This is a genomic window from Caenimonas sp. SL110 (assembly GCF_001044395.1).
Taxonomy (GTDB): domain Bacteria; phylum Pseudomonadota; class Gammaproteobacteria; order Burkholderiales; family Burkholderiaceae_C; genus Ramlibacter.
The window spans coordinates 1-57,280 of record NZ_JANU01000022.1 but is presented as its reverse complement, the minus strand read 5'-3'; the positions used below and the strand labels follow the sequence as shown (position 1 = coordinate 57,280).

General features: G+C 63.7%; 53 protein-coding genes (1 of these 53 cut by a window edge). 38 read left to right on the top strand and 15 right to left on the bottom strand.

Annotated elements, in window-relative coordinates; translation table 11 throughout:
* The 6 genes from AQ12_RS12385 to hslU form a co-directional block, all read left to right on the top strand.
* Nucleotides 1-1,082, top strand: partial view of a class I SAM-dependent rRNA methyltransferase gene (locus tag AQ12_RS12385; RefSeq protein WP_048440244.1) — the 3' portion only. The gene continues 106 nt to the left of window position 1, outside the view; only the last 1,082 of its 1,188 coding nucleotides appear in the window; the start codon falls outside the window, past its left edge; its stop codon occupies nt 1,080-1,082.
* Between the two features lie 34 nt (nt 1,083-1,116).
* Nucleotides 1,117-2,181: a GTP-binding protein gene (locus tag AQ12_RS12380; protein ID WP_048440227.1), complete on the top strand. Its 1,065-nt coding sequence runs from the start codon at nt 1,117-1,119 to the stop codon at nt 2,179-2,181.
* Nucleotides 2,182-2,698: 517 nt separating this feature from the next.
* Nucleotides 2,699-3,526 (top strand): RNA polymerase-binding protein DksA, encoded by an 828-nt coding sequence (dksA, locus tag AQ12_RS12375; RefSeq protein ID WP_082151565.1) that lies wholly within the window; start codon nt 2,699-2,701, stop codon nt 3,524-3,526.
* An 85-nt stretch (nt 3,527-3,611) separates the two neighbouring features.
* The gene (locus AQ12_RS12370; RefSeq protein ID WP_048440226.1) at nt 3,612-5,558 is read left to right on the top strand and encodes an STAS domain-containing protein; all 1,947 of its coding nucleotides are present in this window, start codon (nt 3,612-3,614) and stop codon (nt 5,556-5,558) included.
* Nucleotides 5,559-5,613: 55 nt separating this feature from the next.
* Nucleotides 5,614-6,162: an ATP-dependent protease subunit HslV gene (gene hslV / locus AQ12_RS12365; protein WP_048440242.1), complete on the top strand. Its 549-nt coding sequence runs from the start codon at nt 5,614-5,616 to the stop codon at nt 6,160-6,162.
* Between the two features lie 43 nt (nt 6,163-6,205).
* Nucleotides 6,206-7,531 (top strand): ATP-dependent protease ATPase subunit HslU, encoded by a 1,326-nt coding sequence (gene hslU / locus AQ12_RS12360; protein ID WP_048440241.1) that lies wholly within the window; start codon nt 6,206-6,208, stop codon nt 7,529-7,531.
* A 4-nt stretch (nt 7,532-7,535) separates the two neighbouring features.
* Here the strand turns inward: hslU and yjjJ are convergent, their stop codons facing one another.
* On the bottom strand, nt 7,536-8,852 hold the full coding sequence (gene yjjJ / locus AQ12_RS12355; RefSeq protein WP_048440225.1) for a type II toxin-antitoxin system HipA family toxin YjjJ: 1,317 nt from the start codon (nt 8,850-8,852) through the stop codon (nt 7,536-7,538).
* Between the two features lie 395 nt (nt 8,853-9,247).
* Between yjjJ and mraZ the strand changes: the two genes are divergently transcribed.
* The 18 genes from mraZ to AQ12_RS23160 all read left to right on the top strand — a co-directional run bounded on the left by mraZ (nt 9,248) and on the right by AQ12_RS23160 (nt 27,544).
* Nucleotides 9,248-9,676: a division/cell wall cluster transcriptional repressor MraZ gene (gene mraZ / locus AQ12_RS12350; protein WP_048440224.1), complete on the top strand. Its 429-nt coding sequence runs from the start codon at nt 9,248-9,250 to the stop codon at nt 9,674-9,676.
* Nucleotides 9,677-9,685: 9 nt separating this feature from the next.
* Entirely contained in the window at nt 9,686-10,609 is a 924-nt protein-coding gene (gene rsmH, locus AQ12_RS12345) for a 16S rRNA (cytosine(1402)-N(4))-methyltransferase RsmH (RefSeq protein WP_048440223.1), read from the top strand.
* Nucleotides 10,606-10,890 carry a cell division protein FtsL gene (gene ftsL / locus AQ12_RS12340; RefSeq protein WP_048440222.1) on the top strand — a complete coding sequence of 95 codons (285 nt, stop codon included), beginning with the start codon at nt 10,606-10,608 and terminating at the stop codon, nt 10,888-10,890. The genes rsmH and ftsL overlap by 4 nt, the downstream gene beginning before the upstream one ends.
* On the top strand, nt 10,887-12,629 hold the full coding sequence (locus tag AQ12_RS12335; protein ID WP_048440221.1) for a penicillin-binding protein 2: 1,743 nt from the start codon (nt 10,887-10,889) through the stop codon (nt 12,627-12,629). Before ftsL ends, AQ12_RS12335 begins: the two co-directional genes overlap by 4 nt.
* Nucleotides 12,629-14,107, top strand: a complete 1,479-nt coding sequence (locus AQ12_RS12330) for a UDP-N-acetylmuramoyl-L-alanyl-D-glutamate--2,6-diaminopimelate ligase (protein ID WP_048440220.1) — start codon at nt 12,629-12,631, stop codon at nt 14,105-14,107. Before AQ12_RS12335 ends, AQ12_RS12330 begins: the two co-directional genes overlap by 1 nt.
* Nucleotides 14,108-14,115: 8 nt before the next feature.
* Nucleotides 14,116-15,510, top strand: coding sequence for a UDP-N-acetylmuramoyl-tripeptide--D-alanyl-D-alanine ligase (gene murF, locus AQ12_RS12325; protein ID WP_053076703.1), 1,395 nt, complete (start codon nt 14,116-14,118; stop codon nt 15,508-15,510).
* Complete coding sequence (gene mraY / locus AQ12_RS12320; protein ID WP_048440218.1) at nt 15,500-16,678, top strand: phospho-N-acetylmuramoyl-pentapeptide-transferase; 1,179 nt, start codon at nt 15,500-15,502, stop codon at nt 16,676-16,678. Before murF ends, mraY begins: the two co-directional genes overlap by 11 nt.
* A gap of 8 nt (nt 16,679-16,686) precedes the next feature.
* Nucleotides 16,687-18,195 (top strand): UDP-N-acetylmuramoyl-L-alanine--D-glutamate ligase, encoded by a 1,509-nt coding sequence (murD, locus tag AQ12_RS12315; RefSeq protein WP_048440217.1) that lies wholly within the window; start codon nt 16,687-16,689, stop codon nt 18,193-18,195.
* Nucleotides 18,192-19,418, top strand: a complete 1,227-nt coding sequence (gene ftsW / locus AQ12_RS12310) for a putative lipid II flippase FtsW (protein ID WP_082151563.1) — start codon at nt 18,192-18,194, stop codon at nt 19,416-19,418. The genes murD and ftsW overlap by 4 nt, the downstream gene beginning before the upstream one ends.
* The gene (murG, locus tag AQ12_RS12305; protein WP_048440216.1) at nt 19,415-20,482 is read left to right on the top strand and encodes an undecaprenyldiphospho-muramoylpentapeptide beta-N-acetylglucosaminyltransferase; all 1,068 of its coding nucleotides are present in this window, start codon (nt 19,415-19,417) and stop codon (nt 20,480-20,482) included. Before ftsW ends, murG begins: the two co-directional genes overlap by 4 nt.
* On the top strand, nt 20,479-21,891 hold the full coding sequence (gene murC, locus AQ12_RS12300; RefSeq protein WP_048440215.1) for a UDP-N-acetylmuramate--L-alanine ligase: 1,413 nt from the start codon (nt 20,479-20,481) through the stop codon (nt 21,889-21,891). The genes murG and murC overlap by 4 nt, the downstream gene beginning before the upstream one ends.
* Nucleotides 21,888-22,874, top strand: a complete 987-nt coding sequence (locus AQ12_RS12295; RefSeq protein WP_048440214.1) for a D-alanine--D-alanine ligase — start codon at nt 21,888-21,890, stop codon at nt 22,872-22,874. The genes murC and AQ12_RS12295 overlap by 4 nt, the downstream gene beginning before the upstream one ends.
* Nucleotides 22,871-23,653 (top strand): cell division protein FtsQ/DivIB, encoded by a 783-nt coding sequence (locus tag AQ12_RS12290; protein ID WP_152682777.1) that lies wholly within the window; start codon nt 22,871-22,873, stop codon nt 23,651-23,653. The genes AQ12_RS12295 and AQ12_RS12290 overlap by 4 nt, the downstream gene beginning before the upstream one ends.
* Nucleotides 23,654-23,664: 11 nt before the next feature.
* Nucleotides 23,665-24,894: a cell division protein FtsA gene (gene ftsA / locus AQ12_RS12285; protein ID WP_048440213.1), complete on the top strand. Its 1,230-nt coding sequence runs from the start codon at nt 23,665-23,667 to the stop codon at nt 24,892-24,894.
* Nucleotides 24,881-25,063: a hypothetical protein gene (locus tag AQ12_RS22795; RefSeq protein WP_152682776.1), complete on the top strand. Its 183-nt coding sequence runs from the start codon at nt 24,881-24,883 to the stop codon at nt 25,061-25,063. Before ftsA ends, AQ12_RS22795 begins: the two co-directional genes overlap by 14 nt.
* The gene (gene ftsZ, locus AQ12_RS12280) at nt 25,060-26,301 is read left to right on the top strand and encodes a cell division protein FtsZ (RefSeq protein ID WP_048440212.1); all 1,242 of its coding nucleotides are present in this window, start codon (nt 25,060-25,062) and stop codon (nt 26,299-26,301) included. The genes AQ12_RS22795 and ftsZ overlap by 4 nt, the downstream gene beginning before the upstream one ends.
* 141 nt (nt 26,302-26,442) lie before the next feature.
* The gene (gene lpxC / locus AQ12_RS12275) at nt 26,443-27,363 is read left to right on the top strand and encodes a UDP-3-O-acyl-N-acetylglucosamine deacetylase (RefSeq protein WP_048440211.1); all 921 of its coding nucleotides are present in this window, start codon (nt 26,443-26,445) and stop codon (nt 27,361-27,363) included.
* Nucleotides 27,364-27,367: 4 nt separating this feature from the next.
* Nucleotides 27,368-27,544 (top strand): hypothetical protein, encoded by a 177-nt coding sequence (locus tag AQ12_RS23160; protein ID WP_193387976.1) that lies wholly within the window; start codon nt 27,368-27,370, stop codon nt 27,542-27,544.
* Between the two features lie 21 nt (nt 27,545-27,565).
* Here AQ12_RS23160 and AQ12_RS12270 read toward each other — a convergent pair whose 3' ends face one another.
* From AQ12_RS12270 to AQ12_RS12230, 9 genes are all read right to left on the bottom strand, one after another.
* Nucleotides 27,566-29,401, bottom strand: a complete 1,836-nt coding sequence (locus AQ12_RS12270; protein ID WP_152682775.1) for a glycosyl hydrolase family 8 — start codon at nt 29,399-29,401, stop codon at nt 27,566-27,568.
* Between the two features lie 339 nt (nt 29,402-29,740).
* The gene (ruvC, locus tag AQ12_RS12265) at nt 29,741-30,289 is read right to left on the bottom strand and encodes a crossover junction endodeoxyribonuclease RuvC (protein ID WP_048440238.1); all 549 of its coding nucleotides are present in this window, start codon (nt 30,287-30,289) and stop codon (nt 29,741-29,743) included.
* A 25-nt stretch (nt 30,290-30,314) separates the two neighbouring features.
* Nucleotides 30,315-31,301 (bottom strand): phosphatidate cytidylyltransferase, encoded by a 987-nt coding sequence (locus AQ12_RS12260; protein ID WP_048440209.1) that lies wholly within the window; start codon nt 31,299-31,301, stop codon nt 30,315-30,317.
* Nucleotides 31,301-31,912: a 1-acyl-sn-glycerol-3-phosphate acyltransferase gene (locus tag AQ12_RS12255; protein ID WP_048440208.1), complete on the bottom strand. Its 612-nt coding sequence runs from the start codon at nt 31,910-31,912 to the stop codon at nt 31,301-31,303. The genes AQ12_RS12260 and AQ12_RS12255 overlap by 1 nt, the downstream gene beginning before the upstream one ends.
* Nucleotides 31,913-31,956: 44 nt before the next feature.
* Nucleotides 31,957-32,718, bottom strand: a complete 762-nt coding sequence (locus AQ12_RS12250) for a transglycosylase domain-containing protein (protein WP_048440207.1) — start codon at nt 32,716-32,718, stop codon at nt 31,957-31,959.
* 7 nt (nt 32,719-32,725) lie between these two features.
* Complete coding sequence (gene aroE, locus AQ12_RS12245; RefSeq protein ID WP_048440206.1) at nt 32,726-33,556, bottom strand: shikimate dehydrogenase; 831 nt, start codon at nt 33,554-33,556, stop codon at nt 32,726-32,728.
* A gap of 18 nt (nt 33,557-33,574) precedes the next feature.
* Entirely contained in the window at nt 33,575-34,423 is an 849-nt protein-coding gene (locus tag AQ12_RS12240; RefSeq protein ID WP_048440237.1) for an energy transducer TonB, read from the bottom strand.
* A 56-nt stretch (nt 34,424-34,479) separates the two neighbouring features.
* The gene (locus tag AQ12_RS12235) at nt 34,480-36,534 is read right to left on the bottom strand and encodes a ribonuclease catalytic domain-containing protein (RefSeq protein ID WP_048440205.1); all 2,055 of its coding nucleotides are present in this window, start codon (nt 36,532-36,534) and stop codon (nt 34,480-34,482) included.
* 111 nt (nt 36,535-36,645) lie between these two features.
* Complete coding sequence (locus AQ12_RS12230; protein WP_048440204.1) at nt 36,646-37,230, bottom strand: YqiA/YcfP family alpha/beta fold hydrolase; 585 nt, start codon at nt 37,228-37,230, stop codon at nt 36,646-36,648.
* Nucleotides 37,231-37,249: 19 nt separating this feature from the next.
* On the opposite strand from AQ12_RS12230, the gene rodA reads away from it, so the two are divergent.
* The 7 genes from rodA to AQ12_RS12195 all read left to right on the top strand — a co-directional run bounded on the left by rodA (nt 37,250) and on the right by AQ12_RS12195 (nt 45,926).
* On the top strand, nt 37,250-38,404 hold the full coding sequence (rodA, locus tag AQ12_RS12225; RefSeq protein WP_048440203.1) for a rod shape-determining protein RodA: 1,155 nt from the start codon (nt 37,250-37,252) through the stop codon (nt 38,402-38,404).
* Nucleotides 38,405-38,420: 16 nt separating this feature from the next.
* A complete protein-coding gene (locus AQ12_RS12220) occupies nt 38,421-39,293 on the top strand; it encodes an NAD(P)-dependent oxidoreductase (RefSeq protein ID WP_048440202.1) in 873 nt (290 codons plus the stop codon).
* Between the two features lie 8 nt (nt 39,294-39,301).
* A complete protein-coding gene (locus AQ12_RS22135) occupies nt 39,302-41,350 on the top strand; it encodes a protein kinase (protein WP_053076701.1) in 2,049 nt (682 codons plus the stop codon).
* 55 nt (nt 41,351-41,405) lie between these two features.
* On the top strand, nt 41,406-42,866 hold the full coding sequence (gene tldD, locus AQ12_RS12210; protein ID WP_048440201.1) for a metalloprotease TldD: 1,461 nt from the start codon (nt 41,406-41,408) through the stop codon (nt 42,864-42,866).
* A gap of 32 nt (nt 42,867-42,898) precedes the next feature.
* Nucleotides 42,899-43,456, top strand: coding sequence for a hypothetical protein (locus tag AQ12_RS12205; protein ID WP_048440200.1), 558 nt, complete (start codon nt 42,899-42,901; stop codon nt 43,454-43,456).
* 240 nt (nt 43,457-43,696) lie between these two features.
* A complete protein-coding gene (locus AQ12_RS12200) occupies nt 43,697-44,818 on the top strand; it encodes a 3-deoxy-7-phosphoheptulonate synthase (protein WP_048440199.1) in 1,122 nt (373 codons plus the stop codon).
* A gap of 91 nt (nt 44,819-44,909) precedes the next feature.
* Complete coding sequence (locus AQ12_RS12195; RefSeq protein ID WP_048440198.1) at nt 44,910-45,926, top strand: hypothetical protein; 1,017 nt, start codon at nt 44,910-44,912, stop codon at nt 45,924-45,926.
* A gap of 22 nt (nt 45,927-45,948) precedes the next feature.
* Here AQ12_RS12195 and mpl read toward each other — a convergent pair whose 3' ends face one another.
* Complete coding sequence (mpl, locus tag AQ12_RS12190) at nt 45,949-47,313, bottom strand: UDP-N-acetylmuramate:L-alanyl-gamma-D-glutamyl-meso-diaminopimelate ligase (RefSeq protein WP_048440197.1); 1,365 nt, start codon at nt 47,311-47,313, stop codon at nt 45,949-45,951.
* Between the two features lie 68 nt (nt 47,314-47,381).
* On the opposite strand from mpl, the gene AQ12_RS12185 reads away from it, so the two are divergent.
* From AQ12_RS12185 to AQ12_RS12155, 7 genes are all read left to right on the top strand, one after another.
* Nucleotides 47,382-47,969, top strand: a complete 588-nt coding sequence (locus AQ12_RS12185) for a hypothetical protein (RefSeq protein ID WP_048440196.1) — start codon at nt 47,382-47,384, stop codon at nt 47,967-47,969.
* A gap of 3 nt (nt 47,970-47,972) precedes the next feature.
* Nucleotides 47,973-48,533, top strand: coding sequence for a TlpA disulfide reductase family protein (locus tag AQ12_RS12180; protein ID WP_048440195.1), 561 nt, complete (start codon nt 47,973-47,975; stop codon nt 48,531-48,533).
* 127 nt (nt 48,534-48,660) lie between these two features.
* Nucleotides 48,661-49,116, top strand: a complete 456-nt coding sequence (gene accB, locus AQ12_RS12175) for an acetyl-CoA carboxylase biotin carboxyl carrier protein (RefSeq protein WP_048440194.1) — start codon at nt 48,661-48,663, stop codon at nt 49,114-49,116.
* Nucleotides 49,117-49,129: 13 nt separating this feature from the next.
* Nucleotides 49,130-50,479 carry an acetyl-CoA carboxylase biotin carboxylase subunit gene (accC, locus tag AQ12_RS12170; protein ID WP_048440193.1) on the top strand — a complete coding sequence of 450 codons (1,350 nt, stop codon included), beginning with the start codon at nt 49,130-49,132 and terminating at the stop codon, nt 50,477-50,479.
* 19 nt (nt 50,480-50,498) lie between these two features.
* Nucleotides 50,499-51,380: a 50S ribosomal protein L11 methyltransferase gene (prmA, locus tag AQ12_RS12165; protein WP_048440192.1), complete on the top strand. Its 882-nt coding sequence runs from the start codon at nt 50,499-50,501 to the stop codon at nt 51,378-51,380.
* A 46-nt stretch (nt 51,381-51,426) separates the two neighbouring features.
* Nucleotides 51,427-52,470: a DUF3426 domain-containing protein gene (locus AQ12_RS22130; protein ID WP_053076700.1), complete on the top strand. Its 1,044-nt coding sequence runs from the start codon at nt 51,427-51,429 to the stop codon at nt 52,468-52,470.
* 30 nt (nt 52,471-52,500) lie between these two features.
* The gene (locus AQ12_RS12155) at nt 52,501-53,385 is read left to right on the top strand and encodes a carbohydrate kinase family protein (RefSeq protein WP_048440191.1); all 885 of its coding nucleotides are present in this window, start codon (nt 52,501-52,503) and stop codon (nt 53,383-53,385) included.
* Here the strand turns inward: AQ12_RS12155 and AQ12_RS12150 are convergent.
* From AQ12_RS12150 to AQ12_RS12135, 4 genes are all read right to left on the bottom strand, one after another.
* Complete coding sequence (locus AQ12_RS12150; RefSeq protein ID WP_193387975.1) at nt 53,370-54,077, bottom strand: 4'-phosphopantetheinyl transferase superfamily protein; 708 nt, start codon at nt 54,075-54,077, stop codon at nt 53,370-53,372. The genes AQ12_RS12155 and AQ12_RS12150 overlap by 16 nt on opposite strands.
* Entirely contained in the window at nt 54,049-55,380 is a 1,332-nt protein-coding gene (locus AQ12_RS12145; protein ID WP_161799027.1) for an MFS transporter, read from the bottom strand. Before AQ12_RS12145 ends, AQ12_RS12150 begins: the two co-directional genes overlap by 29 nt.
* The gene (locus AQ12_RS12140; RefSeq protein WP_053076699.1) at nt 55,373-56,263 is read right to left on the bottom strand and encodes an alpha/beta fold hydrolase; all 891 of its coding nucleotides are present in this window, start codon (nt 56,261-56,263) and stop codon (nt 55,373-55,375) included. The genes AQ12_RS12145 and AQ12_RS12140 overlap by 8 nt, the downstream gene beginning before the upstream one ends.
* A partial coding sequence (locus tag AQ12_RS12135) for a thioesterase domain-containing protein (protein WP_238587710.1) occupies nt 56,260-57,280 on the bottom strand: 1,021 nt, incomplete at its 5' end. The genes AQ12_RS12135 and AQ12_RS12140, both read right to left, overlap by 4 nt.

The following is a 57,280-nucleotide window of genomic DNA, read 5'->3' as shown; positions in this document are numbered from 1 at the left end:
CCGTGCGCATCGATTCGGCCAAGGGTGAATTCCTGGCCTGGGCGTCTTTCAGCCCCGAGTCGAAAATCCGTGCGCGGGTCTGGAGCTTTGACGAAGCGCAGCGCATCGATGCAGCCTTCCTGGCGCAGCGGGTGCAAACGGCCGTGCGTGCGAGGACGCGACTGGACATCCAGAGCGACTCGATGCGGCTGGTGCACGGTGAATCGGACGGGCTGCCGGGGCTGATCGTCGATCGTTATGCGGACACGTTGGTGGCGCAGTTTTTGTCGGCAGGCGCCGAGCGCTTCAAGCCGGTGCTGGCCGACGCGCTGCTCGCGGCCACCGGTCTGACGCGGCTTTATGAGCGGTCGGACACCAGCTCGCGCGCGCTCGAAGGGCTCCAGCCGGCGGCGGGATGGCTGCGCGGCGAGGGTCCGACGCAACTCACCATCACTGAGCACGACTGGAAGCTCACGCTCGACATCGCAACCGGTCACAAGACAGGTTTCTACCTGGACCAGCGTGACAGCCGCGCGAAATTCGCGGCCCACACCCGGCGCCTTCAGTTCCAGCGCGTCCTCAATTGCTACTGCTACACGGGCGGATTCACCGTTGCGGCCCTGTCGGGCGGAGCGGCCCACGTCACCTCGATCGACTCATCGGCGCCGGCACTGGAGCGGGCCGCCGCCAACGTCGCCCTGAACGGCTTCGACGCCGCGCGCACGGACTTTATGGACGCCGATGTGAATGGCTCCATGCGGCGCTTCATCGAGGAGGGGCGCACGTTCGACGCGATCATCCTGGACCCACCCAAGCTGGCTCCCACGGCAGCGCACGCCGAGCGCGCGGCCCGCGCGTACAAGGACATCAACCGCCTGGCCTTCAAGCTGCTGGAGCCCGGTGGCGTGCTCTTTACCTATTCGTGCTCCGGGGGCATCAGTGCCGACCTGTTCCACAAGATCGTGGCGTCTGCTGGCGCGGATGCGGGCGTGGACGGCTTCATCACCGAGCGGCTGGGCGGCGCGCCGGATCACCCGATGACGCTGGAATTCCCGGAAGGGGAGTACCTCAAAGGCCTGGTGGTCCTGAAGAAAGTCCAGTGACCTCATAAACTACCCGGTTCCCCAAGGAGTACCCATGAGCCTTATCCCCGCCACCATCCTCACCGGCTTTCTCGGCTCGGGCAAGACGACGCTGCTCAAGCGGGTGCTGACCGAGGCGCACGGCCAGAAGATTGCCGTGATCGAAAACGAATTCGGCGAAGAAAACATCGACAGCGACATCCTGGTGACCGAATCGAAAGAGCAGATCATCCAGATGAGCAATGGCTGCATCTGCTGCACGATCCGCGAAGACCTGCGCGAAACCCTGCGCGACCTGGCCGAGAAAAAGCGCAAGGGCCTGCTGGATTTCGATCGCGTGGTCATCGAGACAACCGGTCTGGCCGACCCGGGCCCGGTCGCCCAGACGTTTTTCATGGACGACGAGATTGCCGAGACCTACCTTCTTGACTCCATCCTGACCCTGGTCGACGCCAAGCACGCAGCCGAGCAGCTCAACGAGAGGCAGGAAGCGCGCCGCCAGGTGGGCTTCGCCGACCAGATCTTCATCAGCAAGACCGACCTGGTTGCCAAGGATGAAGTCGACGCGCTCATCCACCGCCTGAAACACATGAACCCGCGCGCGCCGCAACGGGCCGTCCATTTCGGTGACGTGAAGCTGAGCGAGGTGTTCGACCTGCGCGGCTTCAACCTCAATGCCAAGCTCGACATCGACCCTGACTTCCTGAAAGAAGCGGACGACCACGGCCACGACCATGCCCATGGTCACGACCATGAACATGGCGAGAACTGCGATCACCCCTCGCATGCGCACGAGGGACATGGCCACCATCACCACCATGACGACGACGTCAAGAGCTTTGTCTTCAAGTCCGATCGGGCCTTCGACCCGGCGCGGCTGGAGGACTTTCTGGGGGCCATCGTCAATATCTACGGCCCCAAGATGCTGCGCTACAAGGGGGTGCTGTTCATGAACGGCACCGAGCGCAAGGTCATCTTCCAGGGTGTGCACCAGCTCATGGGCAGCGATCTGGGCCCCAAGTGGGCCGACGGCGAGAAGCCCAACAGCAAGATGGTTTTCATCGGAATCGACCTGCCCAAAGATATCTTCCTCCAGGGCCTGGAACAGTGCCTTCTTTGAGTTAGGCTAGCGCCTTCCAAAAACAAGCGAGGGCGTGGCCCCGATGATTGTCTCGATTCTGCAACTGATGGGATTTCCATTTGGCACCGCGCGAACCGGGACCGGGGGTGAAAACCCCAACCGGGAGGGCCATGTGCCCAACAATCAGGGTATAACTCGCTCTCATGAAAGCGACAGGGCATCACACAGAGGAACAACCGCGGACCAGGGGCAGGGCCATGCCGCGGCTGTGGATGCGAGGAGACAGGAAGTGAAAGCTTCGACCAAGGCTTCAAAGCCGGCAGTAAAAACCAGGTCAGTGACCAAGGCAGCGACCAAGGCAGTGACAAAACCGGCTGCAAAGCCAGCCGTGAAAGCGGCGGCGAAACCACCGGCGAAGAAGGCGGCCAAGCCCGCAGCCAAACCAGCCGTCAAGGCTGTCAAGGCGCCACCGAAGCCAGCGGCAAAATCCGCACCCAAACCCGTCCCCCCGGCGGCCAAGAAAGTTTCTCCCCCTGCAAAAAAGGCAGCCGCCCCGGTGACAAAGCCTGCCAACAAGAAACCCGATCCGTCGCCCAAGGCAGCCCCAGCGGCAGCCACGGCGCCGGCCACCAGCAAGCCCAAGGCCGCTGCCGCAAGTCCTGTCGTTTCCGCAAAGGCCGTCGACAAGACGGCAAAGGCGGTGACACCAGCGGCGACACCTGTGGCGGTTCATTCGCGCGTCATGCCACCGCGTCCCGACGCGGCCACGACGGCGCAGGAACCGGCCCGGGCAACCAAACCATCAGCGCGGCTCGCGCAGATCACGGTGCCATCCATGGCGCAATCCGTGGCCTCCACAGCCGCCAAAGCAAGTTACATACAAACAATGGCCGACACTGTTCTGACTCCCCCGCCGATCCTGGCGGTCAAAAAAGATCCCAAGCTCGCGAACAACTGGAAGACCAAGTCCGCCGCTGAACTCACCGATGCCGAAGTCATGGCCATGCCTGACACGGAGTACATGAATGAAAAGCAGATGGCGTTCTTTCGCCTGAAGCTGACGGTGCTCAAGAACGAGATCCTGGCCAGCGCCGGCGAGACCACCGAGCACCTGCGCGAAGACACCGTCATCGTTCCTGACCCGGCCGACCGCGCCACCATCGAGGAAGAGCACGCACTTGAGCTGCGTACGCGCGACCGCGAGCGCAAGCTGCTCAAGAAGATCGAGCAGTCCATTGGGCGCATCGATGCGGGTGACTATGGCTATTGCGACGAGACGGGCGAGCCGATCGGCGTTGGCCGCCTGCTGGCACGTCCGACCGCCACTCTCTCCCTTGAAGCGCAACAGCGCCGAGAGCTCAAGCAGAAGATGTTCGGGGACTAGACCGAGGCCTTTGCCGGACGTGCACAATGTCCTGCGAAGATATGCGTGTGAACCCGTCCCGTAAAGTTACGCCCTACCTATAGCCATGTCGAAGGACGAAAACGCCGGCCTGTTGTCGAAGGTGGTGAAGTTCGTCAAGAACCCGACGACGAACTGGGCCGACCTCGACCAGCAAGAGGCCGACCGCGAGAGCTCGTACTCCAAGCAGATGCTCAAGGAGATGATCGAGCGCAAGCGGCGTAACGACTTCGTGCGCAAGCGTGAGTTCGACATGCTGCGCAAGATGCGGCGCAGCGAAGTCATGGCCGGACAGGACCCCGCCGCACGTCCATCTTTCTTCCAGAGTTCCATGCCGTCCAAGCCGGACGACAGGGCCACGACACTGAAGAAGATCGACGAGATCGAAGCACAGATGTCCATGCAATGGTGGAAGACCAAGCATGGCGACGCGTCCACCCGCGCTGGCAGCAGCACGAACTTCCCCGTTTCCTCCATGGGTGAAGCAGGACGGCAGGCGCCCGGTGCGCCGCTTCGCTCGACGGCGTACAACAAGACATCGCCCCAGGAGCTGGAAGCTGCGGCGCGCAATGCGCTGAACTCCGGGCAGCCCGATGACTCGCTGCAGTCGGCTTCGGCTGCGGCCTATGAGGCGCCCACCCAGGAAGCAGACCTGCCGCTGATGGACAACCAGCTGTCGATTCCGCAGGAATCGGTGGCCCCCTCGTTTTTGCAAACGCCGTCGCAGGCGGCCGCATCTCAGCCCCCTTCATCTTTCCAGGGGTCCAACCGGGTGCCGGTGCCTGCACCGCCGCGTTCGCCGCCGTCGATGTTTTCACCGCACTCTGTACCGGCCAGTGCACCGTCTGCCGACAGCATGGCAAACGGCTTCACGTCGTCCAAGCTGTTTGCGATCGACGTGGACGAGTTCGCGCATGACCCCGAACTCGAGGAGGCGGCGATCCGCTTTGCCAATGGTGACGATGCGGGTGCGGAGGCAGGGCTGATGGATGTGCTGGGTCCCAACGGCCCACGGATCGATCACGATGAGACCTGGCTGACCCTGTTCGACCTTTACCGCGCGACCGGCCAGCAGGACCGGTTTGAAAGCGCTGCAATTGATTTCGCAGGGCGCTTCGGTCGCTCGGCGCCGCAGTGGTTTTCGATTCCCGAGGCCGTCGCGCGCATGAACGCACCGGCCAGTGCGCCAGCCAGCGCCGCGCAGCAGGCACCCCACTGGACATGCCCTGCCACCCTTGGCACGCAGACCATCGTGGCCATGAGCGCCGCGCTCAACAAGGCGGCCGCACCCTGGCGCCTGTCATGGGTCAAGCTCAACGTGATTGATGAGGCGGCCGTCGAGGGCCTCACCAAGCTGTTCACGAGCTGGGCGGCCAAACCCGTGCAGCTGCGTTTCATTGGCGCCGAGAACTTCGAACGTGTGCTGCGCAACGCGACGCCCTCGGGCGACAAGGGCGTGAATCCAGCGTGGTGGAAGCTGCGCATGGAAGTGCTGCGGGTCATGCACCGTCCCGATGAGTTCGAGCTCGTTGCGCTCGACTATTGCGTCACGTATGAAGTCTCGCCGCCGTCATGGGACAGCGCACGCTGCGAGTTCAAGCCCTTGCAGGCCGACGGCAGCTACATGGCGGGCCACACGATCATCGGAGAGGCGTTCCATGATTCGCTGTCTTCCGGGCTGAGCATGGGCTACGGTGACACCCAATCGGCGGCGCACTCGATGATGTCGACCAACATCACCACGGTCGAGCTGGCCGGCCAGGTGCTCGGCGACGCGACCGAGGCCTTCGACCTGCTGGAAGCCAAGCTGCACGGCGGCGATGTGATGATCATCTCCTGCACCCGCCTGATCCGCATCGACTTCTCGGCCGCTGGCACGCTGCTCAACTGGGTGACGGCCCGCCAGTCCGAGGGCCGGCAGGTTCAGTTCGTCGAGGTGCATCGCCTGGTCGCTGCGTTCTTCAACGTGATCGGCATCAGCGAACACGCACGGGTGCTGGCCCGCGCGGACTGAAAGCAGTGCGGCCGGACGCCTTGCAATCTGCAGGGCTCGTCCCCAAATGGCTGCGATGGAACAATTTCATGGAACAACAATCGTCAGCGTGCGCCGCAAGGATGCGAACGGGCGCTGGCAGGTGGCTATTGGCGGTGATGGACAGGTGACCCTGGGCCACATCGTCGTCAAGGGCTCGGCACGCAAGGTGCGCAAGCTCTATCACGACAAGGTGCTGGCCGGGTTTGCGGGGGCCACCGCCGATGCATTCACGCTGTTCGAGCGCTTTGAAGCCAAGCTCGAAAAGCACCAGGGGCAGCTCGTTCGCGCGGCCATCGAACTCACCAAGGACTGGCGCACCGATCGCGTCCTGCGCAAGCTCGAAGCCATGCTGGCGGTGGCCGATGCCGACGCGTCGCTCATCATCACGGGCAACGGCGACGTGCTCGAACCCGAGCACGGCATCATCTCCATCGGCTCGGGCGGCGCGTATGCGCAAGCGGCTGCCAAGGCCCTGCTCGACAACACGCAACTGAGCGCGCGCGACATCGTGAAGAAATCGCTGGAGATCGCTGGCGAGCTTTGCATCTATACGAACATGCAGCACACCGTGGAGGAGCTTTGATGAGCGACGCCAGGCCGCCCCAAGGCGCGAAGTGGGGGCTGATATGTCTTCCATGACGCCGCAAGAAATCGTCTCCGAACTCGACAACCACATCGTCGGTCAGTCGGCTGCCAAGCGCGCAGTCGCCATTGCCCTTCGCAACCGGTGGCGCCGCCAGCAGGTCGAGGACAAGCTGCGCGTGGAAATCACGCCCAAGAACATTCTCATGATCGGACCGACCGGTGTCGGCAAGACCGAGATCGCGCGTCGTCTCGCGCGGCTGGCCGATGCGCCGTTCATCAAGGTCGAAGCCACGAAATTCACCGAAGTCGGCTATGTCGGCAAGGACGTGGATTCGATCATCCGCGACCTCGCCGAAATCGCGGTGAAGCAGACCCGCGAGACCGAGATGCGCAAGGTGCGCAGCCGCGCCGAAGACGCGGCCGAGGAGCGAATTCTCAACGTGCTGGTTCCGCTGCAACGCAGTGACGATGCGGCAGGCGAGGGCGTCGCGCGCCAGAATTTCCGCAAGAAGTTGCGTGAAGGGTCGATTGACGACAAGGACATCGAAATCGACCTGGCCGAGGCGCGCCAGCAGCTGGAGATCATGGGCCCTGCCGGCATGGAAGACATGACCGAACAGTTGCGCGGCATGTTCAGCCAGTTCGGCGGCGGCAAGCAGAAAACGCGCAAGCTCAAGATCGGCGAGGCGATGAAACTCCTCGTCGACGAAGAGGCGGCCAAGCTGGTGAATGAAGACGACATCCGCACCGCTGCGTTGCACAACGCAGAGCAGAACGGCATCGTCTTCATCGACGAAATCGACAAGGTCGCATCGCGCAGCATCGGCGGCGAAGGCGGTGGCGCTGAGGTGTCGCGCCAGGGCGTGCAGCGCGACCTGCTGCCGCTGGTCGAAGGCACCACGGTGTCCACCAAGTACGGCCCCATGCGCACCGACCACATCCTGTTCATCGCCAGTGGCGCATTCCATCTCTCGCGGCCCAGTGATCTCATCCCCGAGTTGCAGGGGCGCCTGCCGATTCGCGTCGAGCTGCAGTCGCTTTCGGTGCAGGACTTCGAGGCCATCCTCACGCAGACGCACGCTTCGCTGGTCAAGCAATACCAGGCACTGCTGGCAACCGAAGGCGTCACGCTCGAGTTCGCGCCCGATGCGATCACGCGCCTGGCGTACATCGCTTTCCAGGTGAACGAGCGCACCGAGAACATCGGCGCGCGACGGCTCGCAACCGTGATGGAAAGGCTGCTCGATGAAGTGAGTTTCGATGCGGCAAAGCTCAGCGGACAGACGGTGCGCATCGATGCCAACTATGTCGACACGCGGCTGCACGAGCTCAGCCACAACGAAGACCTGTCGCGCTACATCCTTTGACGGTTCAGTTCGCTGCTGCGAGCTGCCCGGCGTGCAGCGCACAGCGCGACCGAAACCCGGGTGACAGGCGCTTGTCTTTGGCCAGCGCCTTCCAGTAGCGCAGGGCCAGGTCCACCGCCTGCGTCCACTGGCGCAATGTGTCGACGGTGGGTCGCAGCGCCGCAGGATCGAAATCCCGCTCGATGAGTTCGCCGTTGATCGGCGCGTAGATCATCGGCAGCATGTCGTAGGCTGGGGCCAGCGACCACGAACCGCTGCGAATGAGCAGCGAGATATTTCCATAGTGCCGGTCGGTGTTGCCGATCAGGCGACCAAACGCTTCCAGCAGTTTCAGCCTGTCCGCATCGGCGTCCTGCAGCAGGTTGCGCGATGCCATGCGCGTCGCGGTCGCTGCCCAGTTGTCCATCTGGCCGATATGTTCCGCGTCATAGGCCAGCAGCGAGACCATGCCGATACGGCCGTTGGCCGTGCGATCAAATCTCTCAATCTCCAGGAAGGCGCGTCCCCTGGCTGACGACAGCGTCGATCGTGCGGCCTCTACCTCGCCCTGGCCCAGCGTTTCCAGCGCGATGTGTTCGCAAATGAGCAGGTCGCGCCATCGCACTTCGACAGCCGACTCGCCCGCTGGTGAAAACTTCACGATCACCGGTTTTCCAGCGCTGCCGACGACGCAGAACTTCGGCTGCTCCCCCCCTGCCGACGAGCCGGGTAGTGCACCGCGCATGGCTGCATCTGCGAGATCGGGAAACTGCTTGCTCTCAACGCGTTCGGGCGGCTGCGCCTGCAGGAATCGGTCGAACGATGCGGCGCCCACGAGCAGGTTGCCGGGAAGGTCGCTTCCAGCGGCGCACAGGGCCTTGAGTACGTCGTCGTCGGTCCAGTGATCGGGGTTTGCCGCGAGCTGCAATTGCGGATGGGCTTGCGCGAAGGCGCGGCCCAGAAACCCCTGGGGACGCATGTCCGTGATGAACCACGGCAGGCCCGCGTGAAGACTGCCTGCACCGCCTTCCTCTTCCATCCAGTAGCGGCTGCCAGTCACGGGAATCAGCGTGCCGAAGGGGGTCACCTCGCCGAGTTCGTCCACGCGCATGACCGGCACCAGCGCCGAGCCGCCAATTCCATCCACCAGCCGGGGCATGACATAGGCCTGCGACCGCGCGCGGCCAATGCGCAAGACCTCGCCGGCAGCGAGCAAAGGCGCGAGGGCACGGGAGATCGATGGCTGGCTCGCCTGGCAGATGTCCTGCAACTCGGCAGAGCGGGCAGCGCCGGCCGCCTTCATCGCTTGCCGGACGCGGTCGGTCAGGGCAGTGTCCGTCATGCGCAATTTGTGAATGGATATTTCTGGGTAATGCTACAGTGAAGAATAAAAAAATGAATAGATAAATGAGGATGCGCATGGCATTGTGGCAAATTAAAAACTCAGCCGTTGGCCCAGTTCCATACTCCAGCCCTGCCTCACAACCGCTCACACAGTAGTTGGGGCTCACGTATCACTTGCACAGCTATCGCTAAGTGCTTAATTTAGAACGATTTTTTGCTGCAAATCGATTCAAGGATGCCGCCTAAGTCCTTGATTTCATTGTAAAAATCACCATGCAAGCCATCTTGCGTGGTTGAGTTTTCCTGCTACAGTGCAAAAAAGTGCAATTAAGTGGTGAATCGTGCCTTCGCACCCCGCTGATTGCGCTTTTCTCGTAGTTAGGGCTCGCAAAAGTGTTCCAAGGCGCCTCGTCTCTCAGTCTCGATGGCAAAGGCCGGCTCTCCATGCCGACCCGGCATCGTGACGTCCTGGGAGCGACCGCGAACAACCAGCTCACCATCACCAAGCACCCCCACGGTTGCCTCATGATTTTCCCCCGGCCCGAGTGGGAAAAATTTCGTGAACGGCTCGCTGCGTTACCCATGGATGCGCAGTGGTGGAAGAGAATCTTCCTGGGCAATGCGATGGACATGGAGCTCGACGGCACAGGGCGCGTGCTGATCTCCCCCGAACTGCGGTCAGCGGCCCAGATAGAGAAGGAAACCATGCTGCTGGGCATGGGCAACCACTTCGAACTCTGGGACAAGGCGAAGTACGAGGCCAAGGAAGCGGAGGCGATGCAGGGTGCGATGCCCGACGTCTTCAGGGATTTTTCATTCTGAAAGAAGACGGTGGACCCCACATGGACACACACCACCGTCTTGTTGAACGAAGCAGTCGAAGCCCTCTTCGGCGCTGCAGTCACCAAGCCGGATGCAACCTTCATCGACGCCACGTTCGGGCGCGGTGGGCACTCGCGCCTCATCCTGTCGAAGCTCGGGCCCCACGGGCGCCTGATCGCGTTCGACAAGGACCTCGATGCCATTGCAGAGGCGCAAAAGATTTCAGACCCGCGTTTTTCGATCCGGCACGAGGGCTTTGCCCACATGGGCGAACTGCCGCCCCAGAGCGCGGCCGGCATCCTGATGGACCTGGGCGTGAGCTCGCCGCAGATCGACAACCCGGCACGCGGATTTTCATTTCGCGGCGACGGCCCGCTGGACATGCGGATGGACACCACGCGCGGCGAGAGCGTGGCCGACTGGCTTGCCACGGCCGAGGCCGGGCAGATCGCGGAGGTGATTCGTGACTATGGCGAAGAACGGTTTGCTGTTCAGATTGCAAAGGCGATTGTTGCTCGCCGACAGGAGCGGGGCCCTCTTGCAACCACAAGTGAACTGGCCCAGCTCGTGGCTGGTACGGTCAAAACCCGCGAGCCGGGCCAGGACCCTGCAACGCGCACATTTCAGGCTCTTCGGATTTTCATCAACGCCGAGCTTGAAGAGCTGCAACAGGCGCTAGAGGCTAGCTTGGACCTCCTGCAACCTCATGGCCGGCTTGTCGTGATCAGCTTTCATTCGCTTGAAGATCGCATCGTCAAGCAGTTCATCGCCGCCAATTCGCGCGAGGTGTTCGACCGTCGCGCGCCTTTTGCAGAGCCAAAAGCCATGAAGCTGCGCGCGCTCGATCGGGTCAAGACCCCGCAAGCCGAAGTCAGCGCCAACCCGCGCTCGCGCAGCGCGATCATGCGCGTGGCCGAGAGGACGCAGGCGTGACGCGGATCAACATCATCTTGCTGGTCGCCATCATCGCGAGCGCGCTCTACCTCGTGCGCACGCAGTACGAGTCGCGCCGCCTGTTCACCGAGCTCGATCGCACCAACACCGAAGCGCGCAAGCTCGAACTCGAGCATGAGCGCCTGCAGGTCGAAAAGCGCGGCCAGGCCACGCCCCTTCGCGTGGAAAAGATCGCCAAGGAACAACTGCAGATGCGCACGGCCTCACCGGCCATCACGCAGTACGTGCGGGCTTCTTCGCCCAAGGCAGGTGCCCAGTGAGCAGCCGCGGCCGCAGCCTCGCCTACACGTCCAGCCCGTTGCTGGCGAGCAAGACGCCGGTCTGGCGCAGCAAGTTCATCGTCGCGGCCATTGCCGTGGGCTTTCTCGCGCTGGCGGGCCGCGCTGCCTGGATCCAGGTGTTTGCCAACGAGTTCTTCCAGAAGCAGGGCGAAGTGCGCTTTGCCCGCACGCTCGAGTTGCCCGCCAATCGCGGCCGCATCTTCGACCGCAACGGCCTGTTGCTGGCCACCAGCGTTCCGGCTCCCAGCATCTGGGCGATTCCCGAAGATGTCGAGCGCGACCCGGCCAAACTCAAGCGCCTGGCTGCCCTGCTTGAAATGCCCTTGCCCGAGCTCGAAAAGAAGCTCGAAGACGAAGACAAGAATTTTGTGTGGCTCAAGCGGCAGATCGACGAAGACGCGGCAAAGCAGATCACCGCGCTCGACATCAAGGGCATCTACCAGCGCAAGGAATACAAGCGCCAGTACCCCGAAAGCGAAGCGGCCGCGCACGTCGTGGGCTTCACCAACGTCGAGGACATCGGCCAGGAAGGCATGGAGCTTGCCTTCAACAAGGAACTCGCCGGCCGCGCGGGTTCGCGCCGCGTCATCAAGGACCGGCTGGGACGCGTGGTGGAAGACGTGGGCGAGCAGGTCAAGCCGGTGGACGGCCGCGACCTGCAGCTGTCCATCGACAGCAAGGTGCAGTTCTTCGCCTACCAGAAGCTGCGCGATGCGGTGATCGAACACAAGGCCAAGGCCGGAAGCGTGGTTGTGCTGGACGCCATGACCGGCGAAGTGCTGGCGTTGGCCAACTACCCGAGCTACGTGCCGAACAAGCGCCAGAACCTGTCGGGCGCGCAACTGCGCAACCGCGCGCTGACCGATACGTTCGAGCCGGGCTCGACGATGAAGCCTTTCATCGCAGCGCTCGCGCTCGAAAAAGGAATGGTCACCCCCGAGACGACCATACAGACCGCGCCGGGTCGCCTGACCATCGGCGGCTCGACCATCAGCGACGCCCATCCGCATGGCGCGCTCACCGTCAACCAGGTCATCCAGAAGTCGAGCAACGTCGGCACGGTGAAGCTGGCCATGCAGATGCAGCCGCGCGAAATGTGGGAGATGTATTCGCACGTCGGCTTCGGGCAGAAACCGCAAGTGCCCTTCCCTGGCGCCGTGAGCGGCAGGCTGCGTGCCCACAAGACATGGCGCCCGATCGAGCAGGCGACGATGAGCTACGGCTACGGCCTGTCCACGAGTCTCTTCCAGCTCGCGCGTGCCTACACCGTGTTCGCGCGCGACGGCGAGCTGGTGCCCGCAACCATGATGAAGGCTGCGGACAACGTTGCCGGCGTGCGCCTGATGGAGCCCAAGACCGCGCAGGACGTGCGCCACATGCTGCACCTGGCCACCATCAATGGCGGCACCGCGCCCAAGGCGCAGACCATGGGCTACTCGGTCGGCGGCAAGACCGGCACTGCGCACAAGCAAGAGGGCAAGGGCTACGCTGACAAGAAATATCGCGGCTTCTTCGTGGGCATTGCGCCGGTGGACAAGCCGCGCATCGTGGTCGCGGTGATGATCGATGAGCCGAGCGGCGGCAAGTACTTTGGCGGCGATGTGGCGGCGCCTGTTTTCAGCAGCACCGTGCAGCAGACCTTGCGCATGCTCGGGGTCCAGCCCGACATGAATGTGAAGCCGCAGATCGTGGTCAACGCGGTGGAGGAGTCGTTCTGATGATCGATCTTCACAGCCCCGTTGAAGCCGCACGCTGGTTGCGCGCACGCGTGACCGGCACGCTGCAATGCGACAGCCGCAAGGTGCGCGCCGGTGATGGCTTCATCGCATGGCCGGGCGCCGCGACCGACGGCCGCAGCCATGTGCATGCGGCGCTCGCGCAGGGGGCTGTGGCATGCCTCGTCGAGAAAGAAGGTGTCGAGCCCTTCGTCTTCGAAAGCGATTCCATCGCCGCCTACCCGCAGCTCAAGGCGGCTTGCGGTGACATTGCAGCCGAGTACTACAACCACCCGACGCGCGAACTCGATGTGCTGGCAGTGACCGGCACCAATGGCAAGACCTCCACTGCCTGGTGGCTTGCCCAGGCGCTGACAAACCTGCGCACCACTGCGATCCCTTGCGCGGTGATCGGTACCTTGGGCATCGGCCGTCCACCCCACATCGAATTCAACGGCCTCACCACACCAGACCCCGTGCTGATGCAGGGCCAGTTCCGCCGCTTCGTTGACGAGGGCGTGAAGGCCTGCGCCATCGAGGCATCGTCGGTGGGCATCGTCGAGCGTCGCATGGACGGCACGCGTATCCGCGTGGCGATCTTCACCAACTTCACGCAGGACCACCTCGACTACCACGGCACCATGCAGGCCTATTGGGATGCCAAGGCGGCGCTCTTTGCATGGCCCGGCTTGCGTGCCGCAGTCGTCAACATCGACGACGACAAGGGCAAGGAACTCGCCCCCTCCCTGGACGAATCGATCGACCTGTGGACGGTTTCCGTCATCGAGCCTGCACGCCTGGTGGCACGCGACATCGGCTATGAGCAGGGCGGCTTGCGCTTCACGGTGGCCGAAGGCGTGCAGACGCACGAGCTGCGCACGCAATTGATCGGCCAGTACAACGTGTCCAACCTGCTGGGCGTGATCGCCGCGATGCGCGCGGTCGGCGTCACGCTGGCCGATGCGATTGCGGCTTGCGGCAACCTCTCGCCCGTGCCCGGCCGCATGGAGCGGTTGAGCGAAGCCGGCAAGCCTGTCGTTGCCGTGGACTATGCCCACACCCCCGATGCGCTCGACAAGGCGCTGCAGGCGCTCAAGCCCATGGCGCAGCAACGCGGCGGACAGCTCTGGTGCATCTTCGGCTGCGGCGGCGACCGCGATCCGGGCAAGCGCCCGTTGATGGCTGCGGTCGTGGCGCAAAACGCCGACCGCATCGTCGTGACCAGCGACAACCCGCGCAGCGAAGTGCCCGAAGCCATCATTGGCCAGATCGTCGTGGGCTTCACACCCGAGCGCTTCGTGGAAGTGCAGGTCGATCGTGCGCTGGCGATTGCACAGACCATTGCGCAAGCGGCCCCCAACGACGTGATCCTGCTGGCGGGCAAGGGCCACGAGGACTATCAGGAAGTCGCAGGCGTCAAGCAGCCGTTCTCCGACATTGCGCACGCACAGGCGGCGCTGAACGCCAGGAGCCCGGCATGAGCAAGGCCATGTCCACACTCGCGCAAGTCCTGCCCTGGATTCCCGGCGGCAAGCTGGTCGGTGACGGCAGCATTGCCTTTCATCGGGTGCACACCGACACGCGCACGCTGCAGCATGGCGATCTGTTCGTCGCGCTCAAGGGCGAGAGCTTCGATGCCAACAATTTCCTGGGCCAGGCCGGCGCGAACGGCGCAGTCGCAGCGATCGCACATCGCGGCAAGATTCCCTCCGGCATGGCGGGCATCGAAGTCGACGACACCCGGCTCGCGCTGGGCGCACTGGCGGCAGGCTGGCGCGCGCAGTTCAACCTGCCGCTGATCGCGGTGACGGGCAGCAACGGCAAGACCACCGTGACGCAGATGATTGCGTCCATCCTTCGCGCCTGGAAGCCCGATGAAATGCTGGCCACCGCCGGCAACTTCAACAACGACATCGGCCTGCCGCTCACGCTGCTGCGCCTGCGCGCCGAGCACCGCGTCGGCGTGCTCGAACTGGGCATGAACCATCCCGGCGAGATTGCCTATCTCGCGAAGATCGCCAGGCCCACTGTCGCGATGGTGAACAACGCGCAGCGCGAGCACCAGGAATTCATGGCGACCGTCGAGGCGGTGGCAAGGGAAAACGGCTCGGTGATCGAATCGCTGGGCCCGGAGGGTATCGCCGTGTTTCCTGCCGGCGAAGAGTTCACACCCGTGTGGATGCAACTCACGCAATCGCGCACCCGCATGACTTTCGGCAGCGCTGGTGAACACACCCAGGGCCAGCAAGCCGATATCGTTCTGGCCGGGACTGAATGGCAAGGCGGCCATTGGCAGGTGAGTGTGCAAACACCCGCTGGTCCATTGAACTTCCGTCTCCATATCGCCGGCCGCCACAACGTGCGCAACTGCCTCGCGGCCATCGCCTGCGGCCTCGCGGCCGGTGCGCCGCTGGAAGCGATCGCACAAGGCCTGGAGGCGTTCGAGCCGGTCAAGGGCCGCTCGCGCGCCGCACAGGTGACCGTTGGCACCCGCACCATCACGCTCATCGACGACACCTACAACGCCAATCCCGATTCGGTCCGTGCAGCGATCGACGTGCTGGCCGAACTGCCGGGGCCGCGCCTGGCGGTGCTGGGCGACATGGGCGAGGTGGGCGACCAGGGGCCGCAGTTCCACCAGGAAATCGGCGAGCACGCCAGGGCCCAGGGCATCGAGCAGCTCTTCACCATCGGCGATCAGTCGCAGGTGATGGGCGGGTGGCATTTCACCGATATCGAGTCGCTGAAGACGGCAGTCATTTCCGAGTTGACCACTGCGTCCAGCGTGCTGGTCAAGGGTTCAAGGTTCATGCAGATGGAGCGTGTGGTGCAGGCCATCACTGCGCACGCCCAGCAGCAGAAGGGAGCACCGAATGCTGCTTAGCCTGGCCGGATGGCTTCAATCTCTCGGGCCCGAATTCGGGTACCTGCGCGTGATCCAGTACCTCACGTTCCGCGCTGTGATGGCGGCGATGACCGCGCTGCTGATCGGCCTGATCGCAGGGCCGTGGGTGATTCGCCGCCTCACGTCGCTCAAGATCGGCCAGCCGGTTCGGGGCTACGGCATGGAAACGCACTTGTCCAAGAGCGGCACACCGACCATGGGCGGCGTGCTGGTGCTGCTGTCGATCGCGATATCGACGCTGCTGTGGTTCGACTGGACCAACCGCTTCGTGTGGATCGTGCTGGTGGTGACGCTGGGCTTTGGCGCCATCGGCTGGGCCGATGACTGGCGCAAGGTCGTGCACAAGGACCCCGAAGGCATGCGTTCGCGCGAGAAGTATTTCTGGCAATCGCTGATCGGCCTGGTCGCGGCGCTGTATCTGGTGTTCAGCATTTCCGAAAGCAACAACTTCCGCGTGCTCGAACTGTTCTTCAAGTGGGTCGCGTCGGGGTTCGATGTGAACCTGCCGCCCAAGGCGGGCCTGATGCTGCCCTTCATCAAGGAAGTGAGCTATCCGCTGGGTGTGTTCGGCTTCGTCATCATGACCTACCTGGTCATCGTGGGTTCGAGCAATGCGGTGAACCTGACGGACGGCCTTGATGGCCTTGCCATCATGCCGGTGGTGATGGTCGGCTCGGCGCTGGGCGTGTTTGCCTATGTCACCGGCAGCGCGGTGTACTCCAAGTACCTGTTCTTTCCTTACATCCCCGGCTCGGGCGAACTGCTGATCTTCTGCTCGGCGCTCGCGGGTGCGGGCCTCGCGTTCCTGTGGTTCAACACGCATCCTGCGCAGGTGTTCATGGGTGATGTGGGCGCGTTGGCGCTTGGCGCTGCGCTCGGCACCATCGCGGTGATCGTGCGCCAGGAAATCGTGCTGGCCATCATGGGCGGCATCTTCGTCGTCGAAGCAATTTCGGTGATGGCGCAGGTCGTGTATTTCAAGTACACCAAGGCCCGGTATGGCGAAGGCCGACGCATCCTGAAGATGGCGCCCCTGCATCACCACTATGAAAAGAGTGGATGGAAAGAAACGCAGGTTGTGGTGCGCTTCTGGATCATCACGATGCTGCTGTGTCTCGTCGGCCTTTCAACCTTGAAGCTGAGGTAGTCAAACAGATGCTTCAAGAACAGCACGTCCTCGTCCTTGGCCTTGGCCTTTCCGGCCTTGCCATGGCGCGGTGGTGCGCGCGCAAGGGCGCGAGGGTCACGGTCGCCGATACCCGCGAAGCGCCGCCGCAACTGGAACTGCTGCGCGAACAGGTGCCTGCGGCGACGTTCATTGGCGGAGCTTTGGATGCCGCCTTGCTCGATGGTGGTGTAAGCCTTGTGGTGTGCAGCCCGGGTCTTGCTCCCGAACAACTCGCGCCAGTCGTCGCGCCCGCGCGTGAACGCGGCATTGCGGTCGGCGGTGAGCTGAGCCTGTTCGCAGCCGCCCTGGCCGAATTGAAACAGCAGCAGGCCTACGAGCCCAGCGTGCTCGCGATCACCGGCACCAACGGCAAGACGACGGTGACTGCGCTCACGGGTCAACTGGTCGAGCGGGCAGGGCGCCAGACGGCGATTGCCGGCAACATCGGCCCGACCCTGCTGGACACGCTGACTGAAAAGCTGGACGCGCAGGCGCTGCCACAGGTCTGGGTCATCGAGCTGTCGAGCTTCCAGCTGGAGAACGCAGGCGACTTCGAGCCGACCGCAGCCGCCGTCCTCAACGTCACGCAGGATCACCTCGACTGGCACGGCACCATCCAGGCCTATGCAGCGGCCAAGCAGCGCGTGTTCGGCAAGACAGGGCTGATGGTCCTCAATCGCGAAGACCCGCTCGTGATGCAGATGCTGCCTGCGGCCGTCCGCCTCAAGGGAGGCAAGATGGAGCAGCGCGACTATCTGACTTTTGGTGGCGACATGCCGCAACGCGCAGGCGACTTCGGCATTGAAGTGATCAACGGCATGGCATGGCTGGTTCGCGCGCTGGAAGCCGACGAGACCCGTCGCAAGCGCGGCGAAGAAGCAGAAGAAATTCACATCCAGCGCCTGATGCCTGCTGATGCACTGCGCATCCGGGGCCGTCACAACGCTGTCAATGCGTTGTCCGCCCTGGCGCTCGCCTCGGCTGCAGGCTGCCCACTCGGCCCGATGCTGTACGGCCTGCGCGAATACCGCGGCGAGCCGCATCGCGTGGAGTCCATCGGCATCCTCAACGAAGTCGAATACTTCGACGACAGCAAGGGCACGAACGTCGGCGCGACGGTTGCCGCCTTGCAGGGCCTGGGCGCCGATCGCAAGCTGGTTGTGATCCTGGGCGGGGATGGCAAGGGGCAGGACTTCTCGCCGCTCGCTGCGCCGGTCTCGCGCCACGTTCGCGCTGCCGTGCTGATTGGCCGCGACGCGCCGCTGATCCGCGCCGTGCTGGAGCCCGAGAGCGTTCGCATGGTTGAAGCGCAGTCCATGGAAGATGCGGTTGCCAAGGCAGCGGAAATCGCAGTGCCCGGCGACGCGGTACTGATGTCACCGGCATGCGCCAGCTTCGACATGTTCCGCAACTATCCGCACCGCGCCGAAGTGTTCCGCGCGGCCGTGCGCGCCCTGGCCGATGCGGCGGGTGTTGAGATGGAGGTGGCGGCATGAGCTTCTCTGCTGTCATCGCTGGCTTGAATCCCTTTGGTCAACGCCAGGGCCGGGTCGATAGCGACCTGCGCACCGCCGCACCCGCCCGCATCCAGCAATTCGACCAGGCCCTCGTCTGGGTCACCGTCGCGCTGCTCGCGTTCGGCCTGATCATGGTCTATTCGGCCTCGGTCGCATTGCCGGACAACCCGAAGTTCGCGCGCTATTCGCACTCGCACTTCCTCACGCGTCACGCGCTGTTCGTCGTCATTTCCTTCATTGCCGCCGTGCTCGCTTTCCAGGTGCCGGTCGCGACCTGGGAGAAGGTCGCGCCCTGGCTCTTCATCGCATCGCTGATGCTGCTCATCGTGGTGCTCATTCCGCACATCGGCAAGGGCGTCAACGGCGCGCGCCGCTGGATCGGGTTCGGCTTCATGAGTTTCCAGCCATCAGAGCTGGCGAAGTTCGCGGTGTTGCTCTACGCCGCCGACTACATGGTGCGCAAGATGGAAGTGAAGGAGCGGTTCTTTCGCGCCGTGCTGCCGATGGCCGCCGCGGTTGCCATCGTCGGCATGCTGCTGCTGGCCGAGCCGGACATGGGCGCTTTCATGGTGATCGCCGTGATCGCGATGGGCATCCTGTTCCTGGGTGGCGTGAATGCGCGCATGTTCTTTCTGATTGCCGCCGTCATCACCTTTGCCTTCATGCTGATGATTGCGCTGTCCGACTGGCGGCGCGAGCGCATCTTTGCGTACCTCGATCCGTGGAGCGAGAAGCATGCGCTGGGCAAGGGCTACCAGCTGTCGCACTCGCTGATTGCCATCGGTCGCGGCGAAGTGTTCGGCGTCGGGCTGGGCGGCAGCGTCGAGAAGCTGCACTGGCTGCCCGAAGCCCACACCGACTTCCTGCTTGCCGTGATCGGTGAAGAGTTCGGCCTGGTGGGCGTGGTGGTGGTGATCGCGGCCTTCCTGTGGATGACGCGCCGCATCATGCACATCGGCCGTCAGTCGATCGCGCTCGACCGCGTGTTCGCGGGCCTGGTCGCGCAGGGCGTGGGCATCTGGATCGGGTTCCAGGCTTTCATCAACATGGGCGTGAATCTGGGCGCGTTGCCGACCAAGGGCCTGACCCTGCCGCTCATGAGTTACGGCGGCTCGGCGATCCTGATGAACCTCATTGCGATTGCGGTGGTGCTTCGCATCGACTACGAGAACAAGGTGATGATGCGTGGAGGGCGGCGATGAGCAACATGAAGTGCGCGCTCGTCATGGCCGGGGGCACCGGCGGCCATATCTTCCCGGGTCTCGCAGTGGCTGAAGCATTGCGCGATCAATCATGGCGGGTGCATTGGGTTGGCGGTCCGGACAGCATGGAAAGCCAGCTCGTGCCGCCACGCGGATTCGCGTTCGAGACGATTGCGTTTTCGGGCGTGCGCGGCAAGGGGCTCAAGACGCTGGTGTTCCTGCCGCTGCGCTTGCTCAAGGCTTTCTGGCAGAGCATCCAGGTGGTGCGCCGGGTCAAGCCCGATGTCGTGATCGGCCTGGGCGGCTACATCACGTTTCCGGCGGGCCTGATGAGTGTGCTGCTGGGCAAGCCGCTCGTGCTGCACGAACAGAATTCGGTCGCCGGCATGGCCAATCGAATCCTCGCAGGCGTCGCCGACCGCGTGTTCACTGCATTTCCGAACGTGATGAAGAAGGCCGCGTGGGTCGGCAATCCGCTGCGCGCAGGTTTTCTTGAGCAGCCCGGTCCACAGGAGCGCATGGCGCACCGCACGGGTCCGCTTCGGCTGCTGGTGGTCGGTGGCAGCCTGGGTGCAAAGGCGCTCAACGACGTCGTGCCCAAGGCGATTGCACTGATCCCCGCCGGGCAGCGCCCCACGGTGGTTCACCAAAGCGGCGCCAGGCAGATCGACGAGCTGCGGGCCAACTATGCAGCCGCGGGTGTCGATGCCGAACTCACCCCGTTCATCGACGACACGGCACGCGCTTTCGCAGACGCGGACCTCATCGTCTGCCGTGCGGGCGCGAGTACCGTGACCGAGATCGCAGCCGTCGGCGCAGCAGCGGTCTATGTGCCGTTCCCGTTCGCGGTCGATGACCACCAGACCACGAACGCGAAGTTCCTGGTCGACGCAGGCGGCGGCTGGCTGGTGCAGCAAAGCGAACTGACGGCGCAGGCACTGGCCGACCTGATTCAAGCAACAACACGCGGCGAGCTGATCGACAAGGCACTCGCCGCACAACGCATGCGCAAGACAAGCGCCACGCAAGACGTGGTGCGAGCCTGCGAGGAGCTGGCCAAATGAAGCACGCGATCAAGCACATTCACTTCGTGGGCATCGGTGGTGCGGGCATGTCGGGCATTGCCGAAGTGCTGCGCAACCAGGGTTACCTGATCTCCGGTTCTGACCTGGCCGACAGCGCCGCGCTGCGCAGGCTCAATTCGCTGGGCATCCGCACCTACACCGGTCATGCGGCCAGTCATGTGCTGGGCGCAGACGCGGTCGTCACATCCACGGCCGTGAAGGCTGACAACCCCGAGGTGCTCGCAGCGCGCAAGCGCAAGATTCCTATCGTGCCGCGCGCGATGATGCTGGCCGAACTGATGCGCCTGAAGCAGGGCATCGCGATTGCCGGCACGCACGGCAAGACCACCACGACCAGCCTGGTCGCGAGCATCCTGGCCGAAGGTGGCCTCGATCCGACCTTCGTGATCGGCGGACGCCTCAACAGCGCAGGCGCCAATGCCAAGCTGGGCGGGGGCGACTACATCGTGGTGGAAGCCGACGAGTCGGACGCGTCGTTCCTGAACCTGTTTCCGGTGATGGCGGTGGTGACCAACATCGATGAAGACCACATGGAAACCTATGGGCACGACTTCAACAAGCTGAAGTCGGCGTTCCTCGAATTCTTGCACCGCATGCCGTTCTATGGCACCGCGATCCTGTGCGTGGACGATCCGGCGGTGCGCGAAATCGCATCGCAGGTGCAGTGTCCGGTGACGAGTTATGGCGTGAGCGAGGACGCGCAGGTTCGCGCCGTCGACATTCGCGCCGTGGGCACGCAGATGCATTTCACCGTGCATCGCCGCAACGGCGTCACGCTGCCCGACCTGCATGTCGAGCTGAACCTGGTCGGCCATCACAACGTACTCAATGCGCTGTCCGCGATTGCGGTCGCGGTCGAACTCAACGTGCCCGATGAAGCCGTGCTCAAGGCGCTGTCCGAATTCAAGGGCGTGGGCCGCCGCTTCCAGGGCTATGGCGACCTGCCAGTGAAGGCAGAAAACGGCGGTGGCAAGTTCTCGCTGTTCGAGGACTACGGCCATCACCCGGTTGAAGTCGCCGCCACGCTCGCAGCGGCACGCGGCGCGTTCCCGGGTCGGCGGCTGGTGCTGGCTTTCCAGCCGCATCGCTATACCCGCACGCGTGATTGCTTCGAGGATTTCGTGAAGGTGCTGGGGCAGGCCGACCTGGTGCTGCTGTCCGAGGTCTATTCCGCGGGCGAGTCGCCCATCGTGGCCGCCGACGGCCGCTCGCTCGCACGCGCCGTGCGTGTGTCGGGCAAGGTCGAGCCGATCTTCGTTGACGACATCGCCGCGATGGCCGGCACGATCATGGACACCGCCCGCGATGGCGATGTCGTGCTGTGCATGGGCGCCGGCTCGATTGGCGGCGTGCCGGCGAAACTGGTGGAGATGGGAGGGACATCATGACCTCGACCAAGACCAATGATTTCGGCAAGGTCGCGGTCCTCATGGGCGGGCACTCCGCCGAGCGTGAGGTGTCCCTCATGTCGGGCAGCGGCGTTCTCAAGGCGCTGCAGTCCAAGGGCGTCGACGCGCATGCGTTCGACCCAGCAGAGCGCGACATCTCCGAGCTCAAGCGCAAGGGCTTCAAGCGCTGCTTCATTGCATTGCATGGCCGCTTCGGTGAAGACGGCACGGTGCAGGGCGCACTCGAACTGCTGGGCATTCCCTACACCGGCTCGGGCGTGATGGCGTCCAGCATTTCCATCGACAAGGTGATGACCAAGCGGGTGTGGCTCGCCGAGGGCCTGCCGACACCGAGGTACCAGCTGCTGCGCAAGGACGCCTACACCCGCGAGATCGTGCGCGCCGTGCCCGATGACCTCGGCTTGCCGTTGATCGTCAAGCCTGCGCGTGAAGGCTCGTCCATCGGCGTTGCGAAGGTCAATGGGTATTCGGAGATGGCAGCGGCGGTCGATGCGGCAGCCGCACTCGATTCGGACGTGCTGTGCGAGCAGTTCATCAGCGGCGACGAAGTGACCTGCCCCGTGCTGGGCACCGGCGACAGCGCGGTCGCACTGCCGGTCATTCGCATCGTTGCCCCTGAAGGCAACTACGACTACCAGAACAAGTATTTCACCGACGACACCAAGTACCTGGTGCCCTGCGGCCTGCCCGAAGGCGAAGAGCAGGCGATCCAGGAGATCGTGCTGCGCGCGTACCGCGTGCTGAACTGCCGCGGCTGGGGCCGGATCGACGTGATGATCGACGGTGCCACGCGCAAGCCCTACCTGCTGGAGATCAACACATCGCCGGGCATGACCGGGCACTCGCTGGTGCCTATGTCGGCGCGCGCCTCGGGCATCAGCTACGAGGACCTGTGCGTGCAGTTGCTGGCGTCCGCTGCGCTGGACCAGCAGCAGACCGCGCGTGATGGAGGCAAGAAGTGACTGCCGACCTGCCGCAACCTTTTGACGTCAAGCTGATGAACGCGACCGCGACGGCGCTGTTCACGGTGATGGGCGTCATGCTGGTCGCGGCGCTGGCCTGGTGGGCCGTGCGGCATCCGCTCTTTGCGATCTCGGGTATCTCGGTGCAAGGCGAGGTTGCGCACAACAGCGCGGTGACGCTTCGCGCCAACGTTGCGCCGCGCCTGGCGGGCAATTTCTTCACCGTCGATCTGATCAAGGCGCGTGAAGCGTTTGAAGCTGTGCCCTGGGTGCGGCAGGCCACGGTGCGCCGCGAATTTCCGAACCGCCTGCGCGTCTTGCTGCAAGAGCATCGCGCCGCCGCGTTCTGGGGCGCAGAGACCGAGTCGCGCATGGTCAACAACTTTGGTGAAGTGTTCGACGCCAACGTCGGCGATGTCGACCAGGAAGAACTGCCGCGCCTGTCGGGCCCCGACGACCAGGCAGGCCAGGTGCTGGCGATGTACTACGCGATCAAGCCGATTTTCGAGCCGCTGGATCTGGCGGTGGAGCGTCTGGCGCTCACGCCCCGTGGCAGCTGGCAGGTTGCGCTCGATACGGGTGCTGTCATCGAGCTGGGACGTGGAACGACACAGGAAGTGACTGCGCGCACACAGCAATTCGCGCAGACGTTGACGCAGGTCACCTCACGTTACGGGCGCAGACCCGATGCACTGGTGTCTGCTGACCTGCGGCACGGCGATGGCTATGCGGTGAAGTTGAGGGGCGTCGTCACCACCAGTGCCGACGTCAAAAAGTAGGACGGAAGAATATGGCAAAAGAATACAAGGACCTGGTCGTAGGACTGGACATCGGAACCGCCAAGGTGATGGCGGTGGTGGCCGAGATCCTGCCCACTGGTGAGTTGAAGCTCGCCGGGTTCGGTATCGCCGCTTCCAATGGACTCAAGCGCGGCGTGGTGGTGAACATCGACGCCACAGTGCAGAGCATCCAGCAGGCGCTGAAAGAAGCGGAGCTGATGGCCGACTGCAAGATCACGCGGGTGTACACCGGCATCACCGGCGCGCACATTCGCGGCATCAACTCCAGCGGCATGGTGGCCGTGAAGGACAAGGAAGTCACTGCCGCCGATGTGGCGCGTGTGGTCGAGACGGCACGCGCCATCAACATTTCGACCGACCAGCGCCTCTTGCTGGTGGAGCCGCAGGAGTTCGTCATCGACGGCCAGGATGTGAAGGAGCCGATCGGCATGAGCGGCATCCGCCTGGAGGCCAAGGTGCACATCGTGACCGGCGCGCAGAGCGCCGCCGAGAACATCATCAAGTGCGTGCGCCGCTGCGGCCTGGAGGTCGATCACCTGTTGCTCAACCCGCTGGCTTCCAGCGCGGCCGTGCTGACTGAAGACGAGCGCGAGCTCGGTGTCGCGGTGGTGGACATCGGTGCAGGTACCACGGACGTGGCGATCTTCACCAACGGCGCGATTCGCCACACCGCCGTCATCCCGATTGCCGGCGACCTGATCACCAGCGACATCGCGATGGCGCTGCGCACGCCGACCAAGGACGCAGAGGACATCAAGGTCGAGAGCGGCTACGCCAAGCAATTGCTGGCCGACCCCGAGCAGCAGGTCGAAGTGCCGGGGCTGGGCGATCGCGGGCCGCGCATGTTGTCGCGCCAGGCACTGGCCGGCGTGATCGAGCCGCGCATCGAAGAGATTTTTTCGCTGGTGCAGCAGGTGATTCGCGATTCGGGCTACGAAGAAGTGCTGTCGTCGGGCATCGTGATCACTGGCGGCAGCGCGGTGATGCCCGGCATGCTCGAGCTCGGCGAGGACATCTTCCTCAAGCCGGTGCGGCGCGGCGTGCCCAAGTATCGCGGCTCGCTGTCGGACATGGTCGCGCAGGCACGCGCATCAACGGTGATGGGCCTGCTCGAAGAAGCACGCCTTGCACGCATTCGCGGCCTGAAGGTCGCACAGAAAAATGGTTCCATGAAGACGGCATTCGGCCGCTTCAAGGATTTCATCGTTGGGAATTTCTGATGAACTGCACAACCCATTTCATCAGACCTATCAGTGCGGCAGGGCCGCCGAAACCCTGGAGAAAGGAGCGATGTCGGTGCAACGACGCACCGCACAAAGTTTCATGAAGTCCCAAACAAACAGCTTTTCAAAATTGGCAACTGCAGGATTCGAAGGAGATACACCATGAGCATCGAAATGATTGAAGTCGAAGAGTTCCACGCTGGCACGCAGATCAAGGTGATCGGCGTCGGTGGTGGCGGTGGCAACGCGGTCGAGCACATGATCGGCCGCTCGGTGCAGGGCGTGGAATTCATCTGCGCGAACACCGATGCGCAGGCGCTCGCGCGCAGCGCGGCGCACAAGACGATACAGCTGGGCGTCTCGGGCCTGGGCGCGGGCAGCAAGCCCGAGAAGGGCCGCGACGCGGCCGAGACGGCCGTGCAGGAAATCCGCTCGGCCATCGACGGCGCGCACATGCTGTTCATCACGGCCGGCATGGGTGGCGGCACCGGCACGGGGGCAGCGCCTGTGATTGCCCGCATCGCCAAGGAAATGGGCATCCTGACGGTGGGCGTGGTCACCAAGCCGTTCGACTGGGAAGGCGGGCGCCGCATGACCAACGCCGACAACGGCCTGGCCGAGCTCGAAGCCAATGTCGATTCGCTGATCGTGGTGCTCAACGAGAAGCTGCTCGAAGTGCTGGGCGATGACATCACCCAGGACGAGGCCTTTGCGCACGCCAATGACGTGCTCAAGAACGCCGTGGGCGGTATCGCCGAAATCATCAACGAGTACGGCAACGTCAACGTCGACTTCGAAGACGTCCGCACGGTGATGGGTGAGCCGGGCAAGGCGATGATGGGTACGGCCGTGGCCGACGGTCCGGACCGCGCGCGCATCGCAGCCGAGCAAGCCGTGGCATGCCCGCTGCTGGAAGGCATCGACCTGTCGGGTGCCAAGGGCGTGCTGGTGCTGGTCACCGCAGCCAAGGGCAGCCTGAAGCTGTCGGAGTCCAAGCTCGCGATGAACACGATCCGTGCCTACGCTTCGCCAGACGCTCACGTCATCTACGGCGCCGCCTACGACGACCAGCTCGGCGACGAGATGCGTGTCACGGTGGTGGCAACGGGTTTGTCGCGTAACGGCCAGCGCCGCGCTGCGCCTCCGCTGCAGGTTCTGCGCACCGGCACCGACAACGTGCCGTTCAACGTGCCCACGGTGAACAACGCGATCTCCGGCCCCGGCGCGATCGTGACGCGCGAGCAACTCGGCACGCCTTCCAGCCTGCCGGGTTACAGCGACATGGACGTGCCCAGCGTCTGGCGCAATGGCCGCACGAATGCATCGGTGAAGGTCGCTGCGCTGTCCAACAGCGGTGTGGACGAGTTCGATATCCCTGCGTTCCTGCGCCGCCAGGCCGACTGATCGGCCAGAGGCCGACGAAAGAATCAAGACGAGGTGTTCTCCATGGGAGTTCGGGGTGGGCTGGTGCAAGCGGCCCACCCCCTTTTCTTGGTTCACCCCAATAACGCGGGGCTAACGGTCACGGTCTAAAATTGCCTGCCTATGATCCAGCAGCGCACGCTCAAGTCACTCACCAGGGCCGTGGGCGTGGGGCTGCACAGCGGGCAGCGCGTCGAGCTCACATTCCGTCCTGCCCAGCCCGATACGGGCATCGTGTTCCGGAGGGTGGACCTGCCCGATCCGGTTGATATCCCGATCAGTGCCGAGTCGGTGACCGACACGCGCATGGCTTCCACCATCTCGCGCGGTGGCGCCAAGGTGCAGACCGTCGAGCATCTGATGTCGGCCTGTGCGGGCCTGGGCCTGGACAATCTCTACGTCGATATCACGGCCGAAGAAGTGCCCATCCTGGATGGCTCATCGGCGTCGTTTGTCTTCCTGCTGCAAAGCGCGGGCATCGAATTGCAGAAGGCGCCCAAGCGCTTCATGCGTGTGACCCGGCCGGTTGAAGTGCGCCTGGGCGAAGACGACAACCTCAAGTGGGCACGGCTGGATCCCTATCACGGCTACAAGCTGCGCTTTGAAATCGACTTCGCGCATCGCGTGGTCGATTCGACAGGGCAGTGCGTGGAGTTCGACCTGGGCACCGGGTCATATGCACGCGACATCGCGCGCGCCCGCACCTTCGGCTTCACCAAGGACCTGGAAACCATGCGCGCCAACGGCCTGGGCCTGGGCGGCGGCCTGGACAATGCCGTGGTGATGGACGACTACCGCGTGCTCAACAGCGATGGGCTTCGCTATGACGACGAGTTCGTCAAGCACAAGATCCTGGACGCCATGGGTGACCTGTACCTCATCGGTCATCCGCTGCTGGCGGCCTACAGCGCGTTCCGTTCGGGCCATGCCATGAACAACCTGCTGCTGCGCGAATTGCGCGCGCAAGGTGCCTACGAAATGGTCACCTTCGAAGACGAGAAGCAGGCACCCGTCGGCTTTGCCAGGCCTGCGCGGGCGTGGTAGCGCGATGATCATTGTTCGCTGGGTGGTGCTGCTGCTCCTGCTGGGCGCGGCTGTGTCGTTCGCTTTCTATGCCGGAACGGGGCAGGTGCGCTTCAAGGTGCTGGGGCTTCGCATCCTGCGCTGGACGCTTGCAGCCGCATTCCTGTTTTTCGCCGTGCTGATACTGGAGCGCATCGCGTGATGTGCATGGAGCGCATCACCTTCAGCCTTCCACCAGCGTGAAATTGTCGATCAGGCCCATCGCCACATTGGCGTTTTTCCAGACGTACACATAACCGCTGGTCATTCCTTGCGGAGCAGTGAACGTGAGGGTCACACCGGTTGAAGTGAGCGAGTTGACCAGCCTGGACTGGTCCAGCAGCACCGCGCCAACACTGTCCTTGAGCGTCACGCCAACAAAGATGCCTTCCGCCGCCGTATTGATGCAGGCCTGCGACGTGAGGGTGTACTGCTTGCCGGGCGTGAGCTTCAGGTAGATGTCCTGGGCGACCCCGCCAGCGGCGGTGCCGACCTGCAGCACGCCGGAGGCGACGGCCGAATTGCCCCAGTTGACCCAACCGGTCATGGCGCTTGCGAAGTCGCCGTTGACCAGCATGTTGCCGGCCGGCGCGGGTGCCGGTGCTGGAGCAGGCGCTGGTGCGGCCAGCGGCATGACCGCTCCGGCCGTGGACCACCAGTTGCCCGATGCCACCACCATGCTCAGCAACTGCAATTCGCTGTCGTAATAGCCCGTGGTCAGGTGCGTTGCGTTCCAGTTCCACATCGCGTCCAGGAAAGACTGGAAGCGCGCATCGACGCATGCGCCCGCGCAGATCGGGCCGTGGTATGCCGCGCTGTTGCCGCCGGTCAGCATGGTGCCGTTGAGGGCGTATCCGGTCCCGATCTTCAAGGGGTCGCCGCCGGAGCGCGACTTGAAAAAATCGACCATCCGGCCGGTCACCAGCGAAAACCGCGAGTCGCCTGAAAGCAGGAAGTCAGACGAATAGCGCCACGGATTGCGGCAGGCATTCCACCAGAAGTGGCCTTCCTTGTCATTGCCGTCGCCGATGTAGCCAGTAGATGGTGACGGCGTGGCGGTGTTCGTGTTGATCACGAAGTCGGGCATCAGGCCGACGCCCGCCGAGTAGACGGTCTGCATGCGGTCGATGAGCGAGTACGCCTTGGTGATGGCCAGGTCCCAGATCGCGTCGCCGGTCGCTGACTTGAATGCGCGGAAGTGGCCGATCATGTAATCGGAGGTGCGGTTGTTGTTTGCGTTCGGCAGGCCCCGTGTCGAGCCGTCTGCGTTCATGTTCCAGGACTTGATGGCCGCAATGGTGTTGCGCGCTTCCTGCAGATAGTTCCACTGGCCCGTGGTCGAGCCCCATTGCTTGTGAGCCATCAGCAGCGCCATGGCGATGTCGAGGTCGCCGTCCATCGCATTCCAGCCGTCGCCCGCGCTGGTGCCGTTGGCGTTGAGACGCCAATCGTGCAGGTACTTGCCGTTGGGATCGTATTGCGCAACCGCATAGGCAGGGCGCGCGCGCACTACTGCGAACAGGCCGTCCAGGAGCGCCCTTGCGTTCGGATCGTGGCCGGCAAACAGCACGGCCAGCAGCATGCCGTAGCCTGCGCCCTCGGATACAGCCATGTAGGTCGGGTCGGAAAACTTGACTGCGAGGCCTCCGGCGACGACCGATGCGGCCGATATGACGCGGGCGGCCTTCCAGGCGTCGTATTGTTTCGTGAGAACCGCATCCATTGCAGTGCTTGTCTGCGTGGGCTTGATGCCACCGACATAAGGGACCAGACGCGCGCCGAAGGGATAGGCCACGCCTGCCACGGCGGGTGCAGGTGCCGGGGCAGGTGCCGGGGCTGGCGCGGGAGCCGGTGCAGGCGCTGGCGCCGTCGGTTTTCTCTTTGCGGCCAGCGGTGAACCGAAGGAGCCCTGAGTCTCGGAGAGCGCCACCTGAGCTTCTTCGCCACCGCCGCCTCCACAGCCCGACAGGGCGAGGGCAGCTGAAGAAGTTCCGGAAAGAAGAAACAGACGTCTTTTCATGTAACTACAACCTGTGCGTTCAGTTGGCGAGGAGCCCGGGCTGGCTCTGCGGGAACGCGGACTGTAGTAGGAGGCGTCTGACAGGGATAGAGGTATTTGGCTGACTATGTAAGACCAGGAGCGTGCAATTTCCCTGTGAAGTTGAGACCTTTTGCACACCTGGAAATAACTGGATACGAGGTCGGCCCGGACCCAAGCTCATGCAATGGAATTAATCACAGGTTCACGCGTTTTTGGCTCGTGCGAGCCCCCGTCAGAGATTCACTTGTAACGGGCGTGCTTTTTACAGAAGTTACGACTGCTTACCGGAACCTCAGCTCAGCAATAGCGCGTTTGAAATCAGAGCGTGCGGCCACCGCGAAACATCGAGCTCGTGGTGCGTGTCACGGCAGTCGCCGCTGAAATGCGGCTCATCGATGCGCCCGCGTGTGCGTGCGTGATCGCAAGCCCCAGGGCATCGGCCGCGTCCTTGCCCGGAAGCCCCGGCAGCTTGAGCAGCCGCTTGACCATCTCCTGCACTTGCGCCTTGGCCGCCTTGCCGTGACCGGCCACTGCCTGCTTCATCTGGAGCGCGGTGTATTCGGCCACGTCGAGATTGCGTGACACCAGGGCCGTCAGGCAGGCGCCGCGGGCTTGCCCGAGCAGCAGGGTGGCCTGCGGGTTGACGTTCACGAACACGATCTCGACGGAAGCCACATCGGGCTGGTAGCGCGCCTGCACTTCGCCGATGCCATCGAACAAAACCTTCAGGCGCGCGGGCAGGTTGCCGCGATCAAGATGGGTGGTGGTGATGGTGCCGCTGGCGACGTAGGTCAGCGAATGCCCGGACACATCGACCACGCCAAACCCTGTGGTCTGGAGGCCGGGATCGATACCTAGGATTCGCATGGTGCGATTGTCGGTCAGGCGCCGCTCACGCACCAAAATACCAGCGCGCCGAATGAAAGAAGATCGGCGCGGCAAAGCACAGCGCATCGACGCGGTCGAGCAGGCCGTTGGCACCGGTGATCGACACATCGCGCTTGCCCCAGGCGGTTACGCCGCGATCGCGCTTGAGCGCCTTCATCACCAGGTGCCCCATCGAGCCTGCGACACAGGCGACAAACGCCATGGCGAGCGCCTGTATCGGCTCGAAGGGCGTGATGAACGAGAGCACAACGCCCACGAAGCTGCCCACCACCATGCCCACGCCCCAGCTGTACCAGTTGAAGCTTCGGCTCACCTGCGGCGCGCTGGGCGGGCGCTTGAGCTTGCGGGTGACCACATGCTGCATCAGCATGCAGGTTTGCACCACGAACACCAGGAAGAACACGAGGAATGCGCCCTTGCCCTGGTAGTCCTTGAAGTCGAGCAGAAGCAATGCGGGCACATGGCTCATGCCGTACACGCACACCATGATTCCCCATTGCAGCTTGGCGTTGCGCTCCAGGAACCGGTGGGTGTCACCCGCCAGCGCGCTCACCACCGGAATCGCCAGGAACACGTACACCGGAATGAACACGGTGAAGAGATCGAAATGCTCGGTGCCCACCAGCCAGAACTGCACCGGCAACACCACGAAGAACGCCAGGATCAGGCTGCGGTGGTCGCCGCGCCGGGTCGGTGAGAGCGTGATGAATTCGCGCAGTGCAAAAAACGCGATGAAGGCAAACAGGATCGTCGCCACCGTGTCGCCCAGCACCCACGCCATCCAGAACACCACCACCATGAACCACGAGGTGGCCAGCAGGCGGCGAAAGTTTTTCAGCTCGGCGTGCCACGCTTCGTCGTGCGCGGTCGCGCTCTTTTTGAAGGAGAGAAAGAACGCCGTGAGGCTCACGATGATGAGAATGCCAAAGACGATCAGGAACAGCGCGGTGATCTGCCGGGTCGGGGTGAGGCTGCGAAGGAACTCGTCCATCAGACCTCCCGCAGTGCCATGACGGCGTCGCGTGCCCGGTCGAGAAAGGGCCTGCGCTCTTCGCCTGCTTCGAGCCGTATCGGCGCGCCGAAGGTGACCGAGCAGAGGATGGGCACCGGCACGACCTCACCCTTGGGCATCACGCGCTGGATGTTGTCGATCCAGGCGGGCACCAGCACCACCTGGGGAAACTTCTGCGCGAGGTTGTACAGGCCCGCCTTGAAGGGCTGCGGCTCGTCGGCATGGCCGCGGGTTCCTTCAGGAAAGATGATGATGGAGTCGCCGCTTTCCAGCGCGTCGATCAGGGGTTCGAGCGGGTCCTGGTCACCGGTGCGCGCGCGGTCCACGTAGATCGCGTGAAAGACCGACGTGGTGATCCATTGGCGAAACGGGGTCTTGGTCCAGTAGTCCTTTGCAGCGATCGGACGCGTGATGCTGCGCAACTCTTCGGGCAAGGCGGCCCAGATCATCACCAGGTCGGCGTGGCTTTGGTGATTGGCGAAATAGATGCGCTGCTCGGCCTTGGGCGGGCATCCGTACCAGCGTGCCTGCGCCCCTGTGAGGACACGCACCAGCCCCAGCAAAAACAGGCTCATGAGCTTGGCAAGCATGCGGGTGATGATATGCCGTGCGGCAATGGACAGCTCAGGCCGGTTCAGGGCAGCTCGGCGCCACGCATGCGCGCCGCGATGGTCGAAGCGCGGCTGGCGAGATAGCCCGAGCCCGGTACCTTCTCGAAGTACTTGGGCCGCGGCAGCATCACGGCCAGCCGCGCGGCCTCATAGGCGGTGAGCTGCGAGGCGCTCTTGCGAAAGTAGTGGCGCGCTGCGGCTTCCGCGCCGAACACGCCTTCGCCCCATTCGACGCTGTTGAGATAGATCTCCAGGATGCGCTGCTTGGAAAGCATTTTCTCCAGCGCGAAGGTCAGCACGAATTCCTGGCCTTTGCGCAGGAGCGTGCGCTCGCCCGACAGCAGCAGGTTCTTGGCAAGCTGCTGCGTGATGGTGGAGCCGCCGACGATCTTGGGCGCACGTACGGGTTTTGCGGGTGCCTTGCTTGCATTGGGCGATGGGGCTGCCTTGGGTTTTTGCCGGGCCGCGCGCTCTTCGGCCTCGGCGTTGCGCTGCCATGCTTTTTCCAGCGCCTCCCAGTCGTAGCCGTCGTGGACGCTGAAGCTGTCGTCTTCGGACACGATCACTGCGCGCTTGAGGTTGTCGGAGATGCTCGCGTAGGGCACCCACTGGTGCGACCACGGCAGCCTGCCTTTGGTCGTGGTGATGCGCCACGCCTCGGACCGCATGAAGGCAGTCGATTGCGGGGCGACGGTAGCGGCCATCGCGATCCGCACGATGAAGAACAGCTCCAGCGCCAGCGCTGCGACAAGCACCAGCATGATCCAGCGCGCCAAGGATTTCATCGTGCGTTCATCCCAGCGCGGCCCTCAGTTCCTCCAGCACCTGCGCCGAAGGCGGCCGCACGCCGCGCCAGACCAGGAACGCTTCTGCCGCCTGCTCCACCAGCATCCCGAGACCGTCGCGCGGGGCAGCGCCATGCGCAGCGGCCCAGTCCATGAAGCCTTGCGCAGCAGGCCCGTACATCAGGTCGCAGGCCAGCGTGCCGCGCCGCAGCACGGCCGGCGAAACGGGCACTGCTTCGCCGCTCAGGCTGGTGGCGGTTGCATTGATGACGACATCGAAGTCGTCGGTCACCTGCAGGAGTTCGGGCGCCTGCAATTTCACGCGGTGCTGCTGCGCAAGCGATGCGTGCCGGTCGATCAGGTGCTGCGCCTTGGCCTGCGTGCGGTTGGCGACCGCGATGAGCCGCGGGCCGGCTTCGATCAACGGGCCCAGCACGCCCGCCGCAGCGCCACCCGCGCCGATCAGCAGCACATCGCGACCGGCCAGCCGGACGCCGGCATTGCGCGTGATGTCGTTGACCAGGCCCACACCATCGGTGTTGTCCGCAAAGACTTCGTCGCCGTCAAAGCGCAGCACATTGCATGCACCGGCCAGTTCGGCGCGTGGCGTGAGGCGGGTTGCGATCGGCGCGGCTTCGAACTTGAAGGGCACGGTGATGTTGCAGCCCTTGCCGCCTTCCGCGCGAAACGCGGCGATGCCGCGCGCGAATCCATCGAGCGCAATCAAGCGCTTGTCATAGTGCATGTCTTGCCCGGTGAGCTGCGCAAACCGTGCGTGAATCCACGGCGACTTGCTGTGCTCGACAGGGTTGCCCATGACGCAATAGAGATCTGACATAAACAGTAGGAGTGGCGGCTAGCGTGCCAGTTGTTGGGTTTCCAGCGTCTCGTCACGCGTGAACTTGAAACGCGACACCACGACGATCTGGTCGGCGCGGCGGCGCATTGCATCGCTGAAGCGGCCAAACGGTGCGGCGCTGAGCGCAATGGCCTTGGCGCGTCGGTCGAGCGTGGGGTTGCCCGAGCTTTGCACGATGTCGGTATCGACGACCCGGCCGTCGTAGTTGATGGTGACGACCATGGTCAGCTCGCCATAGAGCTTGCGACCCATGAGTTCGGGGAAGTTCTGCGTGCCCTTGTCCTCGATGCGCCGGCGCAGGCCGTCGTAGTAGATCGCGTACACCTCCTCGCGGGTCGAGGGGCTGATGTAGCGCTTCTTGGGACGCGCGTTTTCTTCGTTGATCCGCTTTTCGATCTCGGCCAGCAGCTTGATCAGCTGCCTGCGCTTTTCTTCGCGGGCGAGCGCTTCGGGGTTGTTGGTGGGCTGCTTGGGGTCGGGCGGGGGCAGGGCGGCCAGCATCTTCTTGACCTGTGCCAGCAGCAGCGTCTGCTGTTCCTGCATGGCGTCGATCTTGCGCTGTGCATCTTCGGCCGCGTCGCCCATCTCGGTGAGGGCCGATGGCGGCAGCGGCGACGTCGAGCGGCCCTTGTCTGCATCGCCGCCGCCTGCCAGCGACGTCTGCGCGATCGCCTTGGCGTTCTCCGGCTTTTCGTTGGTCTTGGCGTTGACCAGGATCACCTCCAGCGGTGTGTCCTGGAACACGCGGTTGAAACCTTCGGGGTCCACGATGCGCGCCGTGAGGATCACGACGTGAATGGCGACCGAGATGCCGATCGCAAGCTGGAGGGTACTGAACTGTCGCAGGTTCACAAATGCATCAACTGGCCGGGAACATCAGGCAGCGGGCGTGGTGCCAACCGTCACGCAGCCGGCACAGGCGCCGTCTGCGTTTCGCCAGTGTCGTTCACGTCAACCGCGATGGCAATCGGGCCTGCCACCGATTCTTCTTCGCTGTCGTCTTCTTCCGACGGCGCATCGTCGCCCGGTTGCGCGTCCAGGTGCTCCACCACGGTCCCGCCAATGTCCAGCGTGATCGGGTCGATTTCGCCGAGCTTGACGCGAACCCGCGCACCGCGCGGCAGGGCATTGGCACCCAGCACCGGCAGCACCAGCGGCAGGTCGTCGGCGCGGATCATGTTCTCGCGAAACAGGCTGCCGGTGATTTCGGTGATGCCTTGCTGCTGCAGATACTTCAGCGTCCAGAAACGCTCCATCCCGCCCTGGTGGCCGTTGTAGGCCATGTAGGCGGAGTCGAAGCTGGAGATGATCGAGAACAGCTCGGCGTCCTTGGGCTTGAACGGCGCGGCCAGCGCAGCGGTGCGGCCATGCCGTGCCGCGGCAATGATCTGCCACTGGTTCACCAGGTCGGTATAGCGGCGCAGGGGCGAGGTGCTCCACGCATAGCTCTTGACGCCGATGCCCGCGTGCGGCAACGCCCGTGTGCCCATGCGCACCTTGACGCCGGGCGCAAGGCTGGCCTGGCTGCGGTAGATGGCGGGAACACCCAGCTCGCCCAGCCAGCTGCCCCAGGTGCTGTTGGCCAGGATCATCGCTTCGGCCACGATCAGGTCCAGCGGCGCGCCGCGCTTGCGCAGCGTGATCAGCACCTGTTCATCACCGACGGGCTCAGCGCCGTCATTGCCGACGAGCCGGAAGTTGTAATCCGGACGGTTGAAGTTCTCGGGCTTGCCGCGCACGATTTCGCGCAGCGATTTCAGGTGCAGCGCGAGCCGGTGCAAAAAGGCCAGCGGTGGATGCAGCCCAGGCACCGGCAGGCGCGGGTCTTCGGGTGGCGCGGGGTCTTGCAGCCATTCTTCGGTGACGACTGCGTCGAGCTGGTCATGGCGCAGGTTGGCGACGATGGGCACGCGCTCCAGCTTTGTCTGTGACTCCCTGAGCTCCAGCGTTGCTTCGTCGAACGTCGCGTAGAGCGAGACGGCGGGGCAGTCGCGGCCTTCCTGGAGCGTGTAGGCGGTCACCACGTCATCGGGGAGCATGGTGATCTTGTAGCCGGGCATGTACACCGTGGACAGGCGCTGCCTCGCGACCACGTCGAGAGGCGATGCCGGTTGAAGCGCCAGCCCGGGCGCGGCGATGTGGATACCGATCGTGACGGTTCCTGTGCCCAGGCCTTGCACCGACAGCGCATCGTCGATTTCCGTCGTGCTGGAGTCATCGATGGAGAACGCCTTGACCGGGGCGATCGGCAATTCGTCCTGGATCAACGGTGCCTGCAAAGCCGGGAAGCCCGTGCCCTTGGGGAAGTTCTCGAACAGGAAGCGCTTCCAGTGGAACTGGTAGGGCGACGCGATGGCGCCTGCGCGTTGCAGCAGGTCCAGCGGTGCGGTTTGCGTGGCGCGCGAGGCGTCGACCACGGCCTTGTATTCAGGTGCGTTCTTGTCGGGCTTGAACAGGATCTTGAACAGCTGCTCGCGAATCGGCTCCGGGCAGGTGCCCGCAGCCAGCTCGCCGGCCCATGCTTCGATCTGCGCCTGCACCTGCTTTTTCTTTTCGATGGCGGCCAGGGCCTGCTGCAGGATTTCAGCCGGGGCCTTGCGAAAGCGACCTTTGCCCGCGCGCCGGAAGTAATGCGGCGCTTCGAACAGGCGAAACAGCATCGCGGCCTGTTCTTCGAGTGTCGCCTTCTCGCTGAAATAGTCGCGTGCCAGCTCGGCAAAGCCGAACTCGTCTTCCGGTGCGAATTCCCAGGTCATCTCCAGCTCGATGCCGGCGGCCAATGCCTGCGCCTGGCGGATGAGCTCAGCCGGGGCGGGCTTTTCGAACTTCATCAGCATGTTGGCGGCCTTGACCTTCACCCGCTTGCCGCTGTCGAGTTCGACCTGCGCGGACGAATCGGCCTCGGAAAGGATCCTGCCGGCCTGAAATTTGCCGGCTTCTTCAAACAATACAAACATGGGGCGAATTGTCCCATGCAGGGCCCGCAGCGGTCGCCGCGCCTGATCAGGGATGGATTGCGGATCGAGTCCGCAATGACGGTTGCAATGACAGCTGCAATGACAGTCAGACTACCGAAGTCCCAAAAACCCGAACACCTCGTCGATATGGTCCGCAAAATCGGAGATCGCGTGGTCGCTGCCTTCCAGCAGGCGGATGCGCGAGCCGGGGTAGCGGGCGGTCATCTCGCGCCAGTCGAGCAGTTCGTCGCCCTTGGCGATGACCGCCAGCACCTTGGACGGATCGGGCGAGCCCGACAATTCCAGTTCACGCAATTCATCGACATAGCGCGGCTCGAAGACAAAGTGCTCATTGGGGTCGTGCCAGGACGTCTGGTCACCCACGTGAGCGGCAAGGTCGCGCGCCGGGTGAACCGCAGGATTGAGAACGACTGCGTGGCAGTTCATCTGCGCCGCCACGCAGGTCGCGTAGAAGCCGCCCAGCGATGAGCCCATCACTGCCATCGACTCGCGCGGCCAATTGGCAACGCCGTCCCTGAGCAGCTGCATGGCCGCAGCGGGCGAGGGCGGCAGCTGGGGGCACCACCAGGTCACATGGGGGTTTGCCTCATGCATACGCGATGCCACCATGCGGGCCTTGGTGGACAGGGGCGAGGACCGAAATCCGTGCAGATAGAGCAGGTGGGTTGTGTTCATGCGCAGGGATAATCGTGCCATGTCTGCCGTTTTCGACAATCCATCCCGCCTGAACCGCCTGTCGCCGATGCTGCACGGGTTCGACATTCCGCTGGCTCTCGCGGTGATCCTGCTGGCCGCAGCCGGCATGATCACGATGTACTCATCCGGGTTCGATCACGGCACGCGCTTTGTCGATCACGGCCGCAACATGGTCCTGGCCGGCGTCATCATGTTCATCGTCGCCCAGGTGCCGCCGCAGCGGCTGCAGAGCTTCGCGGTGCCGCTCTACATGGCCGGTGTGGCGCTGCTGATTGCGGTGGCCATCTTCGGCATCACCAAGAAGGGCGCGCGGCGCTGGATCAATATCGGCATCGTCATCCAGCCCAGCGAGATCCTGAAGATCGCCATGCCGCTCATGCTGGCCTGGTGGTTCCAGAAACGCGAAGGGCAGCTGCGGCCGCTGGACTTCCTGGTGGCGGGTGCCCTGCTGGTCGTGCCCGTGGGTCTCATCATGAAGCAGCCCGACCTGGGCACATCGATCCTGGTGCTGGTCGCCGGGTTTTCGGTGATCTTTTTTGCCGGGTTGTCCTGGAAGCTGATCCTGCCGCCGGTGCTGGTGGGTGTCACCCTGGCAGTTCTTCTGGTGATGTTCGAGCCCATGCTGTGTGCCGAGGGATACCGGTGGCCGATCCTGCACGACTACCAGCAGCAACGCATCTGCACCTTGCTCGACCCCGGCAAAGACCCGCTGGGCAAGGGCTTTCACATCATCCAGGGCATGATCGCCATCGGCTCGGGCGGCATGCTCGGCAAGGGTTTCATGCAGGGAACGCAGACGCACCTCGAATTCATCCCCGAGCGCACGACCGACTTTATCTTTGCCGCTTACTCCGAGGAATTCGGGCTCGTCGGCAACCTGTTCCTGATCGCGGGTTTCATCTTCCTGGTGCTGCGCGGCCTGGCGATTGCGCTGGAGGCCTCCACCGTGTTTTCGCGGCTGCTGGCTGGTGCGATCACCATGATCTTTTTCACCTACGCCTTCGTCAACATGGGCATGGTGAGCGGCATCCTGCCGGTGGTGGGCGTGCCCCTGCCCTTCATCAGTTATGGCGGCACCGCGATGGTGACGCTGGGGGCAGGCCTGGGCATTCTGATGTCCATCGCCAAGGCCAAGCGGCTGGTGCAATCCTAGGAAAGCGCAAGGTGTCATGAAAACAGTCGCGATCGTCGGTGTGGGCAACATGGGCGGCGCGATGGCGCAGCGACTGCTCCAATTGCAATGGCCGGTGCGGGTGTGCGATCTCGACGGGGACAAGGTGGCCGCGTTGCGGGCGTTGGGTGCAGTCGCATGCAGCAGCGCGCAGCAGGCGGCCACTGGCTGCGACCTGCTGATCGTCTGCGTGGTCGATGCGGCCCAGACGCAGGATGTGCTGTTCGGTGCGAAGGGCGCCGCCGCAGTGATGCAACCAGGCCAGGCCGTGATGCTCTGCCCCACGATTTCTCCCCATGATGCAGAGCGCCTCGCGCAACGCCTCGTCGAGCGCAACATTGGCGCCATCGATGCACCGATGTCCGGCGGTCCGGCCCGCGCTCGCGACGGCACGATGAGCCTGATGGTCGCCTGCAACGACGCCACTTTCGAAGCCCAGCGCGATGTGATCGAAGCCTTGTCCGGCAAGGTGTTCCGTATCAGCGAAAAGCCCGGCGACGGCGCCCGCACCAAGCTGGTGAACAACCTGCTCGCCGGCATCAATCTGGCGGGCGCAGCCGAAGTCATGGCGATGGCGCAACGCATGGGTCTTTCGCTGGACAAGACGCTGGACGTGATCGAGCAATCGAGCGGCCAGAGCTGGATCGGCTCGGATCGCATGCGCCGCGCGATTGCGGGTGATTACGAGCCGCGCGCGCACGTGAGCCTGCTGCAAAAGGACACACGCCTGGCGGTCGAGGCGGCAGCCGAGGCTGGCTTTGACGGACCCCTGGGGACGGTTGCACGCGATGCGTTCGAACGCGCCGCCCGCGCCGGCTTTTCCGGGCTGGACGACGCCGCCTTGTTCAAGGTTTTCACGCAGATGCGGTAAAAAGCGCGATGGCCACAGTCCTCATCGTCGAAGACGACGACGCGATCCGAAACAACATCATCCGGCTGCTCAAGCTGGAAGGCTACGAGATCGTGTCCGCCGAGAACGGTCGGCTGGGGCTGGAGCAGGCCCTGCGGCACCGGCCCGACCTCGTGATTTCGGATGTGAGCATGCCCGAGATGGATGGCTTCGAGCTGCTCGAAGCCATACGCGCCGACCGGTTTCTTGCGCAGACCTCGGTCATGCTGCTCACCGCGCTCGACGACCGCGCGAGCATGCGGCGCGGCATGACCGCTGGCGCCGACGACTACCTGGCCAAGCCGTTCACGCGCATCGAACTGCTCGATGCGCTGCAGGGCCTGATGAAGAAGAAAGAGCGGATCGAGGAAAGCATTGAAGCCGCTGTCAAGGCGCGCGAAGCGCATCTTCGGCAGGCTTTCTCTGACAGCCTGGGCGGGCGCGTGGTGCCTGACAAGTTCGGACTGGAGGCGCCGCTCGGTGCCATTCCCGACACGATGTTCGAAGCCACGGTGCTGTTTTCCGACATCCGCAATTTCACCTCGCTGGCCGAGCGCCTGAGTTCCAGCGAAGTGGCCGAGCTGCTGACGCAATACTTCGAGCGTGTGTGCGATCCGGTGCTCAAGAACGGCGGCAAGCATCTCAAGTTCATCGGCGATGGATTGATGGCGATCTTTGCGCAATCGCTCTCGCAGGACTCGCCGCTTTCGGCCGCGCGCCGGGGCGTTTCGGCAGCGCTGGGCATGGTGCTTGCCACCCATGAATTTCGCGCGTGGATCGACACCCGGTTTCCGGGCCGGGGCCTGCCGCCGTTTGCGATCGGCATTGGCCTGCACGCGGGCGAAGTGACGATCTGCCGGCTCGGCACGATACAGAACAAGGAAACAACCCCCATCGGCGACACGGTGAATGTGGCGGCCCGGCTGGAGGCGTCGAGCAAGGAACTCGGCTGGACCGTGGTCGCCAGCAATGCCGTCATGGAGGCGGCCGGTGACGGCATTCAGACCGGAGGAATGACATCGCTCAACGTGCGGGGCAAGGACCTCTATATCGACGTGGCCGAGATCACCGGGCTTGTGACCAACATCGAAGACAAGCGTCACGGCATGGCGACTCTGACCGAGCGCGCCGAGGCTGTCCGCGATGCCGTGCGCATCAATTCGGAGATCACGGCGCGCGCGGTGAAGGGCGCGCTGAACTCAAAGCTGTCGGCATTCAAGGGCCACCAGTTCACCCAGGAAGAAGAGCCGCTGCGGCTCAAGGGCTACCGTATCACCCGCAAGATCGGTGCGGGCGGCATGACCGAGGTGTTTCTGGCCGTGCGCGAGAGCGACGGCCTGCCGGTGGTGCTCAAGGTGCTGCAGGCCAATGGCAAGGCTGCGAGCGAGCATTTGTCGCGTTTCATCCAGGAGTACACGCTGCTGTCGCGCATCGAGCATCCGCATGTGATCCGCATCTACGACCAGGGTTTCACCGACGACCATGCGTATATCGCGATGGAGTATTTCGAGCAGGGCGATCTGCGCTCGGAAATCACCGCAGGCATGCCGCAGGAGCGGGTCGTGGCGATCATTTCGCAGGTCGCGAGCGCGCTCGATGCGATCCACCGGCTCGATGTGATCCACAGGGACCTCAAGCCGGAGAACATCATGCGCAGGCCCGACGGCACGGTGGCGCTGGCTGATTTCGGCATTGCCAAATCGATGCTGCAGTCGGAGAACATGGCGTTCACCCAGACGCGGCACGGCGATGTGGTCGGCACGCCGTATTACCTCAGCCCCGAGCAGGCCTGCGGCACGCCGATCACGCCGCAGTCGGACCTCTACAGCCTGGGCGTGATGATGTTCGAGATGCTGGCCGGCACCAGGCCCTATCGCGCCGAAACGCTGGAATTGCTGCTCGCCAACCATGTCTCGGCGCCGACCCCGCCGCTTCCCGCCGCCAATGCCGGTCTGCAACCGGTGGTGAACCGGCTGATGGCAAAGAAGCTGGAAGATCGCTACTCGACAGCGGCGGCGGTGCTGGCGGACCTGCGGTAGAGCTGCAGCAACCTGCGGCTGACAGGGTCGGGCGCACCCGCCTAGAATGGCCCGGATGATCTCTCGCGAACCCACCATCGAACGTCTTGCAACAGCGCGCAGCCTGCTTCTTGAGCCGTTCGGCCTGAACGAAACCCACCTGCTCAAGGCGCTCGGTGAGATCACCGCCCGCAAGGTCGATGACGCCGATCTGTATTTCCAGTACACACGTAGCGAAGGCTGGAGCCTGGAAGAAGGCATCGTCAAGACCGGCAGCTTCAGCATCGACCAGGGTGTGGGTGTGCGGGCCGTGAGTGGCGAGAAGACGGCCTTTGCCTACTCCGACGATATCTCCGAGGCCTCACTGCTGGACGCCGCGCGCACCGTGCGCACGATCGCTTCAGGTGGCGGCAACGCACGCACCAAGGTTGGCGCCAAGAAGATTGCCGGCGCCCGATCGCTTTACCGTGGCACGGACCCCATTGCTTCGCTTGACAGCGCAGCCAAGGTGCAATTGCTCGAACGCGCCGAAAAGCTTGCACGCTCCAAGGACCCCCGGGTCAAGCAGGTGATGGCCGGTCTTGCCAGCGAATACGACGTGGTGATGGTCGCTCGCGCCGACGGCACGCTGGCAGCCGATATCCGCCCCCTGGTGCGCATGTCGGTCACCGTGATCGCCGAACAGGACGGCCGCCGCGAAGTGGGTTCCGGCGGCGGCGGCGGCCGTTTCGGTCTGGACTACTTCGACGCCGATCGCATCGAGGAATATGTGAGCGATGCGGTTCATGCGGCCTTGACCAATCTTGAATCGCGTCCCGCGCCTGCTGGCGAGATGACCGTGGTGCTTGGCCCGGGCTGGCCGGGCATCCTGTTGCACGAAGCCATCGGCCACGGGCTCGAAGGCGATTTCAACCGCAAGGGCTCGAGCGCGTTTTCGGGGCGTGTCGGCAAGCGCGTTGCGGCCAAGGGCGTCACGGTGCTCGACGACGGCACCATCGCCGATCGCCGCGGTTCGCTCAACGTCGATGACGAAGGCAATGCAAGCCAGCGCAATGTGCTGATCGAAGACGGCATCCTGCGCGGCTACATCCAGGATTCGCTCAATGCACGCCTGATGGGCGTGGCACCGACCGGCAACGGCCGGCGCGAGAGCTATGCCCACATCCCGATGCCGCGAATGACCAACACCTACATGCTCGGCGGCGACAAGCAGCCCGATGAAATCGTGGCGAGCATCAAGAAGGGCCTGTACGCCACCAACTTCGGCGGCGGCCAGGTCGACATCACCTCGGGCAAGTTCGTGTTCTCCGCGAGCGAGGCCTATTGGGTGGAAAACGGCAAGATCCTCTACCCGGTCAAGGGCGCGACCATCGTGGGCAACGGCCCGGATGCCCTCACCCGCGTCACCATGATCGGCAACGACATGAAGCTCGATTCCGGTGTGGGCACCTGCGGCAAGGAAGGCCAGAGCGTGCCGGTCGGCGTGGGCCAGCCCACCTTGCGCATCGATGGCCTGACCGTCGGCGGCACGGCCTGAGATTGCCGCCACCTCGCGGTTGAATCCAGCCGATGACGACGAATTCGCGACTGCGGCTGGACCCATCGACCAACCTGCCGAGCATTCACTCGTTCGGCGAGATCAGCAATTTCCTGCGCAATGCCGTCGCCGACGAAGACAGCCGCATCCTCTCGGACAGCATGAGCCAGGTATCGGTCCATGCCGAAGCCATCATCGCGGCGCTGCGGCTGCACCGCCAGCGGTCGGTCGTTGCGCCCATGCTGGTGGACATGCTCACCGTGCTGCGCGCTCACCGCACCCTGGTCGTGAATCTGGGCCTGCCCTGGCGTGGGCTCTATGAGTACGCTGCCTACCTGCAGGCCCTGAACAACTTCCGTGTGTTGCTCGGGCAATGGCTGCTTGACGGCGGACCTCGCAGCGCGGACCTGTTTGTCACGGCGGAAGACTTCGAACTGATTGCGTGGCGCACGCTCGGCGAAGGCATGCTGATGATCGACATGTACGAGCAGTGGACCGGCGCTGGCAAGCAGCAAGGCTCGGCGCTTGCCGACCTGGGCGAGCCGCAGGTCGAGCGTGCCCTGCAGTGGTGGAAGAAGCTGCGCCTGTGAGGCGCACCGTGTCGAAAACGGCCCGTCTGGCGGACCCGGCTCATCGGTGTGCTACATTGACTGCCATGCAAACGGTTCGCGCCTATTTCTTTAGCTACTTTTGGCTTCTCACGCCCCACGGCGGTCGAGAGATCCGAGCGTACACCTGAAGAAAACGCAAAGAACCTCACCAAACCGCCGGGCCCCCGGCGGTTTTTTTTTGCCCGCTTTCCCTTAGTTCCCAAGCACGGAGATCAGACGATGACAAACCCGACTACCGCCAGCGACGCCTTTTATGCGCGACCCGTCGACAAGACCAGTCTCACCGACGACGAACGCATCAAGGACATCACCGTGCTACCCCCTCCGGAACATCTCATCCGCTTCTTCCCGATTCGCAATACGGCGGTCGAAGCGCTTATCACCGACACGCGGCGCAACATCCACAACATCATGGCCGGCACCGATGACCGGTTGCTGGTGGTCATCGGCCCCTGTTCCATCCACGACCCCAACGCAGCGCTCGACTACGCGCGCCGCCTGAAGGAAGCGCGCGCCCGCTACGCCGGCACGCTCGAGATCGTGATGCGGGTGTATTTCGAGAAGCCCCGCACGACGGTGGGCTGGAAGGGCCTCATCAACGACCCCTACCTCGACGAGAGCTACCGCATCGACGAGGGCCTGCGCATCGCGCGCCAGCTGCTGATCGAGATCAACCGGCTGGGTCTTCCGGCAGGTAGCGAGTTCCTGGATGTGATTTCGCCCCAGTACATCGGCGACCTGATTTCGTGGGGCGCGATCGGTGCGCGCACCACCGAAAGCCAGGTACATCGCGAACTCGCATCGGGTCTTTCGGCGCCTATCGGATTCAAGAACGGTACCGACGGCAACATCCGCATCGCCACCGATGCGATCCAGGCAGCAGCGCGCGGCCATCACTTCCTGTCGGTCCACAAGAACGGACAGGTCGCCATCGTGCAGACCAACGGCAACAAGGACTGCCACGTCATCCTGCGGGGGGGCAAGGCGCCGAACTACGACGAGGCGAGCGTCGCTGCAGCCTGCGCCGAACTCGAAGCCTCGAAGCTGGCGCCCACGCTGATGGTCGATTGCAGCCACGCCAACAGCAGCAAGCAGCACGACAAGCAGATCGATGTCGCGCGGGAAATCGCCGCGCAGGTTGCCAAGGGCTCGCACCGCGTGTTCGGGCTGATGGTGGAAAGCCACCTCAACGCCGGCGCGCAGAAGTTCAGTCCCGGCAAGGACGATCCGCAGGCGCTCGAGTACGGCAAGAGCATTACCGATGCGTGCCTGGGATGGGGCGATTCGCTGAAAGTGCTCGATGTTCTCAGCGATGCTGTGAAGGCGAGACGCTCGCGCTGAATGGGCGTCGATGTTTGTTTACATCCAGTAACGCCCGGACTATATTGGCTGGCGCCCGGATCCGTCAGTTGTTGGGCCGGGCGCCAAACTCATGACCGAACTGCCAGTATTGCGTGTGGGGCTCGCCGGCTTTTCGGCTGGGCAGCAAAACGAGCTCGCCCAGCTCGTGGCGGCAGTCTCAACCGGACACGTGAGCTGGGTCGTGAGCGACCTCGATTGCGCCGATGCCTGGCTGGTCAATGGCGCCAAGGTCCTGGACCTGGGCGAAAAGCGGATTCGTATCAATCCGGGTCTTCTCAAGGCCCGATCCATCCAGGTCCATATGACCGAGATGGACCGCCCGATCGGGTTCTCGCGACCGGTCAAGGTAGCGATGCCGACTTTCAGTTTCGACTTCGACTCGGCGTCAAGCCTGGCCGCGTTGCTGCGCAAGTTTGAAGTCTGGCAGTCGGCGATCGTTGCCCAGGTTTGCCTGGCCGCGCACATCGTCGAACACCAGGGCGCGCTGCGCTCAGGTGTCTTCACCCTGACCCGCGGGGGAGCGATGCTGGCCACCGTGAGCATGCACGGGGATATCTCGGTGCTGGCGACGGCCGCACCGGCTGACTTCGAAGACGCCATCTGGCGACGTGAAACTGGCGAACTGCACATTCCGGACAACTTTGTCCGCAGCACCATGTCGCAGCTCATGTGGCAGTACGCCACACGCACCCGCAAAGACGTGCTGCCGCCTCACTACCGTACCGGTGCGATCTACTTTCGCCGGGCCCCTCGGCTGCCGCAGCGGCTGATCGGCGATGCCCACCTGTTGCTGCTGCGCGAACTCGCGAACGCGCCAGCGACGTTTGACGCACTGCTGCGTCGCTGTGATTCGTCGCCCCAGGTGCTGGCCAGTGACCTGGCCGCGCTCTATTTCGTGGGCTCGATCACATCCAACCCCAAACGCGCAGCCAACCCGCCCAGCCGAACGGCATCCGCAGACTGTGACGCGTCCCAGGGCCCGTCCAGCAACTTGCCCTCCGGCCTGGATTCGATTCCACCCGACATGGCACGCCAGATGTCCGGTGACAGCGACATGACCGCGCCGGGGCCCATCGGGCCGCATTGAAGCGGCGGCGCTTGCGCCCCGATCAGCCCAGGACGGTCAGCAGCTTCTGGTGAATGCCCCCGAATGAGCCGTTGCTCATGCAGAGAATGTGGTCGCCGGGTTTGGCCGCCTGGACCACCTGCCGCAACAGCTCGTCGATGCTGGTTGCGATCTGCGCCCGCTGACCCATGGACGACAGCGCATCGGAAGGATCCCAGCCGAGTGCTGCCGAGTGGCAAAACGCCAGGTCCACCTGCTCCAGAGCCCACGGCAATTGGGCCTTCATCGAGCCCAGCTTCATCGTGTTGCTGCGCGGCTCGAACACGGCCAGGATGCGCGCGCTGCCCACCTTGCGGCGAAGGCCGTCGACGGTGGTGCGGATGGCGGTGGGATGGTGCGCGAAGTCGTCATAGATCGTGATGCCGTTGACGGTGCCGCGCACTTCCATGCGGCGCTTCACGTTCAGGAAATCACCCAGTGATTGCGCAGCAGCCTCCGGCGCAACCCCCGCGTGCTGCGCGGCTGCGATGGCCGCGAGCGCGTTGAGCTGGTTGTGGACACCGCCCAGGCCCCAGCGGACATGGCCCACCTTGCCGCCACGTTCCAGAACGTCGAAGTCATCGGGCTCGCCCAGGGCGGTGAAGTCGCTGTTGGCCGCGCCGAAACTGCGCTGCTCGCTCCAGCAGCCCTGGTGCAGGACGCGCGTCAGGCTTTCTTCCAGGCCGTTCACCACGATACGCCCGGTGGAGGGCACGGTGCGCACCAGGTGATGGAACTGCCTTTCGATGGCCGCGACGTCGTCGAAGATGTCGGCGTGGTCGTATTCCAGGTTGTTCAGGATGGCGGTGCGCGGCCGGTAGTGAACAAATTTGCTGCGCTTGTCGAAAAACGCCGTGTCGTATTCGTCGGCCTCGATCACGAAGTGCTTGCCCTGGCCAAGCCGTGCCGATATCCCGAAGTTGGTCGGCACGCCGCCTACCAGGAAGCCCGGTGCCAGTCCGGCGCGTTCCAGAATCCAGGCCAGCATGGAAGTCGTGGTGGTCTTGCCGTGGGTGCCGGCGACTGCCAGCACATGGCGACCCTGCAGCACATGCTCGGACAGCCACTGAGGGCCGCTTGTATAGGCGAGCCCTTCATCAAGGATGGCTTCCATCAGGGGATAGCGCGGCGTGCCATCGGGCAGCCGGGTGCGCGAGACGACGTTGCCGATGACCCAGACGTCGGCCTTGAGCGCGAGTTGCTCCGCGCCAAAGCCTTCGATCAGGTCAATGCCCAGGGCGCGCAACTGGTCGCTCATCGGTGGATAAACGCCCGCGTCGCAGCCCGTGACCTTGTGGCCTGCTTCGCGCGCGAGTGCGGCCAGGCCTCCCATGAATGTCCCGCAAATACCGAGGATGTGGATATGCATCGGGCGATTATCGGGGGGAGCTGACGGCGTTCGAACTCAGCCGCACCGGCGATGCAAAATGCCTGTCAATGGAAAATCTGAAGTCAGAGATAGCGGCTGCAGCAGGGCGAATCGTCGTGGAAGAAGGCCTTGAATATGGCCCGGCCAAGCGGCGCGCGGTCAAGCAACTGGGCCTGAACGCGCGCAGCGCAATGCCCGACAACGACGCAGTCGAAGAAGCGGTGCGCGAGTACATAGCGCTCTTTTGCGCGGATACGCAGCCGGCTGAATTGCGGGCGCTTCGTGTGCTCGCGTTGACCTGGATGGAGCGGCTGGCGCAGTTTCGTCCGCACCTGGGCGGGGCGGTGTGGCACGGTACGGCCACGCGGCTGTCCGACATCTATATCCAGCTGTTTTGCGATGACTCGAAGTCGGCGGAGCTGGCCCTGGTCGACAACCGGGTGGACTATGAGGCGCGCACGGTCACGGGGTTTCATGGCGATGCGGTCGAGGCATTGAGCCTGTCGAGCGTGAGCCGCGAGCTCCAGGAGGCCATTGGTGTGCACCTCTTGATTTATGACCTGGACGATGTGCGGGGCGCTCTGCGCAAAGACGCGCAAGGCCGGTCTCCCCGAGGGGACATCAACGCTGTCCGGGCATTGCTGGACAATGCATAGAACATGACTGAAGTAACTGCAACCATGGCGCCGCCCAACCCGGCTCGCAGGCGCAACCTGATCTATGCCGGCGCAGGCGCTGCGGCGGCACTCGCCGGCGCAGGCGCGGCGCTCTGGAAATTCAGGCCCGCACCCGTGTCGGCCGACAACGTCGCCGCGCTGTGGGCCATGAACTTCGACACACCCGACGGCGCCGTGCTGTCGATGGCGTCCCTTCGCGGCAAGCCACTGGTCGTCAACTTCTGGGCGACCTGGTGCCCGCCGTGCGTGGAGGAAATGCCGCTTCTGGACTCGTTCTTCCGGCAAAATTCGTCAAAAGGCTGGCAAGTGGTTGGTTTGGCGATTGATCAGCCCAGCTCGGTGCGCAAGTTCCTGCAAAAGACGCCCGTCACATTTCCGATCGGCCTGGCTGGATTGGGCGGGACAGAGTTGGGCAAGGCGCTGGGAAACATGGCTGGCGGCCTGCCCTTCACGGTGGTGTTGAAGGCCAGTGGCGAGGTGCTCCAACGTAAGATGGGGCAGGTGGTCCCGGCCGACCTCGCGGCCTGGAGCGGCATCGGCTAGACCAGTCAAAGGTATCTTTGCTGTCAAGCTCGCGAATAAAAATAACGAAAAATAGCCGACGAAACGAAAAGTAAGCGAATATTGCTGTAAATTCGCCTTCCTTCGTTATGCATCCGCTGGAGAGTTCATGGATTTGCGCAAACTCAAGACTTTGATCGACCTCGTGTCGGAGTCCAATGTTTCCGAGCTGGAAATCACGGAAGCCGAAGGCAAGGTCCGTATCGTCAAGGGTGGCGGCGTCGTCATGCAGCAGCAAGTCGCGCAGCCTGCCATGGTACACGCGCCCCAGGCCGCTCCGGCCGTGGCAGCTCCGGTCACTGCGGCACCTGTCGTTGCAGCCGTAGATGCCGGTCACACCGTCAAATCGCCAATGGTCGGCACTTTCTATCGTTCATCCAGCCCCGGGGCGAAGCCCTTTGTGGAAGTGGGCGCGCAGATCAAGGAAGGCGACACGATCTGCATCATCGAGGCGATGAAGATCCTGAACGAGATCGAAGCCGACAAATCCGGCACGGTCACCAAGGTCTACTGCGACAACGGCCAGGCCGTCGAATACGGCCAGCCGCTGTTCATCATCGAATAAGCACAGCCGCCTCATGTTCAAGAAGATTCTGGTTGCCAACCGGGGCGAGATTGCCTTGCGGATACAGCGGGCCTGCCGCGAGCTCGGCGTGCGCGCCGTCATGGTCTATTCCGAGGCGGACCGCGAGGCCAAGTATGTGAAGCTTGCAGAAGAAGCTGTCTGCATCGGCCCGGCACCCTCGGGCCTGAGCTACCTCAACATGCCTGCCATCATTTCGGCCGCCGAAGTGACAGACGCCGAGGCCATCCACCCCGGCTACGGCTTCCTGGCCGAGAACGCCGACTTCGCCGAGCGCGTGGAAAAGAGCGGGTTCCAGTTCATCGGACCCACCCCCGAGTCGATCCGCATCATGGGCGACAAGGTCTCGGCCAAGCAGGCCATGATCAAGGCCGGTGTGCCATGCGTGCCCGGCTCCGAAGGCGAGTTGCCCGACGACCCGGTCCTGATCCGCCGGACCGCCAAGGCAGTCGGCTACCCCGTCATCATCAAGGCGGCGGGCGGTGGCGGCGGTCGCGGCATGCGCGTCGTGCACACCGAAGCAGCCCTGATCAACGCGGTGCAGATGACCAAGGCGGAGGCGGGCGCTGCCTTCAACAATCCGGCCGTCTACATGGAGAAGTTTCTCCAGAACCCGCGACACATCGAAATCCAGATCATGTGCGACAAGCACAGGAACGGTGTTTACCTGTGGGAGCGCGATTGCTCCATGCAACGCCGCCACCAGAAGGTCATCGAGGAAGCGCCGGCCCCCGGCATCCCGCGCAAGCTGATCGAGAAGATCGGTGAGCGCTGCATCGCGGCCTGCAAGAAGATCGGCTATCGCGGCGCTGGCACCTTCGAGTTCCTGTATGAGAACGGCGAGTTCTATTTCATCGAGATGAACACCCGCGTGCAGGTGGAGCATCCGGTCACCGAAATGATCACCGGCGTGGACATCGTCAAGACGCAGATCATGGTGGCCGCTGGCGAGAAGCTGCCGTTCGCCCAGCGCGACGTCGTTCCGCGCGGACACGCCATCGAATGCCGCGTGAATGCCGAAGACCCGTACAAGTTCGTGCCGTCGCCCGGCCGGATCACCATGTGGCATGCGCCCGGCGGCCCGGGCGTTCGGGTCGACTCGCACGTGTACACCAACTACTTCGTGCCGCCGAACTACGACTCGATGATCGGCAAGATCATCGTCCACGGCGACACACGCGAGCAGGCACTGGCGCGCATGCGCACAGCTTTGCTGGAAACCGTGGTCGAAGGCATCAACACCAATATCGCGCTGCATCGCGAGCTGATGGTGGACGCGAAGTTCATGGACGGCGGCACCAACATCCACTACCTCGAAGAGTGGTTGTCGCACCATAAGCGCTGAAGCAACCGCTGTCGTGTCGATGTTTGAACTCCGACTGATGTGCCCCGAACACCGCGTCGATGCGGTGAGCGAGGCGCTTGACGCGCTCGATGCGCTGAGCGTCTCGGTTGAAGACGCCGATGCCCAGACTGACGCGGAACAGGCGCTCTTCGGGGAGCCCGGCATGCCGCCTCCCAAGGACGGCTGGCAGCGCTCACGCGTGGTGGCGCTTTTTCCGGATCAGGCTGCTGCAAATGAAGCTTCGGCGCTTTTGCAGCTGCAGGATTTCTTCGGCGGCTGCGAGGTGCTCAACATCGAGCCGGTTCAGGACCAGGACTGGGTGCGCCTGACGCAGTCGCAGTTTGCGCCTGTCGAGATCACGCCCGAGTTCTGGATCGTGCCGACCTGGCATGAGCCGCCTGCGCAAGCAAGGCAGGTCATACGGCTGGACCCGGGTCTGGCGTTCGGCACCGGCACGCATCCCACGACCCGCATGTGCCTGCGATGGATCGCGCGCAATACAGTCGCGAGCCAGCGTGTGCTCGATTACGGGTGCGGCTCCGGCATCCTCGCCATCGGTGCTGCCAAGTTTGGTGCGGGTGAAATCGACGCCGTCGACATCGACCCGGCTGCGGTGCAATCGACTGTCGACAACGCAGACGCGAACGGCGTGACCTTGCGTGCAGGCCTACCCGACCAGGCGGCCGGCCAGTACAACCTGGTGCTCGCCAACATCCTGGCCACGCCCCTGAAGATGCTCGCGCCACTGCTGTGCGCGCATGTGGCGCCGGGTGGCTCACTGGTTCTCGCGGGCATCCTGGAGCGCCAGGCCGACGAGCTCAAAGCGGCTTATGCGCCGCACGCCAAACTCGATGTCACCGACAGCGAGGATGGCTGGATCCTGATGACTGCAACCCTCTGATCACACGCCGTGATCGCCGGGTGAGCGGGGCTACAATCCCACGCTCATGAGCCTGATCACGCGCTGCCCCGCCTGCGGGACGATGTTCAAAGTCGTGCCCGACCAGCTCAGGATTTCCGACGGCTGGGTGCGGTGCGGCCACTGCTCGGAAGTTTTCGACGCCACGCAGTACATGCAGGCTGAAGGGGCGCTGGTCACCGGGCCAGGCACAGCGCCGGCTCAAGCCGTCCAGGACCCGCAAACCCCGCAAGTCCAAGCCTCGGAGCAACCCCTGGCACCACCGGCCCTGCAAGCGCCCGTGCAACCACTGCCGCAGGCCCCGCTGGCGACCGCGCAGTCGGAGGCTTTCGCTTCGTCGCTCATGACGGACCTGGGTGACAGCCGCAATTCGATGAGTCCCACCGACTCGGTCCTGCTGCGCGAAGCGGCTGAACTCCTGACCGAGGGGCCGCTCGACAAACCATTCGTGCTTCAACGGGTACCCGAGCCGGCGCAGCCGCAGGCAGGCAATCAATCGCAGTTCTCGACCAGCCGCCCGGCCCTGGCTGATTCGCACGAGCCCGAGCTGAGTGACCTTTCCTTCGTGCGGCAGGCCCGCAGCCGCGAGTTCTGGTCGCGACCGCTGGTTCGCGGCGCGCTGGTTGCGCTGCTGGTGATATCCGGCCTGCTGATGGCGGTACAGGTGGGCTTTCACGAGCGCGATCGGCTCTTTGCATCGCAACCGGTGCTGCGCCCCTGGCTCGTCCAGCTGTGCGATGTCGCCAACTGCGCGATCGGGCCGCCGCGCCAGATCGAGGCGGTTGCTATCGAAGGCTCGTCGTTCAACAAGATCCGACCCGACACCTATCGCCTGAACATCACGCTGCGCAACCTTTCCAAAATGGAACTCGCCATGCCGGCCGTCGAGCTCACGCTGACCGACGCGCAGGACCAGCCGGTGGTCAGGCGCGTGCTCACCCCGCAGGACCTTCAATCGCAAGGCGTCATACCGGCTGGTGGCGACTGGGCAAGCTCGTTGGCGCTGGCGGTGGCTTCCAATGGCGTGGGCTCGCGCATCGCCGGCTACCGCGTGCTCGCTTTCTATCCCTAGACCTTCACCTTTTTTCGAGAACACATTCCCATGGCATCCCTGATTTGCGGCTCGCTCGCGTTCGACACCATCATGACTTTCGAGGGACGCTTTGCCGAGCAGATCCTGCCCGACCAGTTGCACATCCTGAACGTGTCGTTCCTGGTGCCGGCATTGCGGCGCGACTTCGGCGGCTGCGCCGGCAATATCGCCTACGCCCTGAAGATGCTGGGCGGCACGCCGCTGCCGATGGCGACCGTGGGCACCGATGGCGCGGGTTACGTGGCGCGCATGCGTGAACTGGGCATCGACACCCAGTTCGTGCGCGAGGTGGCTGACAGCTACACCGCGCAGGCGATGATCATGACCGACCGTGACAACAACCAGATCACCGCCTTCCATCCCGGCGCGATGATGCAGGCGCACATCACGAAGATTGAAAAGCGCGACGACATCAAGCTGGGCATCATCTCGCCCGATGGCCGCGATGCGATGCTGGAGCATTCGGCGCAGTTCGAGTCGGCCGAGATTCCGTTTGTCTTCGATCCGGGACAGGGCCTGCCGATGTTCGATGGCAAGGAGCTTGCGACCTTCATCGAACGCTCAACCTGGGTGACAGTCAACGATTACGAAGGCCGCATGTTGTCTGACCGTACCGGCTGGAGCAATGCCGATATCTCGCGCAAGGTCGATGGGCTGGTGGTGACCTTGGGCGCAGAAGGCTGCGAAGTGTGGATAGACGGCGAGAAGACGCTGGTGCCGCCGGTGAAGGCCGAGCAGGTCATTGACCCGACCGGATGCGGCGATGCATGGCGCGGCGCGTTGCTGTTCGGACTGGAGCAGGGCTGGCCGCTCGCGCGTTGCGCGGAACTGGGCAACAAGGTCGGTGCGATCAAGATTGCGAGCAAAGGGCCGCAGAATTATTCGCTGGGGTAATCAATCGCCATGGCCGCGGCATAGCCTTCACCATCGAGCGCAACCAGTGTCCAGTCGGTCGCAGTCGCCAGGGCCGGATCGCACCCGAGCAACTGCGCTTGATCCCCCACGCTGACATGGAAACGCTTGAGCCCGCCACCCAGGCCCACGCCAAGCGCCTTGAGGAAAGCTTCCTTGCGCACCCAGCAACGATAGAACGCGCGTTCCTTTGACGCGGGGTCCATCGAGTGAAGTGCCTCTCGTTCAGCAGGATGAAAGCTGCGGGTGACCTCTTGCATCTGTGCCTGGTTTTCGGTCGCGGCTTCAATGTCGATTCCCACACGCACGCCGCGCGCGACGGCGATCAAACACAAGTCGGCTGAGTGCGAGACGCTGAATTGCAGGTCCGGATGGTTAGCCAGTTCGGGCTTGCCTTGCGCGGTATAGCGAAACACCAGGTCACGTGCATCCAGATGCAGCTGCATACCCAATAGCTCGCGCAGCGCCGCGCGCGCTGCAACGAAGCGCCTGCGATGAACCGCAAATGCGAAGCGGCTGGCTCTAGCTTTTTCATCGTGTGCGAGAAGGTCGTATGCGCGGCCCAGTTCGTCTGTGGCGACGTTGAGGTTCACACGCCAGACCCTGGCACCGCCTTGCCCGGGAGCGGGGCATTCGAAGTACGGCTCAATGCGCATCGGGCACTTCGTCTTCAAGCTGACGAAATGCAGGGTGCAGCAGCGCTGCGCCTGCCATGACCATGGTCAGCGCGCCGACTACGACGAACAGCAGCCCTACACCGCGCCCCGGCCCAACGCCTAGCCACACACCGGCCGAGTTGGCGAGCAACCCGCCAGGCATCATCCAGGGCTTGAAAAAATGCTCCGTGACGAGTCCTGCGACGATTGCAGCTAGTGGCACAGCAGCGGTAACCAGAAAATTGCGCAAGGCAAACACGCGTCCATGAAGCGCAGGTAGCACCTTGTGCTGCCAGATGGTCTGGTCGCAACCGGCGACGACCGGTCGGCAAAACATCACGACGAACGCACAGGCGGTGAGAAGCGGAATCGATGTCCACACACCTGCGACCAACACCGCTGCGCCCAGCAGCATGTCGAAAACCAGTATGCCCAGAACGCGTCGTTGCGGTCCGCCCCAGGCACTCATCACCAATGAACCTGCGAGCATGCCGAGGCCGGCGATTGTGAGGATGGTCCCGAGAGCCTGTGCAGAGTAGAGCGCGAGAACGAATGGCGTAAACAAAACCACAGCCATGCAAGTCAGAAACTTCTCGAACGCGAAATAGGCGAGTTGCAGCTTGAGCGATCGACGCTGACCGATAAAGGCAAGCGCCTCGCCGAATTCTTTGAGTGACGAGCGACGGTCGCTCCCCGGTTGTTGTCGTGTGATCGGTTGTGGGAATCGCACGGCGAGGAGCACGACGGTGCTGATGGCAAAGCACGTCAGATCCAGTGCGATGACGCCCGTGATGCCAATCACTCCCAGCAGGAAAGCAGAGAGCAGCGGCGCGATCAGCATCGGGACGGCGTAGGCCAGTTGAGTCATGCCACTTGCCCGACCCAGTCTCTCCTTGGGAAGAACCGTCGTCACTGCTGCCAGGAAGGCGGGGCGCTGAAACGCTTCGCAAATTGCAGCCAAGGCGTAGAGCGGCAAGACTTGCCAGATTTCCAGGTGAGCCGACCAAAGCAGCACGCCGATGGTTGCGGTGCAGACCGCTGCACCGCTGCGCGCCGCGATCATCACCCACCGGCGATCCATGCGGTCAACCCATGCCCCAGCCCAGGGGGCGACCACCAGGGTGGGCGCGGCGGCGCATGCAACAAGCAGCGAGTAGTCGAGTACGGAGCCGGTCTGCTGGAAGATCCACACGCCGGCGGCAAACCCGGTAAGCGATGAGCCCGTGACTGAAATCAGCTGACTGAGCCATACCCATGCGAACACGCGCTTCGTTCCGGTTTCTGGCGCGATCCTCATATCCGTCGCAATCGCCTCAGACATTTCCACGCTCCTGCGCCTGGTCCCGGACGATTTTGGCCAGGGCAGCCACATGCGGCTTTGCAAGCATCGTCATGTGATTGCCAGGCACAAGAGCCGCGTTGAGCCGGGGGGCAAAGCGGCGCCACGCGGCGACGGGATCCACCCGGTCTTCGGGCGGGATGACCGATGACGTGTCTGACGCTCCAACGAATGTTGCCGGGCCGTGCAACGGCGATGCAGGAAGGTATCGGGTGTTCACATTGGCTTCAAACACGCGCGCTAGCGCAGCGATGACTGCGACATCGGTGCGCGGTGAAATGAAGCCCACCGAAGCCATCGCCCGGGCGAGCGCGGGCACGCGTTCGGCTTGCGCCAACCGCTCGAAATCCTGAAGCGATACCCCAAGAGATCGGCCGCACGACTGTTCGAGTAACCAGACGAGTTTGGCGAGCGCATCGGCACCGCGGCACTCGCCGCGAAATACGCCTTCGGCGCACGGAGCCCTCGAGTCCACGAGTATCGGAGGCGTCAGCCGTACGCCCTCGCGCTCCAGACTTCTTGCGATCTCGAACGCGATCCATCCGCCAAAGGAGTGGCCTACCAGCCGAAGCGGATGGTGTGCCGCGACTTGCTTGAGAAATGGAAGGTAGGCTTGTGCTGCTTCGTGCACGTCGCCGAAAGGTTCGCCTTTGCCATCCAGGCCGCGCGGCTGCAGGCCGTAGACCGGTGTGTCGTTCCCCAGGGCCGAAGTCAGCGGAATGAATGCGGTCACGCTGGCGCCGGCTCCTGGCACGCAGAACACTGGCGCAACGCCTGCGTTTCCCCGTTGAATGGGGATGCAGAGCGCCTCCTCATCGGCTACCTTGAATTGGCCGGGTCGAGTCACAGCGCCCGCGACCGTCATGCCGCCTGCAATTGAGGGGACCTGGCAGGCCCGGGCTGCGTCGCCTCGATGGGGCCATCGTGCGATAGATACTCCCGCAACAGGGTGGCCACGGTTTCGACGTGCGGCTGAATCATCATGGCGTGATGCCGCATCGCCAGTCGATGCACCACGGGAGCGTTCTCCAGGACGTCTGACCAGCCGAGTCTTTCATCATCGATACCCGCAACCAGATTCTCTGTGGCCACAAACAGGATCACTTGCCCGTTGTAGCGCGGCGGTCGGTAGGCGCACGCGGCCGCCAGGTTCAATCTTTCGACGGTTATCAATCGTTCGGCAATGTCCAGATCGACATGGGATGGGATCAGTCCGATCTTTTGTCCCTCCGACATGACCACGCTCAGTGCCTGCGCGCGCGGCATCGCCCGCAAGGCGGAAACGTCAAACTCGACCAAGCCTTCGAAGGCGGCGGTGATGATATCGAGGTCATCTTTCGCAGCGAAATCCCCCGGGTACGAAGCCCGGGTGTCAAGCAGCGCCAGCATGGCCACCTGTTCGCCTGAAGATCGGAGGCGATGGGCCATCTCATAGGCAACGAGTCCGCCAAAGGACCAGGCGGCAAGGAAATAGGGTCCTACGGGCTGCGCTTCGCGCAGCTCTTTCAGGTAGCGCACGGCCATTTCTTCGACCGAACCTAGCGGTGATTCCTTTCCGTCCAAACCGACCGACTGCAGGCCGTAAATCGGACGTGACTCGCCGAGCTTACGAGCCAGGTCTGCGTAGCACATCACGTTTCCGCCGCTCGGATGAACGAGGAACAGGGGCGGTCCATCCCCATGGGGGGCAATGGGAACCAGGCATTTCTGCGGCGTTGTGTGATGCTCGGCCAGCTCCATGGCGAGACTTTGCAGGGTGGGGTGCGTAAGGAAGATCGACAGTGGCAGCTCAATGCCAAGTTCTACTTTTACTCGGGCTACTGTCTGCACCGCCAGCAGCGAATGCCCTCCCAGCGCAAAGAAGTCGTCGTGGCGTCCGACG

Excerpts from the sequence above, each read along its gene's own strand:
- lpxC (WP_048440211.1), top strand. The coding sequence starts at position 26,443 with ATGATCCAGCAGCGCACGCTCAAGTCACTCACCAGGGCCGTGGGCGTG.
- ftsW (WP_082151563.1), top strand. The coding sequence starts at position 18,192 with ATGAGCTTCTCTGCTGTCATCGCTGGCTTGAATCCCTTTGGTCAACGC.
- AQ12_RS12205 (WP_048440200.1), top strand. The coding sequence starts at position 42,899 with ATGACGACGAATTCGCGACTGCGGCTGGACCCATCGACCAACCTGCCG.
- AQ12_RS12140 (WP_053076699.1), bottom strand. The coding sequence starts at position 56,263 with ATGACGGTCGCGGGCGCTGTGACTCGACCCGGCCAATTCAAGGTAGCC.
- accC (WP_048440193.1), top strand. The coding sequence starts at position 49,130 with ATGTTCAAGAAGATTCTGGTTGCCAACCGGGGCGAGATTGCCTTGCGG.
- AQ12_RS12155 (WP_048440191.1), top strand. The coding sequence starts at position 52,501 with ATGGCATCCCTGATTTGCGGCTCGCTCGCGTTCGACACCATCATGACT.
- hslV (WP_048440242.1), top strand. The coding sequence starts at position 5,614 with ATGGAACAATTTCATGGAACAACAATCGTCAGCGTGCGCCGCAAGGAT.
- mraY (WP_048440218.1), top strand. The coding sequence starts at position 15,500 with ATGCTGCTTAGCCTGGCCGGATGGCTTCAATCTCTCGGGCCCGAATTC.
- AQ12_RS23160 (WP_193387976.1), top strand. The coding sequence starts at position 27,368 with ATGATCATTGTTCGCTGGGTGGTGCTGCTGCTCCTGCTGGGCGCGGCT.
- AQ12_RS22135 (WP_053076701.1), top strand. The coding sequence starts at position 39,302 with ATGGCCACAGTCCTCATCGTCGAAGACGACGACGCGATCCGAAACAAC.
- AQ12_RS12180 (WP_048440195.1), top strand. The coding sequence starts at position 47,973 with ATGACTGAAGTAACTGCAACCATGGCGCCGCCCAACCCGGCTCGCAGG.
- hslU (WP_048440241.1), top strand. The coding sequence starts at position 6,206 with ATGTCTTCCATGACGCCGCAAGAAATCGTCTCCGAACTCGACAACCAC.
- AQ12_RS12255 (WP_048440208.1), bottom strand. The coding sequence starts at position 31,912 with ATGCTTGCCAAGCTCATGAGCCTGTTTTTGCTGGGGCTGGTGCGTGTC.
- rodA (WP_048440203.1), top strand. The coding sequence starts at position 37,250 with ATGTCTGCCGTTTTCGACAATCCATCCCGCCTGAACCGCCTGTCGCCG.
- AQ12_RS12145 (WP_161799027.1), bottom strand. The coding sequence starts at position 55,380 with ATGTCTGAGGCGATTGCGACGGATATGAGGATCGCGCCAGAAACCGGA.
- AQ12_RS12220 (WP_048440202.1), top strand. The coding sequence starts at position 38,421 with ATGAAAACAGTCGCGATCGTCGGTGTGGGCAACATGGGCGGCGCGATG.
- AQ12_RS12380 (WP_048440227.1), top strand. The coding sequence starts at position 1,117 with ATGAGCCTTATCCCCGCCACCATCCTCACCGGCTTTCTCGGCTCGGGC.
- AQ12_RS12370 (WP_048440226.1), top strand. The coding sequence starts at position 3,612 with ATGTCGAAGGACGAAAACGCCGGCCTGTTGTCGAAGGTGGTGAAGTTC.
- ftsA (WP_048440213.1), top strand. The coding sequence starts at position 23,665 with ATGGCAAAAGAATACAAGGACCTGGTCGTAGGACTGGACATCGGAACC.
- mpl (WP_048440197.1), bottom strand. The coding sequence starts at position 47,313 with ATGCATATCCACATCCTCGGTATTTGCGGGACATTCATGGGAGGCCTG.
- yjjJ (WP_048440225.1), bottom strand. The coding sequence starts at position 8,852 with ATGACGGACACTGCCCTGACCGACCGCGTCCGGCAAGCGATGAAGGCG.
- AQ12_RS12230 (WP_048440204.1), bottom strand. The coding sequence starts at position 37,230 with ATGAACACAACCCACCTGCTCTATCTGCACGGATTTCGGTCCTCGCCC.
- AQ12_RS12200 (WP_048440199.1), top strand. The coding sequence starts at position 43,697 with ATGACAAACCCGACTACCGCCAGCGACGCCTTTTATGCGCGACCCGTC.
- AQ12_RS22130 (WP_053076700.1), top strand. The coding sequence starts at position 51,427 with ATGAGCCTGATCACGCGCTGCCCCGCCTGCGGGACGATGTTCAAAGTC.
- AQ12_RS12295 (WP_048440214.1), top strand. The coding sequence starts at position 21,888 with ATGACCTCGACCAAGACCAATGATTTCGGCAAGGTCGCGGTCCTCATG.
- AQ12_RS12235 (WP_048440205.1), bottom strand. The coding sequence starts at position 36,534 with ATGTTTGTATTGTTTGAAGAAGCCGGCAAATTTCAGGCCGGCAGGATC.
- AQ12_RS12195 (WP_048440198.1), top strand. The coding sequence starts at position 44,910 with ATGACCGAACTGCCAGTATTGCGTGTGGGGCTCGCCGGCTTTTCGGCT.
- ftsZ (WP_048440212.1), top strand. The coding sequence starts at position 25,060 with ATGAGCATCGAAATGATTGAAGTCGAAGAGTTCCACGCTGGCACGCAG.
- AQ12_RS12250 (WP_048440207.1), bottom strand. The coding sequence starts at position 32,718 with ATGAAATCCTTGGCGCGCTGGATCATGCTGGTGCTTGTCGCAGCGCTG.
- aroE (WP_048440206.1), bottom strand. The coding sequence starts at position 33,556 with ATGTCAGATCTCTATTGCGTCATGGGCAACCCTGTCGAGCACAGCAAG.
- murF (WP_053076703.1), top strand. The coding sequence starts at position 14,116 with ATGTCCACACTCGCGCAAGTCCTGCCCTGGATTCCCGGCGGCAAGCTG.
- prmA (WP_048440192.1), top strand. The coding sequence starts at position 50,499 with ATGTTTGAACTCCGACTGATGTGCCCCGAACACCGCGTCGATGCGGTG.
- murC (WP_048440215.1), top strand. The coding sequence starts at position 20,479 with ATGAAGCACGCGATCAAGCACATTCACTTCGTGGGCATCGGTGGTGCG.
- AQ12_RS12270 (WP_152682775.1), bottom strand. The coding sequence starts at position 29,401 with ATGAAAAGACGTCTGTTTCTTCTTTCCGGAACTTCTTCAGCTGCCCTC.
- AQ12_RS12330 (WP_048440220.1), top strand. The coding sequence starts at position 12,629 with ATGATCGATCTTCACAGCCCCGTTGAAGCCGCACGCTGGTTGCGCGCA.
- AQ12_RS12260 (WP_048440209.1), bottom strand. The coding sequence starts at position 31,301 with ATGGACGAGTTCCTTCGCAGCCTCACCCCGACCCGGCAGATCACCGCG.
- murD (WP_048440217.1), top strand. The coding sequence starts at position 16,687 with ATGCTTCAAGAACAGCACGTCCTCGTCCTTGGCCTTGGCCTTTCCGGC.
- murG (WP_048440216.1), top strand. The coding sequence starts at position 19,415 with ATGAGCAACATGAAGTGCGCGCTCGTCATGGCCGGGGGCACCGGCGGC.
- accB (WP_048440194.1), top strand. The coding sequence starts at position 48,661 with ATGGATTTGCGCAAACTCAAGACTTTGATCGACCTCGTGTCGGAGTCC.
- AQ12_RS12185 (WP_048440196.1), top strand. The coding sequence starts at position 47,382 with ATGGAAAATCTGAAGTCAGAGATAGCGGCTGCAGCAGGGCGAATCGTC.
- tldD (WP_048440201.1), top strand. The coding sequence starts at position 41,406 with ATGATCTCTCGCGAACCCACCATCGAACGTCTTGCAACAGCGCGCAGC.
- ruvC (WP_048440238.1), bottom strand. The coding sequence starts at position 30,289 with ATGCGAATCCTAGGTATCGATCCCGGCCTCCAGACCACAGGGTTTGGC.